The following is a 55,932-nucleotide window of genomic DNA, read 5'->3' on the forward strand; positions in this document are numbered from 1 at the left end:
CCGCCATCGGGCATGGCGTCGCGGGCATTGATGCAGAGGTTGAGGACGGCATTCTCGAGCTGGCTGCGGTCGACCATCACCGGCCAGAGCCCGGCGGCGCCGACCACCTCCACCGTGATGGCGGGGCCGACGGTGCGGCGGACCAGATCCTCCAGCCCCGCGATCAGGCGGTTGGCATCGGTCGGCTTCGGCTCCAGCGTCTGGCGGCGGGAGAAGGCGAGCAGGCGGTGGGTCAGCGCGGCGGCGCGGTCGGCGGCGCCGCGGGCGGCGGTCAGGTAGCGCGGGACGTCGTTCAGCCTTCCCTGGGCGATGCGGGTCTTCATCAATTCCAAACTCCCGGCGATGCCGGCGAGCAGGTTGTTGAAGTCGTGGGCGAGGCCGCCCGTGAGCTGGCCGACCGCCTCCATCTTCTGCGACTGGCGAAGCGCGGCTTCGGCCTCCATCAGCGCGGCGGTGCGGGCGGCGACCTCCGACTCGAGGGAGGCGGCGAGCGACTTCAGGTCCTGCTCGGCCTGGCGCCGGGCGATGGCCATCCGGGTCCGCTCCGCGACGGCACGGACGAAGGCCATCTCCTCCGGGCGCCAGTCGCGGGCGGTGGCGTGGTTGAGGTAGAGCAGCGCGACCAGGCCGTTGCGCTCGGTTACCGGCATGTTAATGACGGCCTGGGCGCTGATCGCCTTCAGCGCCGCGGCGGTGGCGGCGGTGCGCGGGTCGCGCTCGGCATCGGCGAAGACCACGGTCTCGCCGCGCTTCAGGTCCTCGATATAGGTGCCGTAGTCGCGGAAATGCAGCAGGCCGGCGAGGCTGCGGATGCCCGGAGCGTTCCAGTCCCGCTCGATGGCGATGGTCTCGGCGACCGGGTCGACCTGACCATAGCCGGCGCGGCTGACCTCGAGGGTGCGGCCGAGGGTCTCGGCGGCGGCATAGGCAAGCTCGGCGGGATCGTCGAGGCCGCGGAGGCGGTCGTCGAGCTCCAGCAGGGCGCGGTCCCGCGCCTGCTGCTGCTTGCGGGCGGTGATGTCGCGGGAGGTGCCGGCCATGCGGAGCGGGCGGCCCCCGGCGTCGCGGAGGAAGCGGGCGCGCAGCTCGATCCAGCCGGGGCGGCCGTCAGGCCGGCGGACGCGGCATTCGAGGCCGAATTCATGGCCGGTGCGGAGGCCTTCCGCGATGGCCGCCTCGAAGCGCGGGCGGTCGGCGGCATGCAGGGCGGCGCGGAGCACCTCGTAGGTGAAGGGAGCGTCGGAGCCGAGGCCGAAATCGGCCCGGCAGATGGGCGATGCGGTGAGATCGCCACTGTGGAAATCGAGCTCCCAGATGCCGAGGCGTCCGGCCTCGGTGGCGAAGCGGAGCCGGGCCTCGCTCTCCTCCAGTGAACGGAGACGCTCGTTGAGCTCGGCCAGCAGCGCGGCATTGTGGCTCCGCAGGCCGGCCATGCGCTCGCGCTCGGTCGTGACGTCGAGCTGGCTGGCGAAGAAGTAGGTCAGCTCGCCGGCGGCGTCGCGGACCGGTGCGATCAGCAGCCGGTTCCAGAAGGCAGAGCCGTCCTTGCGGCGGTTGCGGATGTCGATCTCGATCGGCTCGCGCGCCTCGACGGCGTCGTGGATGGCGCGGACGGTGGCCGGGTCGCTCTCCGGCCCCTGGAGGAAGCGGCAGTTCCGGCCGAGAATCTCCTCGCGCGCATAGCCGGTGAGGCGGGTGAAGGCGTCGTTGGCGAAGATGACGGGATTGTCGGGCAGGCGCGGATTGGTGACGATCATCGGCATGCGCGTGGCGCGCACGGCGGAGACGAAGGGGTCCGTGCTCCTGTCGAGCCCGAGCACTTCCGCGCCGATGCGGGCCTCCTCGGCCGCCAGCTCGGAGGGGGTGCTGCCTGGGGTATCGGACATGGCTCGGGCGTCGGCCTTTCGGTCGGCTTTCAGGAGGAAGGGGACGGGGCGGCAGGTGGCGCGGTCAGGGCGAAGCGCAACCCCTGGGCGGGGGCGATGGGCTGGGTTCTGGCCTGGTCATGGCGCCTTCCGTGTCGGATCGGGGTGCGTATGTTACGGCGGTGAACACCCATGGAAGGTCAGGGTTGCATCGCTGCCCGGGCATCGTCACATTCCGGCGCGAATGCCAGGCCGGGATGGCGCCCGGCGCCGAAAGTTCCCTTATTTCCGATGAGTAGCACCCGATCATGATGTTCTTCGCGCGCTGGAAGACCCTGTCCATCCTGGCGGTCTGCCTGCTCGGAGTGCTGCTCTGCACCCCGAACCTCTTCCCCAAGGCCTCGCTGCCCTCCTGGGCGCGGCAGTTCTCGCTCGGCCTCGACCTGCGCGGCGGCTCCTACCTGCTGCTCGAGGTCGATATGGACGCGGTGGTGAAGGAGCGGCTGGAAAGTCTGGCCGATGCGGTGCGCGGCCGGCTGCGGGCGGCCAATATCGGCTATGTCAACCTTGCCGCCGAGCCGGCGCAGCGGCGCGTCTCGCTGCGCGTGCGCGACACGGGCCAAGCGCAGGCGGCGATGGCGGTGCTGCGCGAGCAGGCGAACCAGATCCCGACCAGCCTCGGCAACACGGTCCCCGACATCGACGTGGCCGCGACACCGGACGGGCTGGTGACCGCGACGCTGAGCGAGGCGGGCCTGCGCGCCAAGGCGACGGCGGCGGTCGAGCAGTCGATCGAGATCGTCAGGCGCCGCATCGACGAGACGGGCGTCTCCGAGGCGCTGATCGCGCGGCAGGGCCAGGCACGCATCCTGGTGCAGCTGCCAGGCGTCGAGGATCCGAACCGGATCAAGCAGCTGCTCGGCCAGACGGCGCGGATGACCTTCCACCTGCTCGACGAGACGGCCAACCCGGCCTCGCCGACGCCGCCGCCGGGCGTGCAGTTCCTCGACGGCGAGGCGCGGCCGGGGCAGCCGGCGCAGCGCTACGCGGTGCGCCGGCGCGTCGAGGTGGACGGCGCCAACCTCACCGATGCCCGCGCGGGCCAGGACAACCGAACCGGCGAGTGGGTGGTCAACTTCGTCTTCGACTCCACCGGGACGCGACGCTTCGCGGATGTGACGCGGGCGAATGTCGGGCGGCCCTTCGCCATCGTGCTCGACAACAAGGTGATCACGGCGCCGAACATCCGCGAGGCGATCACCGGCGGCCGCGGGCAGATCAGCGGCAGTTTCAGCGCGGCGAGTGCCAACGAGCTCGCCGTGCTGCTGCGGGCGGGCGCGCTGCCGGCGCCGCTGACGGTGGTGGAGGAGCGGACGGTCGGGCCCGAGCTCGGGGCGGATGCGATCCGCGCCGGCATGCTTGCGCTGGCGGCCGGCGCGCTCTTCGTCTTCCTCTACATGGGCTTCGCCTACGGGCTGTTCGGCTGGTTCGCCAACCTGGGGCTGCTGGTGAACATCGTCTTCCTGCTCGCCGCGCTCTCGGTGATGGAGGCGACGCTGACCCTGCCGGGCATCGCCGGCATCGTGCTGACGCTCGGCACCGCGCTCGACGCCAACATCCTCATCAACGAGCGCATCCGCGAGGAGGTGAAGAACGGGCGGCCGCCCTTGAGCGCGCTGGAGGCCGGCTTCACCAAGGCCTCCGGCACGATCATGGACAGCAACCTGACGAACCTCATCGCCATGGCCTGCCTCTACGGCTTCGGCAGCGGGCCGGTGAAGGGCTTCGCGGTGACCGTCGCCATCGGCACCATCGTCCAGATGTGGACGGCGACGACGCTGGTGCGGCTGATGGTCAGCATCTGGTACCGCTGGACCCGGCCGAAATCCCTGCCGGTGCTGGAGGATGGGCGCGGCCTGCGGGAGCGGCTGGCGCGGCCGCTCTTCCGCATCATCCCCGACGTGACGCACATCCCCTTCATGAAGGGGGCGCGGGTCGGGCTGATGGTCTCGGCCATCCTCTCCACCGCGTCGCTCATCGGCGCCTTCTATCCGGGGCTGGAGAAGGGCATCGACTTCAAGGGCGGCATCGTCATGGAGGTGCGGACGCCGGGGCCGGCCGACCTCGCGGCATTGCGCACGAAGGTCTCCGGCCTCGATCTCGGCGATGTCGGGCTCCAGCAATTCGGCGATGCCGAGACGGTGCTGCTGCGCCTGCCCGTGCAGGCGGATGAGGGCGGCACGCAGGCGGCCGTCAACAAGGTGCGCGAGGGGGTGGAGCAGGTGGCGCCCGGGGCGCGCATCCTCCGCGTCGAGGCGGTGGGCAACCGCGTCTCAGACGAGCTGTTCCTCGGCGGGATGATCGCGCTCGGGATCAGCCTGCTGGCGATGCTGATCTACATCTGGTTCCGCTTCGAATGGCAGTTCGCCATCGCGGCCATCATCACGCTGGTCCTCGATACGACGAAGACCGTCGGCTTCATGGTGCTGTTCGGGGTGGAGTTCAACCTGACCACCGTGGCGGCGATCCTCACCGTCATCGGCTTCTCGGCGAACGACAAGGTCGTGGTGTTCGACCGGATGCGGGAGAACCTGCGGAAGTACAAGCAGATGCCGCTGCGGCAGCTGGTCGACCAGTCGATCAACGAGACGTTGAACCGCTCGCTCGGCACCTCGATGACGCTGCTGCTCTCGGCGCTGCCGCTGGCCTTCTTCGGCGGCGACACGCTGGCGGGCTTCGCCTGGGTGATGCTGTTCGGCATCGTGGTGAGCGCGTCCTCCTCGGTCTTCATCGCCGCGCCGATCGTGCTCTACACCGGCAAGGACCGGCTGCGCCGCGGCACGGATGCGCCCGCGGTGGGACCGAAGCAGGCGCCCGCGGGGGTCTGACCCGAGGGCTCAGGGCTTTCCCCTCCGGGACACGACCTCGAGGGGAGCCCGGCGGCGGGATGGGGTTCAGGCCGGACGAGTTTAAGGCGTCTTCATCGATCTTGGTGAGAGGCAGAGCCGACGCGGCGTCCCGGGAGCGCGGGCGCAGCTTTCCTCGGCGTTGGCCGTTACAGCCCTGCGGCCGGCGACCGCAGGGCGGTCCCTGCAGGGACAAAGACATGCAGGCTCATTCGCCGATTCGTAAAAAAATGGAAAATGCCCATGGCGCGGCCCGCTTGCTCCAATTATTGTGGCATCGCTACAGTCGGAAAGACATCCGGGCAATGACGATGGCTGCCGGGTCAGCGATGCCACGGCTGGCCGCCCGTCCCGAGTTCGTGCCGCTGCCGGGGTTCCAGGAGGATGCGGCGGATCTGGCAGACGGCCTCCACAACGGCGAGGTTTCCGTGCATTACCAGCCGGTCGTGCGCCTGGCCGACCGGCGCCCGGTCATGGTAGAGGCCCTGGCGCGCTGGCACCGGCCGCCGCGGCTGATCTCACCCGATCGCTTCGTCCCGCTCGCCGAAAGCTGCGGCCTGGTGCGGACCCTGTCCATGGTGGTGACGGCGCGGGCCGCGGCGGAGGTCGCCCCGCTCTGGCAGCGGCTGCGGCTGACCGTCTCGGTCAACCTGCCGCTCGGGCAGTTGCTGCTGCCGGACCTGCCGGCCTGGCTGCACCGGGCGCTGCGGGCGGGCGGGTTGCAGCCGGGCCAGGTGGCGCTGGAGCTGACCGAGACGACGCCGGTGCGCGACCGCTCCGCCCTGCGGCGGGCGCTGCTGCGGCTGCGCGGCGCGGGGCACCGGGTGCTGCTCGACGACATCATCCTGCATGACGACCGGAGCTGGCTGTTCGGCCTGCCCTTCGGCGCCTTCAAGCTCGACCGCTCGCTGGTGGAGCGCCTGCCGGCGGATGGGCATGCGCGCCGCGAGGTGCGGCGCCTGGTGCGGATGGCCGATGCCTCCGGCCAGCAGGTGATCGCCGAGGCGGTGTCCGACCAGCGGCTATGGCAGGTCGTGCGCGGCCTCGGCGTCCACCATGCGCAGGGCTATTTGGTCAGCCGGCCGCTCCCGGCCGATGCGCTGGCGCGGTGGCATGGTCGGTGGCGAGGCACGGGGCATTAGCCTGCCCCTCCCCTTCCGCGGTCAGGCATAGACCCGGCGATAGAGGTCGACGATCTCCGCCTCGCTCGGCACCCGCGGGTTGTTGGCCGGGCTGCCGGAGGCGAGGGCCTGCTTCGCCATCAGCGGCAGCAACCCTTCCCACCGGTTGCCGCCGATGCCGTAATCCTTCGGCGTCGGCACGCCAAGCTCCTGATTGAGGGCGCGCAGCTCCTCCAGCAGCCTGGAGGCTGCGGCCTCGTCGCTGTCCTCACGGGTGGCGACGCCCATGGCCCGCGCCGCCTCGGCATAGCGCGGCAGGGCGTCGTTCAGGCCGAATTCCGTCACCGCCGGCAGCAGCATCGCGTTGGAGAGGCCGTGCGGCACATGGAAATGGGCGCCGATTGGCCGGCTCATGCCATGCACCAGCGCGACCGAGGAGTTGGAGAAGGCGAGGCCGGCCTGCATGGCGCCGAGCATCATCGCCTCGCGCGCTGCGGCATTCTTCGGCTGGTGGTAGGCGGGGCGGAGATGCCGGCCGATGAGCTGCATGGCGGAGAGCGCCAGGCTGTCGGCATGCGGGTTGGCGCGCTTCGAGACATAGGCCTCCAGCGCATGGGTCAGGCTGTCGATGCCGGTATCGGCAGTGGTGCGGGGCGGGACGCTGAAGGTCAGCTCGTAATCGACGATGGCGGCGAGCGGCAGGGCGCCGAGGCCGGCGATCAGCATCTTCTCGTCGGTCTCGGTGTCGGTGATGACGGTGAAGCGCGTCGCCTCCGAGCCAGTGCCGGCCGTCGTCGGGATGCAGATGATGGGGACAAGGCCGCGATCCGCCTGGGCGGGCACCTTGAAGTCGCGCATCTTCGCCCCGGCGGGCGCGGCGGCGAGGATGGCCATGGCCTTCGCCGTGTCCATCGGGCTGCCGCCGCCGAAGCCGATCAGGCAGTCGAATTCTCCACCCCGCAGCAGGGCGGCGCCGGCCTCGATGACGGTGTCGGTCGGGTCGGGGACGGTTTCGCTGAACACCTCCAGGCGGAGGCCGGCGGCGCGCAGCGGGGCGAGGAGCGCGCGCTCGATGGTGCCGGAGGAGACCATCCATGGGTCGGTGACGACGAGCGGGCGGGAGAGGCCGAAGAGGCCGAGCACCTCGGCGGCCTGGGCGACGCTGCCGCCGCCGATGCGCATCAGGCGCGGCGAGACGATGGTGGCGGTCATGGCTGGGCTCCTCCCCCGGAATTGGCGCGGAGGATAGGCGGGGCCGCGAGGCGGGGCTAGTAGCCCACGCCGCTGCCGCCGAGGCCGAAGGTGGTGATGTTGACGCCGCTGGTCTCCGCCTGGCGGGTGCCGTTCCAGCCGCTTTCGGCGTCGAGCTGCGCGATCTGCTGGGCCAGCAGTGCGGTCGCGTTGGACGCCTGGGGCAGTGGGCCCAGATCGCCGAGGCGGGCGACCGAGCGCTCGCCGCCGGGGCGGAAGAGCGGCGCGGGCAGCGCGCGGGCGGCGGCCGCCCGGTCATTGGCGCGAAGGGCGCGGGCGGCGGCGAGCAGTCCGTCGATCACCGGCCGGGGCGGCGCCGACTCCTGCACGCCGAGGGCGTCGCGCAGCTCGGTGCGGGCCAGCTCCATCTGGCGGCGGATGGCCTCGGGGATGGGGGCGAAGCGCGGGTCGGTCGCCAAGGCGTCGGTCGCGTATTCGAGCCGGGCGGCCGCCATCGCCGCGGCAACCGGCTGGCCGGAGAGGCCACGGCCGCGATCGGCGAAGGCCTGGGCCGCGCCGCCGATCGCGGCCCGCGCCGGGTCCGAGGCGCTGGCGGCAAGGTCCATTGGCGGCGTCGGCGGGCGCTGCCGCATCTCCGCGCAACCGGCGGCGGCGAGCAGCAGCAGCAGGCCGGCCCGGCGCATCAGAGGCGCAGGCTCGAGCTGGAGTCGCGCTGGCGGATGGCATCCGTCGCGGTGACGGCGGCGGAGTTGGTCAGCGGCAGGCTGGGCAGCGCCGCGAGGCGGGTCAGCGTCGCCTGCCCGCCCTGCGGGAAGACCGGGCTGCTGAGGGCGGCGGCCGGGTCGCCCTGCTGCGAGCTGAGCGCCCGAGCGGCGGCGTAGAGGCTGTCGATGACGGGCTGGGCCTCCGCATCCGGGGCGATGCCGAGGGCGGCGCGCCATTCGGCGCGGGCGGCCGTCATCTGCCCGATGATGCTGGGCGAGACGCTGGTGAGACGCGGGTTGGTCGGCATCTCGACCGCCAGCCATTCCATCTGCGCCACGGCGCGGGCGGCCTGGGCAGGGCGGCCGGCGAGCAGCGCCGGGCTGGAGAAGGCGACGGAGGTATTGGCGACGGCGCTGCGCAGCGGATCGCCGGCGCCGATCACCGCATCGGCGGGCAGGCTGGCGGTCTCCGGCGGCGGCGGCAGGGTGCAGGCGCCGAGGGCAAGCAGGGCGGCGAGCGGCAGGGCGGTGCGGATCATCAAGCGTATCCCCCAAGCTGGGCGGTCGAGGCCCGGCGCCATCGCCGGCGCCCTACCTCGCGGTCGTGTCGCCGCCGGGACGGACTATGGACCGGCGGCGGCGGCGGCACAATCGCGGCGCGACGACGGCGCCGCACCCCAAGCTTCGGCTCAGTAGCAGCCGGCGAGGCGCGCCCGCGTCCGCAGCAGGGCGAGTACGGTGCGGCAGGTGGGCGCCGGGCGATCGACCAGTTCCGACAACTCGACGATGACGCCGAGCAGCGCGTCGATCTCCATCGGCCGGCCGCGCTCCAGGTCTTGCAGCATGGAGGTCTTGTGCGCGCCGACCCCGGCGCCGCCGGCGATGCGCTTGTCGACATCGATGGCGAAGCGGGTGCCGAGCGCCTCGGCGATGGCCTGCGCTTCCAGCATCATGGCGCGGCAGACGGCGCGCAGCTCGCCCTCGCCGGTGATGACGTCGAGCGTCGCGCCGGTCAGCGCGGAGAGCGGGTTGAAGGCGAGGTTGCCCCAGAGCTTCACCCAGATCTCGTCGCGGATCTTCGGCCGCACCGGCGCCTTGAAGCCGGCCGCGACCAGGGCAGCGGACAAGGCCCCTGCCCGCTCGGAGCGGCTGCCATCCGGCTCGCCGAGCGAGAAGCGGTCACCATAGGTGTGGTTGACGACGCCCGGCTCCGGCACGTCGGCCGCCGGGTAGATGATGCAGCCGAGGACGCGGGAGGGGTGCAGCGCCTCCCACAGCGCGCCGTCGGGATCGACGCTCTGGACGCGGCGGTCTTCATAGGGGCCGGGCAGCTTGTAGAAGTACCACCAGGGGATGCCGTTGACGGCGGAGACGATGGTGGTCTGCGGCCCAAGCAGCGGTTGCATCGACTGCGCGACGCCAGGCAGCGAATGCGCCTTCAGCGTGATCAGCACGTAGTCCTGCGGCCCCGCCTCCTCGGCGGTCGCGACGCAGCGCGGGCGGGTGACGCTCTCCTGCCCGTCGCTGATCAGCTTGAGGCCGTTCGCCTGCATGGCCGCGAGATGCGGCCCACGGGCGATGACCGTCACTTCGGTCTCGCCCTTGGCGGCGAGCTTCGCCGCCATCAGCCCGCCGATGGCGCCCGCGCCGTAGATGCAGATCTTCATGCCGTGATCCCAAGCTTTTCGGCGAGGCCGATGCGCATCAGCTTGCCCGTCGCGCCCTTCGGGATCTCGGGGAGGAAGACGACCTTGCGCGGCACCTTGAAGTCGGCGAGGTGCTTGGCCGCGAAGTCGCGCAGCTCGCGCTCGCTGCACTCCATGCCCTCGCGCAATACGACGGCGGCGCCGACCTCTTCGCCCAGCATCGGATGCGGGATGGAGAAGGTGAGCGCCTGGGCGACGGCCGGATGCTCGGAGAGGATGCCGTCCACCTCGAGCGGCGAGACCTGTTCGCCGCCGCGCTTGATGAGCTCCTTCAGCCGCCCCGTGAGCATCAGGTAGCCGTCCTCGTCGAGCATCCCCTGGTCGCCGGTGCGGAACCAGCCATTGGTGAAGGCCTTGGCGTTGGCTTCCGGGTTGGCCTCGTAGCCCTTGGTGACGTTGGGGCCGCGGATGACGACCTCGCCGATCTCGCCCTGCGGCAGGATGGTGCCGTCATCGGCCATGATGGCGACCTCGGGCCCCGCCGGCAGGCCGACGAGGCCGGGCTTCTGCGGCCGCGGCGGCAGCGGGTTGCTGCACATCTGGTGGCTGGCTTCGGTCATGCCATAGGCCTCGATGACCGGCGCGTTGAAGGCGGTGGCGAGGTCCCGCATCGCCTGCGCCGGGAGCGAGGCGGAGGAGGAGCGGAGGAAGCGCAGCGGCGCGCGGGCGATGATCTCCCTGTTGCGCTCGGCGCGCTGCAGGATCGCCTGGTGCATGGTCGGCACCGCCGTATACCAGGTCGGGCGCTCGGCATCGAGCCAGCCGAAGAAGCGCAGCGCGTTGAAGCCCGGTGTGCAGATCACCGAAGCACCGGCGGCAAGCGAGGAGAGCGTCGCAGCGATCAGCCCGTGGATGTGGAAGAGCGGCATGACGTTGAGGCAGGCATCCGCCGGCGTCAGCTCCAGCGTCGCCGCGATGCTGCCGGCTGAGGCGGTGACGTTGGTATGCGTCAGCGGCACGATCTTCGGCCGCGCGGTGGTGCCGGAGGTGTGCAGCACCAGCGCCACGTCATCGGCCGCGGCGGGGCCGGGCTGGGCGGCGGTCGCGGCGCTGCCGCCGGCCAGTGTGAACTCGCCCGCCGCCTCGCCGGGGACGAGTTCCAGCACCGGGACGGAGAGGCGGGCGGCCACCGCACGGGCAGGCGTCTCCATCCCCTGCTGCACGACCAGCGCCTTGGCCTTGAGGTCGGTCAGGTAGAACTCGAATTCCTCGTCCTTGTAGGCGGGGTTCAACGGCGCGGTCGTGGCGGCGCCGGCGATGGTGACGAAGGCGGCGGCCATCTCGGGCCCGTTCGGCAGCACGATCGCCACGCGGTCGCCGCGGCCGATGCCCATGGCGTTGAGGCTGGCGAGCGTCCGCTCCGAGAGGGCGCGGAGGCCGGCATAGCTCAGCGGCGGGCGCTCCGGGGCGCGGATGGCGGGCCGGTCGGCGGCCCCGGCCGCGAGCAGTTCGGCGAGGGTGCTGATGGCGGGCATGGGGGTGCTTCCTCCGGCGTCTTCGGCCTTTCTCTGCATCAGCGGCGGGCGGCGAGCAAGTGGGGCCGTGGCGGCGCTTTACACGCTTTTCGTTGATTTACCTCAATTTCCGCCGCAACCCGGGGGTCCAGACGCGGTTCCAGGACCGCAACGCATTGCCGGAGAAACGAGAATGCCACCTGCTGGATGCTCCCGCCGTTCGCTGCTGATCGGGGCCGGTGCGGCCGCCCTCGCCTCTCCCGCCATTGCCCAAAAGGGCTGGGAGCCGACGCGGCCGGTACAGTTCATCGTCCCGGCCGGCACCGGCGGCGGCGCCGACCAGATGGCGCGGGTCATCCAGGGCATCGTCTCCAAGCACAAGCTGATGCGCCAGCCGATGGTCGTGGTGAACAAGGCCGGCGGCGCTGGGGCGGAGGGCTTTCTCGAAGCGAAGGGCGCGCGGGGCAACCCGCACATGATCGTCATCACCCTCTCCAACCTCTTCACCACGCCGATGGCGACGGGCGTGCCCTTCTCCTGGCAGGACCTGACGCCGGTCGCCATGCTGGCGCTCGACGAGTTCGTGCTCTGGGTCAATGCCGAGTCGCCCTGGAAGACGGCCGCGGAGTTCGTCGAGGCGGCGAAGCGGGAGCGCCTGAAGCTCGGCGGGACAGGGTCGAAGCAGGAGGACCAGATCATCGCCGTCGCCATCGGCAAGGCGACGGGCGCGCAGCTCACCTACGTGCCCTATCGCGGCGGCGGCGAGGTCGCGGTGCAGCTTGTCGGCAAGCATGTCGAGGCCACCGTCAACAACCCGATCGAGGCTGTGACGCATTGGCGCTCCGGCGCGCTCCGTCCGCTCTGCGTCTTCGACAGCCAGCGGCTCTCGGGGACGGAGAAGATGACGGAGACCATGGCCTGGTCCGACATCCCGACCGCGAAGGAAGCCGGGCTCGATGTCGAGTACCTGATGCTCCGCGGCATCTTCATGCCGGCCGGCGTGCAGCCGGCGCAGGTCGCCTTCTACGAAAATCTTCTCGAGAAGGTGCGCGAGACGCCGGACTGGCGCGAGCTGATGCAGCAGGGCGCCTTCAACACGACGAGCATGACGGGCGATGCCTTCCGTGCCTGGCTGACCAAGGAGGAGGCGCGGCACCGGACGCTGATGCAGGAAGCGGGGTTCCTGGCGTGAGCGCCGAACGCGGCTTGCGCATGAGCATGGTGGAGGCCGGCACCGCACTGGCCTTCGCGCTGGCCGGGATGGCGGCGATCGGCGACAGCCTCCGGCTCGGCACGGGCTGGGGGGATGACGGGCCGAAATCCGGCACCTTCCCCTTCTGGATCGGCCTCATCCTCGTCGCGGCGAGCGCGGGGACGCTGGCGCAGGCGGTGCGCGCGCGGTCAGGGAGCGGGCTCTTCGCCAGCTGGGAGCAGCTGCGGCTCGTCGCCTCCGTGCTGGTGCCGACGGCGCTCTATGTCGCGGCGATTCCCTTCACCGGCATCTACCTCGCCTCCGCCGCGCTGGTCGCCTGGTTCATGCACCGGCTGGGCGGCTTCGGCTGGGCGCGGTCGGCGGCGGCGGGCCTCGCCGTCGCCGTCACCTGCTTCCTCGTCTTCGAGATCTGGTTCCTGGTGCAGCTCCCCAAGGGGCCGCTTGAAACCTCGCTGGGGTATTGAGAGATGGAAGAACTCGGCCTGCTGATGCAGGGCTTCGCCGTGGTAATGGAGCCGCAGAACCTGCTGCTGATGCTGGTGGGCATCGCGCTCGGCGTGCTGATTGGCGTGCTGCCGGGGCTCGGCGGTGCGAACGGCATAGCCATCCTGCTGCCGCTGACCTTCGCCATGCCGCCGGTCTCGGCGATCATCATGCTCTCCTGCATCTATTGGGGCGCGCTGTTCGGCGGGGCCATCACCTCGATCCTGTTCAACATCCCCGGCGAGCCATGGTCGGTCGCCACCACCTTCGACGGCTATCCAATGGCGCAGCAGGGCAAGGCCGCCGAGGCGCTGACGGCCGCCTTCACCAGCAGCTTCGTCGGCGCCTTCGTCGCCATCGTCATGATCACCTTCATCGCGCCGGTGATCGCGGGCTTCGCGCTACGCTTCGGGCCGCCTGAGTTCTTCGCGGTGATGTTCCTCTCCTTCGCCAGCTTCATCGGCATGAGCAAGGGGCCGGCGCTGAAGACCGTCTGCGCCATGATGCTCGGCTTCCTGCTCGCGGCCGTCGGCATGGACACCGTCACCGGCCAGCTGCGCATGACCTTCGGCAGCACGGAGATGATCCGCGGCTTCGACTTCCTCGTCGCCGTCATCGGCCTCTTCGGCATCAGCGAGATCCTCTGCTCCATCGAAGACGGGCTGCGCTTCAAGGGCGAGCGGGCGAAGATCGACGCCAAGGTCGTGCTGAAGGTCTGGGCCACCCTGCCGAGGCACTGGTGGCTGGCGCTGCGCTCCTCGCTGATCGGCTGCTGGATGGGCATCACCCCGGCCGGCGCGACTCCCGCGAGCTTCATGTCCTATGGCGTGGCGCGGCGGATGTCGAAGAACGGCGCGAGCTTCGGCAAGGGGCGGATCGAGGGCGTCATCGCCCCGGAGACGGCGGCGCATGCGGCCGGCACCTCGGCCTTGCTGCCGATGCTGACGCTCGGCGTGCCGGGCTCGCCGACGGCCGCCGTGCTGCTCGGCGGGCTGATCATGTGGGGGCTGCAGCCGGGGCCGATGCTTTTCGTCGAGCAGAAGGACTTCGTCTGGGGCCTGATCGCCTCGATGTATCTCGGCAATGTCGTCGGGCTGATCGTGGTGCTGGTGGCGGTGCCGTGGTTCGCTGCGATCCTTCGCGTGCCCTTCTCGATCATCGCGGCGATCATCCTCGTTGTCTGCGCGATCGGGGCCTTCACCGTCAGCAATGCCGAGTTCGACATCACGCTGATGCTGCTCTTCGGCATCATCGGCTACGTGCTGAAGAAGCTCGACTACCCGCTGGCGCCGCTGGTCCTCGCCCTGGTGCTGGGCGACCGGGCGGAGGAGGCCTTCCGCCAGTCGCTGCTGATCAGCCAGGGGAGCCTCGGCGTGTTCTTCTCCAACTGGCTGGTGAGCGGCATCATGGCGATGGGCTTCGCCCTGCTGCTCTGGCCGGCGATCACCTGGGTGCTGGGGCGCCTGCCGGGCCGCCGCATCCGCGGCCCGGCGACGGCCTAGCCGAGCGAGGCGCGGTGCCGGGCGGAGAGTTCCACATAGTGGGGCGCCGTCCGGTCGAAGCCGGCCCGCTGCTCGAGGGTGAGCAGGCGTACCGGCTTCGCCGGGTTGCCCATCCAGAGCTCGAGCGAGGCGATGCGCTTGCCAGGCGGCAGGACGGAGCCGGCGGCGAGCACGCCGCCCTCCTCGATCACCGCATCGTCCAGCACCGTCGCCCCCATGCCGACGAAGGCACGGTTCATCAGCGTGCAGGCATGGATGATGGCGGCATGGCCGACCGTCACGTCATCGCCGATATTGGTCGCCTGCTTGCCCGCATTGACGTGGATGATGGTGCCGTCCTGGATATTGGAGCCGGCGCCGATGCGGATGTAGTTGGTGTCGCCACGCAGGACGCAGTGATACCAGATGTTCGAGCGCGGCCCGATGGTGACGTCGCCGATGACGGCGGCGGTGGGTGCGACCCAGGCCTCCGGATCGACCTGCGGCAGCTTGCCCTCGAAGGGGTAGAGCGGTCCCATTCCTGTCCTCCCTATTCGGCCGCCGCCGGCAGCCGCGTCTCGACCGCGATGCCGAGCATCAGGCCGATATTCTGCACCGCCGCGCCGGATGCGCCCTTGCCGAGATTGTCGAAGCGCGCGGTGAGCACGGCTTGGCCCAGGGCCTCGTTGCCGTGGACGCGCAACTCCAGCAGATTGGTATTGTTGAGCGCCTGCGGCTCCAGCTTCGGCGTCGCCGGTACGACACGCACATACTCGCTGCCGGCATAGCGCGCGGCGAGCAGCGCCTCGATATCGGCCGGCTTCGGCCGGCCCGGCAGGGTGTCGAGGTGGAGCGGGATGCTGTCGATCATCCCCTGGCGGTAATCGGCGACGGAGGGGATGAAGATCGGGCGGCGCGTCAGGGCGCTGTAGTGCTGCAGCTCGGCGACATGCTTGTGGGTGAGGCCGAGGCCGTAGAGCTCGAAATCGGGCGCGCGGCGAGCCTCGTAATCGGCGATCATGGCATTGCCGCCGCCGGAATAGCCGGACACGGCGTTGATGCAGACAGGGTAATCGGGCGGCAGCAGCCCGGCATCGACCAGCGGGCGGAGCAGCAGGATGGCGCCCGTCGGGTAGCAACCGGGGTTGGCGACGCGCGGCGCGGCGGCGATCAGCGCAGGTTGGTCCGGCGTCAGCTCCGGCAGGCCATAGGCCCAGTCGGGGTTGACCCGGTGGGCGGTGCTGGCGTCGAGCAGCCGCGGGGCGTCGGCGCCGAGCGAGGCGGCGAGCGCCGTGCTCTCCTTCGCGGCGTCGTCGGGCAGGCAGAGCACGACGAGGTCGACCTCGGCCATCAGGGCGCGGCGGGCCTCCGGGTCCTTGCGGCGGGCGGGGTCGATGGAGCGGACCTCGATGCCGGGCAGGATCGCCAGCCGCTCGCGGATTTGCAGGCCGGTGGTGCCGGCCTCGCCATCGATGAACACCGTCGGGGTCTTCGCCATCGTCCTGGCCCTCTCAGCCTCGGGGACAGTGCCGCCCAATGCGGCCCAAAAAGCAAGAGGGGCGGACCCGCGCGGGCCCGCCCCTCCTCGTATGACAGCCATGTGGCTGGCGCCGACCGGCGCCCGCCCGGTCAGCGCTTGCTGAACTGGAAGGAACGTCGTGCCTTCGCCTTGCCGTACTTCTTCCGCTCGACGACGCGCGGGTCGCGGGTCAGGAAGCCGGCCTTCTTCAGGATCGGCCGCAGCTCCGGCTCGAAATTCGTCAGCGCGCGGCTGATGCCGTGGCGCACTGCGCCGGCCTGGCCGGAGAGGCCGCCGCCGACCACGGTCGCGATCACGTCGAACTGCTGGTAGCGGTCAGCCACCAGGAAGGGCTGAGAGAGCAGCATCCGCAGCACCGGCCGGGCGAAATAGGTCACCACGGGCTTACCGTTGACGGTCATCTCGCCCTTGCCGGGCTTCACCCAGACGCGGGCCACGGCGTCCTTGCGGCGGCCGGTGGCGTAGGCGCGGCCGAAGGCGTCGCGCTTCGGCTCGCGGGGGGCCGGGGCCTCGCCGGTGATGGCACCGGACTGCACCAGGCTCTTCAGATCGGCGAGCGTGCCGGTCGTCTGCTCGCTCATGCTCAGAGCACCTTGTTCTTGCGGTTCATGGCGGCAATGTCGAGCGCCACCGGCTGCTGGCCGGCATGCGGATGCTCAGGGCCGGCATAGACGTGGAGGTTTTCCATCTGGCGGCGGCCGAGCGGCCCGCGGGTGATCATCCGCTCCACGGCCTTCTCGATCACGCGCTCGGGGTACTTGCCCTCGAGGCGCTCACGGACCGTGCGCTCCTTGATGCCGCCCGGGAAGCCGGTGTGCCAGTAGAAGATCTTCTGCTCGGCCTTCTGGCCGGTGACGCGCACCTTCTCCGCGTTGACGACGACGACATGGTCGCCGCAATCGACATGCGGTGTGAATTGCGGCTTGTGCTTACCGCGGAGGCGATTGGCGACGATGGTGGCGAGGCGGCCGAGGACGAGGTCCTGCGCATCGACCACCACCCAAGCCTTCTTGACCTCGGCCGGCTTCAGCGAGCGCGTCTGGGTCTGGAGTTGCATGGGAATGGGCTTTGTCCGGTCTGAAAGAGGCGCGGGTTATGCCGTCCGACCGGCCGGAGGTCAAGGGTAAAGCTCGGGTTTTAGGGCGCGGTATCCGATTACCGCATCAAATCGGCAGGTTGCCAGCCACCCTGGCGGAGGGCAGGCTCGGCGCAACGATACGGGAGCGGCGGCCATGGCGAAGATCGGACGGCGAGGGTTGATCGCGGCGGGCGGGGCAATGGCGGCGCCGGCCCTGGCCCAGGCGCCATGGCCGGCCGCGCAGACCGTCGCGGTCGTCATCCCCTATGCGCCGGGCGGGGCCTCGGACGTGATCGGCCGGCTGGTGACGCAGACCCTGTCGGAGCGGCTGGGCGGCACCTTCGTCATGGACCACAAGCCCGGCGCCTCGACCAGCCTCGCCGCCCGGCTCGTGGCGCGGGCGAAGCCGGACGGGATGACCCTGCTGCTCGGCACCATCGCCACCTTCACCCTGACGCCGCTGGCGCTGCGCAACCCGGGCTATGACCCGCTGGCCGATTTCGTCCATGTCACCCAGGTCTGCGAGACGCTCTCCGTGCTCGTCGCCCATCCGCGCTGGGCGAGCTTTGAGGCGCTGATCGCGGCTGCCAGGGCGAAGCCGGACTCCCTCTCCTACGCCACCTGGGGCGTCGGGACGACGGCGCACCTGCCGATGCTCGACCTGCTTGGCCGGGTCGGGGCGGAGATGCTGCACGTCCCCTATAATGGCTCGCCGCCCGCGATGACGGACACCATCGCCGGGCGGACGGATTGCATGTTCGCCCTCTATGCCGCCTGCAAGGGCCATCTGGAGGAAGGCCGGCTGAAGGGCCTCGCCCAGCCCGTCGCCACGCGCCCGGCGGCGATCCCCGACGTGCCGACCTTCGCCGAGCTCGGCATCCCCGATTTCGTCTATACCGGCTGGTACGGCGTGCAGGCCCCGGCGGGCACGCCGCGCACCATCACAGAGCGGATCGAGCGGGCGCTGACCGAGGGCCTGGCCGAGCCGCGCATCCAGGCCTTCATGGCGACGCAGGGAATCGGGCCCTCCCCCATGGGCGGCGCCGCGGCCGTTGCGCGGATCGAGCGCGAATTGCCACAGAACCGCACACTGATGCAGCGTGCGGGCCTCAGCCCGGAGTAGTCCCGTGACCAAAGCGCCCCATGGCCTGTCCCGCAACGCCGCCAATTACGGCGACCGGGAATTCGCCTTCTACCTGCGCCGCAGCTTCGCCGCCTCCATGGGCTATTCCCGCACCATGCTGGAGAAGCCGGTGGTCGGCATCGCCGATACCGCCTCGGACTACAACAACTGCCACCGCAACGTCCCCGAGATGATCGAGGCGGTGAAGCGCGGCGTGCTGGCGGCGGGCTCCCTCCCCCTCGCCTTCCCGACGGTCAGCCTCTGCGAGCCCTCGCTGACGCCGACCTCCATGCACTACCGCAACCTCATGGCGCTCGACACAGAGGCGATGCTCTCCGCCCAGCCGATGGATGCGGCGGTGCTGATCGGCGGCTGCGACAAGACCGTGCCCGCCCAGCTCATGGCCGCTGCCAGCGCCGACATCCCCTGCGTGATGCTCGTCACCGGCCCGATGCTGGCGCAGCGCTTCGAGGGTGAGCGCCTCGCCGCCTGCACCGACTGCCGCCGCTACTGGGCGCGCTACCGGGCGGGCGATGTCTCCGCCGAGCGCATCGGCCAGATCGAGGGCAAGCTGGCGACGAGCGCCGGCACCTGCGGCGTGATGGGCACCGCCTCCACCATGGCCTGCATCGCCGCCGCGCTCGGCTTCATGCCGCTGATGGCCGCCTCGGCGCCCGCCGTGCATGCCGACCGCCTGCGCTTCGCCGAGGAGGCCGGGGAACTCGCCGTCCGCCTCATCACCCATCCGGTGAAGCCCTCGCAGCTCATCACCGAGAAGAGCGTCGAGAATGCGCTCCGCGTCCTGCTGGCGCTCGGCGGCTCGACCAACGCGCTGATCCACCTGACGGCGATCGCCGGCCGGGCGGGCGTGAAGATCGACCTCAAGCGGCTCGATGCCCTCTCCGAGGAGACGCCGGTGCTGGTCGACCTGAAGCCGACCGGCGAGGGCTATATGGAGGACTTCCATGCCGCCGGCGGCATGGTCGCCCTGCTGCGCGAACTCAAGGATCTGCTCCACCTCGACTGCATCGACATCACCGGCCAGACGCTCGGCGAGGCGATCGATGCCGGCACGCCCTATGTGGATCGCGCCATCATCCGCGCCCGCGGCGAGCCGGTGAGCCCGGTCGGCGGCCTCGTCTCGCTCTTCGGCAGCCTGGCGCCGGAAGGGGCGATCCTCAAGCGGAGCGCCGCCACCCCGGCCCTCTTCGAGACCGAGGCGCGCTGCATCGTCTTCGACGGCCTCGCCGACCTCGCCGACCGGATCGACGACGACGCCCTCGACGTGACGCCGCAGGACATCCTCATCCTGAAGAATGCCGGGCCGCTGACCCCGGCCGGGATGCCGGAGGCCGGCTACCTGCCGATCCCGAAGAAGCTGGCGCGGGCCGGCGTCAAGGACATGGTACGGATGAGCGACTGCCGCATGTCGGGGACGGCCTTCGGCACCATCGTGCTGCACATCACGCCCGAGGCGGCAGCGGGCGGGCCGCTGGCGCTGGTCGAGACGGGGGACCGGGTGCGGCTCTCGGTCGCGGAACGGCGGCTCGATCTGCTGGTCGAGGAGAGCGAGCTTGCGCAGCGGCGCGCGAAGTGGACGCCGCCGGAGCGGCCGAAGCGGGGGTGGGACAAGCTCGTCCACGAGCAAGTGTTGCAGGCGACGGAGGGGGTGGATCTGGCCTTTCTCCGGCCCGAAGGGGTGTAGAGCGGGGGCTCTGCCCCCGCGCCCCCGCCGGGGGGAAAGCTTCCCCCCGGGCCCCGCCGTCAGTATAGCTGCGCGATAATATTCGACCGGGGCGCAGAGACATGCCGATCCTCAACCGCATCGCCGACTTCCATGCCGAGATGACGGCCTGGCGGCGGGACTTCCACGCCCATCCCGAGATCGCCTTCGAGGAGGTGCGCACCAGCGGCATCGTCGCAGAGAAACTGCGTGAATTCGGCTGCGACGAGGTCATCACCGGCATCGCCAAGACCGGCGTCGTCGGCGTCATCCACGGCCAGGGCGGGCCGGGCCGCGCCATCGGCCTCCGCGCCGACATGGACGCGCTGCCGATCCAGGAGCAGACCGGCCTGCCGCACGCCTCCACCTCCCCTGGCAAGATGCACGCCTGCGGCCATGACGGCCACACCACCATGCTGCTCGGCGCCGCCAAGTACCTCGCCGAGACGCGCAATTTCCCCGGCACCGTCTACGTCATCTTCCAGCCCGCCGAGGAGGCCGGGGGCGGCGGCAACGTCATGGTGCAGGAGGGGCTGTTCGAGCGCTTCCCCATGGAGCGCGTCTTCGGCATGCACAACTGGCCGGGCGCGCCGGAGGGCAGCTTCTGGTGGCGCGAGGGGCCGATCATGGCGGCGACCGCGCAGATCGAGATCGTCGTCACCGGCAAGGGCGCGCATGGCGCCATGCCGCACCAGGGCAACGACCCGGTGGTGGTCGCGGCGCAGATCGTCACCGCGCTGCAGTCCATCGTCGCCCGCAATGTCGAGCCGGCGGAATCGGGCGTCATCACCATCGGCCGCATCCAGGGCGGCGACACCTGGAACGTCATCCCCGAGCAGGTGACCCTCTTCGGCACCGCCCGCTGGTTCAAGCCCGAGGTGGGGGACCTGCTGGAGCGGCGCTTCCTCGAGATCGCGACCGGCATCGCGACAGCCTTCGGCGCCACGGCGAAGGCCGTCTTCGACCGCGGCTACCCCGCGACGATCAACGAGCCCGTCAGCACGGCGCTGACCGTCGAGGCGGCGCGCGCCATCGCCGGCGAGGCGAAGGTGCAGGAGATGCCGAAGCCCACCATGGGCGGCGAGGACTTCTCCTTCATGCTGAACGCCAAGGACGGCAGCTACATCATGCTCGGCGCCGGGCGGGGGCCTGCCGATCCGCAGGTCCACCACCCGAAATACGACTTCAACGACGCCGTCCTGCCGATCGGCGCCAGCTACTGGGCGCGACTGGCCGAGGACGTGCTGGCGAAGGCTTAAGCCTTCGCCGAAGGCCGCGCGGCCATCATCGCGTGATGCGCGGTGATGGCCCCGAGCTTCGGGTCGATCGGCTGGCCGACCCCGGCGCCGAAGTCGAGGAAGGCGAAGAGCATGATGTCGGCGAGGCTGAACCGGTCGCCGCACACATAGCGCCGCCCGGCGATCAGCCCGTCGAGCCAGGCCAGCCGCTCCCGCGCGGTCGCCTTCAGGTCGTCGGCGGCCTGGGGGATGCAGCGGATCCGGTTCTCGAACAGCTTCAGCCCCTCGGCGAAGCGGAAGCCGTTGAGCATCGGCTCGACGATGTTGAGGTCGATGCGGCGCGTCCACATCCGCGTCTCGGCCCGCTCCAGCGGCGTCGTGCCGATCAGCGAGGCGCCGGGGGTGACCTCGTCGAGGTATTCGCAGATGGCGGTGATTTCGGCGAGCACCGTGCCGTCGTCGAGTTCGAGGCAGGGCATCTGCCCGGCCGGATTCTTCGCCAGGTAAGGCGGCTGGCGGTTCTCGCCGCCGCGCAGGTCGACGGTGGTCTTCGGCAGCTCGATGCCGCGCTCGGCCATGAAGATGCGGACAACGCGCGGATTCGGCCCGATCGAATCGTGAAGCAGCATGTGTTTCTATCCTCCCTTGGTGAATCAGATCAGACGACCGGATAAGGTCATCTGGTCGACGGAACCTGCTCATTGAAACGCCGACCTGAACTGCACTCCGTGCGCCGGTGCGAACGGGGCGCGCTTTCGTAACCGGGTAACTCGCCGGTGACGAGTTCGTCCTATAGTTGAGAAACGTCATGATGTTCCTCAGACCGAACACCAGCCCGGCCGGCGCCATCTTAACCCCACCCCTGCACGGGGCGGAAAGCGGGGGGAATGCCGCGTCCTGGCAGGAGGATGAGGCGGCCGCGCTGGCCGCGCCGCTCTTCGACCGGCTGGCCTCGCTCTGCGTCGGCCATGTCGCGCCGCTGTCGCTATGCCTCTTCGTCACCACGCGGACGGAGAGCACCTGGCCCTACGCCTGCCTGGTGCTCGACCTGCTGCTGCTGCTGCTGCGCGTCGCCGTGGTGGTCGGCTACCGGCGGCAACCGTCGCCGAGCCCGGCCGAAACGCTGCGGGCGGCGCGGCGCTACTTCGCCGTGGGCATCGCCTGGGCTTTGGCGACGGGGGCTTTCTGCAGCCTTTCCTATCTCCTCGTCGACGACGAAGCGACGCGCATCCTCTCCGCCACGCTCTCGATGGGCACGGTCGGCGGCATCGCCTCGCGCAACGCGACGACGCCGCGCTTCGCCATCGCCCAGATCACCTCCCTGCTGCTGCCGCAAATGGCCGTCGATATGTCGCTGGGTGGCTGGTACTGGACCAAGGTGACGATGGAGGCGATCTATTTCATTGCCCTCTGCTCCATCGTCCGCCGGCACCATGCGGATATCCGCCGGACCTTGCAGGCGCAGCGCGAGCGGGCGGAGCTGGCGCGGCGCAGCGAGCACCTCGCGCGGCATGACGCGCTGACCGGCCTGCCCAACCGGGCCATGTTCCAGGACGCCATGGCGCGGGCTGTGGGCGGGCTGCCGGAGGCCGGCTTCGCCATCTTCTATCTCGATCTCGACCGGTTCAAGGAGGTGAACGACAGCCTCGGCCATGCCGTCGGCGACCGGCTCCTGCGCGAGGTGGGCGCGCGGATCCGAACATGCCTGCGCCCAGGCGACCTGGTGGTGCGGCTGGGCGGCGACGAATTCGCCGCACTCCTGCCCGGTGCCCCGGCGGAGGCGATCACGGCCCTGGCGAGGCGGCTCATCGAGGCGGTCGGCGAGGACTACGCCATTGACGGCAACCGCGTCGCCGTCGGGGCCAGCATCGGCATCGCCCTGGCGCCGCGGGATGGGCAGAATGCGGACCTGCTGCTCCGCCATGCCGACATGGCGCTCTATGCGGCGAAGGAGGCGGGGCGGGCCACCTGGCGCTTCTTCGACCCGGGCATGGCGGAGCGGCTGAAAGCCCGGCGCAGCCTCGCCGCCGATCTGCGGCAGGCGCTGCCACGGGGGGAGCTGGAGCTGTATTTCCAGCCGGTGCTGCGCATCGATGGCGGGCTGCTCGGCTTCGAGGCGCTGCTGCGCTGGCGGCATCCGCAGCGGGGCATGGTGCCGCCCGGGGAGTTCATCCCTCTGGCCGAGGAATGGGGCCTCATCGCCGGGATCGACGCCTGGGTGCTGCGCCGGGCCTGCGCCGAGGCGGCGCATTGGCCGGCGCCCTACCAAGTCGCCGTCAACCTCTCGCCGGCGCAGCTCGATGGCCGAGATCTCATCGGCATTGTCGCCGCGGCGCTGGCGGGTTCGGGGCTGGCACCGTCGCGCCTGGAGCTCGAGATCACCGAGGCGGTGGTTCTGGGCGAAAGCCAGCGTACGATCGACCTGCTGCGGCGGCTGCGCGAGATGGGCGTGCGGGTGGCGCTCGACGATTTCGGCACCGGCTACTCCTCGCTCGGCTATCTGCGCAGCTTGCCGCTCGACACGCTGAAGATCGACCGCAGCTTCGTCCGCGATCTCGGCCAGTCCGGGACGGCGGCGCCGATCCTACGGGCCATCGCCAGCATGGCGGAGACGCTGGGGCTGGCGACCACCGCCGAGGGGGTGGAAACCGAGGCACAGCTCGCGCAGCTGCGGGAGCTCGGGGTGGCGCAGGTGCAGGGCTACCTCTTCGGCCGGCCCTGTCCGACCTCGGATGTGCCCGGGGTGATCGCGGCCCTGACCAGGCCGGTGGCGCTTCGCGTCGAGGCCGGGGCGGGTTAGGCTGCTCGCTCCCAAGGGAGGACCAAGGCGATGATCCATGAGCTGCGCATCTATCACTGCGTGCCCGGCCGGCTGCCGGCGCTGCTGAAGCGCTTCGAGACCATCACGCTGAAGCTCTGGGAGAAGCACGACATCAGGCAGGCCGGCTTCTGGACGGTGCTGGTCGGCTCCTCCAACCAGGACCTCTACTACCTGCTGCAATGGGACAGCCTCGCCGAGCGCGAGCAGAAGTGGAACACCTTCGCCACCGACCCGGAATGGCTGACGGCGCGGGCGAAGACCGAGGAGGACGGCCAGATCGTCGCCTCGGTCGAGAACCTGCTGCTGGCGCCGACCGCATTCTCGGCGGTGAAGTAGCATGGCGGGCCCGCCGACCTTCGCCACCCCGCCGGGCTTTCTCGGCATCGAGCGGCGGGAGGCGGGCGCGACCTATGTGGTGGCGGGGGTGCCGATGGATATCGGCACCACCAACCGCGCCGGCACGCGCGACGGGCCGGCGGCGATCCGACGCGCGAGCCGCATGCTGGTGGACGGCGTGCATCCTGCGCATTGGGTCGATCCCCGCGACCTCGACATCGCCGATATCGGCGAGTTCGCCATCGCGCTCGGCGACATCCCCGGCAGCCTCGCGTTGATCGAGCGGCAGGCGGCTTCCTGCCGGCACCTTGTCGCGCTCGGTGGCGAGCATGGCATCACCCTGCCCCTGCTGCGGGCGCTGTCGAAGCGGCTCGGCGGGCCGGTCGGGCTGCTGCATTGCGATGCCCATGTCGATACCTGGGCGGATAATTTCGGCCAGGCCTATGCCCATGGCTCGCCCTTCTATCATGCGATCCGCGAGGGGTTGGTCGATCCGAGCCGGATGATACAGGTGGGAATCCGCTCGCCGGTGGACCGGGCGACCTGGGACTGGACCATCGGCCATGGCGTCACCATCGTCACCGGGCAGGAGGCGCAGGAGCTGGGGCCGGCGGCGCTCGCCGAGCAGGTGCGCGCGGTGCTCGGCGCCGGGCCTTCCTACCTCTCCTTCGACATCGACTGCCTTGACCCGGCCTTTGCCCCGGGGACGGGCACGCCCGAGATCGGCGGCCTCGCCTCCTGGCAGGCGCAGGGGCTGATCCGGCGGCTGCGCGGCATCGATTTCCGCGGGATGGATGTAGTCGAGGTCTCGCCCGCCTATGACGACGGCGAGATCACGGCGCTGGCGGCGGCGACGCTGGCCTGGGAATATCTCGCCTTGCAGGCTCTCGACCGGCAAGATTCCTGAAAGCTTTCGCCCTTCCCGGCGGCCATGCCGGCAGAACGGGCGAGCCCCGGAAAAAAGACATGGCAATCCGGGGCGGAAGCCACTATTTATCCGGTCGCGGTCGCTGAAGGGCGGCCGCTGGCGCTATCGCACGTGCCGCGAGCCCCAGCCGCCTGATGGCCGGGGCACAGCAACGACGGGACGCGTCCTTTTCGTCCATGCCGGCCGCAGGGGTTGTTCCCTTTGGCCGGGGCCGTGAGGGATCTGCCTATGTTGCTCGAACGGGTCGCCGCGATGCGAAGTCCGCTGCGCATCGCCTGAAGCCGGGCCCAGCCCCCGTCTCCTCTCGCTCTCCAGGATCGCGCCACATGTCCCTGCTCCGCACCCGTGCGGCGGTCGCCCCGCTGCGCCGCCGCCTCGACGACGCCCTGACCGCCCTGCCCTCCGTCGATGCCCTGGTCGCCGTCGAGCGGCCGGAGGAGCCGATGCACTGCCTGCGCCCGGCCGCCATCGCCGAGGCCTCCGCCGCCTTCGTCGCCGGCTTCCCGGGCGAGGTGCTCTATGCGGTGAAGTGCAACCCGGAGCCCGCCGTGCTGCGCGCAGTCTGGGAGGGCGGCGTGCGCCACTTCGACTGCGCCTCGGCCAATGAGGTGGCGCTGGTGCGGGCGATGTTCCCCGAGGCCGGCATCCATTTCATGCACCCGATCAAGGCGCGCGGGGCCATCCGCGCCGCCTGGGGCGAGCATGGCGTGCGCGACTTCGTGCTCGACAGCGCAGCGGAGCTCGACAAGATCCTCGCCGAAACCGGCGTGGGCGCGGCGGAGGGCCTCGGCCTCTTCATCCGCCTCGGCCTGCCGAAGGGCACGGCGATGCTCGACCTCTCCGGCAAGTTCGGCGCCGAGCCGGAGGAGGCGGTGGCCCTGCTGCGCGCCGCGCGTCCCCATGCCGCGCGCCTCGGCCTCTGCTTCCATGTCGGCTCGCAGATGATGGACCCGCTCGCCTGGCGGCAGGCCATGGCGCTGGCCGGCGAGGTCATCCGCGAGGCCGGCGTACCGGTGGAGGTGATCGATGTCGGCGGCGGCTTCCCGGTCGCCTATCCAGGCATCGAGCCGCCCCCGCTCGGCGCCTTCTTCGCCGAGATCGAGGCGAGCTTCGAGGCGCTGGACCTGCCGGGCGCCGTGCTCTGGTCCGAGCCGGGCCGCGCCCTGGTCGCCGGCGGCGGCTCGGTCGTGGTGCAGGTGCAGGGCCGCCGCGGGCGTGACCTCTACCTGAACGACGGCGTCTACGGCGCGCTCTCCGATGCCGGCGTGCCGGGCTTCACCTTCCCGGTGCGGCTGATCCGCCTGGAAGGCCCGGCTCCCGCCCCGGCGGCCGAGGATTTCGTCTTCTTCGGCCCGACCTGCGACAGCGCGGACCGGATGAAGGGCCCCTTCCCGCTCCCCGCCGATATCCGCGAGGGCGACTGGATCGAGATCGGCCAGCTCGGCGCCTATGGCGCCTGCCTGCGCACCGCCTTCAACGGCTTCGACCGGGCCCGCCTGGTCGAGGTCCGCGACCGGCCGATGATCGAGGCCGACGCGGAAGTTTCACTGGCCGCCTGAGCCAGGCTGCGCGTTCTCCCCCTGACGACCCGGCCCCCCTCCCTTGCGGAGGGGACCGGCCCTTTTGTTGCGTGCCTCGAAGGAGTCCTCCCCCGATGATCCATGCCCGCTTCCCCGGCCGCCTCGTCATGCTCGGCTTCGGCAGCATCGGCCAGGGCGTCCTGCCGCTGATCCTCCGCCACATCGACATCAAGCGGGAGGACATCACCATCGTCACCGCCGAGGAGCGCGGGCGCGAGGTCGCGGCGGAATACGGCATCCGCTTCGTGGTGGAGGCGGCGACGCGCGAGAACTACCGCGACCTGCTGACCCCGCTGCTGCGTCGCGGCGACTTCCTGCTCAACCTCTCGGTCGACGTCTCCTCCGTCGCGCTGATGCAGCTCTGCCAGGAGCTCGACGTCCTCTATCTCGACACCGTCATCGAGCCCTGGACCGGCGGCTACACCGACACCTCGCTCACCCCTTCGCAGCGCTCCAACTACGCGATGCGCGAGTCAGCGATCGCGTTGCGCGAGGCGGCGCAGGGCGGGCCGACCTCGGTGACGGCGCATGGCGCGAATCCCGGCCTGGTCAGCCATTTCGTCAAGCAGGCGCTGCTCGACATCGCCCGCGACACCGGCGCGCCCATCGCCGCGCCGCCGCCGGCCGCCGACCGCGCCGCCTGGGCGCGCATCGCGCACGACCTTGGCATCAAGGTGATTCACATCGCCGAGCGAGACACCCAGGTCGCCGACCGGCCCAAGAAGCCGGGCGAGTTCGTCAACACCTGGTCGGTGGACGGCTTCGTCGGCGAGGGCTGCCAGCCGGCCGAGCTCGGCTGGGGCACGCATGAGAAGGCGCTGCCAGCGGACGGCCACCGCCACGGCTTCGGCTGCGACGCCGCGATCTACCTGATGCGCCCCGGCGCCAGCACGCGCGTCCGCACCTGGACGCCGCTGGAGGGGCCCTTCCACGGCTTCCTCATCACCCATAACGAGAGCATCTCGCTCGCCGACTACTACACGCTGCGCGACGAGGCCGGACAGGTCGTCTACCGCCCGACCGCCCACTACGCCTACCACCCCTGCGACGACGCCGTGCTCTCCGTCCACGAGCTGGCCGGCAAGAACTGGGAGATGCAGCCCGAGAAGCGGCTGATGACGGACGAGATCGTCCGTGGCATGGACGAGCTGGGCGTGCTGCTGATGGGCCACAGGAAGGGCGCCTACTGGTACGGCTCCCGCCTCACCATCGAGGAGGCACGCAAGCTCGTCCCGCACAACAACGCCACCTCGCTCCAGGTGACGGTCGCCGTGTTGGCCGGCGTCATCTGGGCGATGGAGAACCCGCGCCGCGGCGTCGTCGAGGCGGACGAGATCGACCACCAGCGCGTGCTGGAGATCGCCCGGCCCTATCTCGGCGAGGTGGTCGGTGCCTATTCCGACTGGACGCCCTTGCAGGACCGCGCCCGCCTCTTCCCCGAGACGCTGGATACGGAGGACCCCTGGCAGTTCTCCAACATCCGCGTGGCCTGAGCGGGGTCAGCGCGCCGGCAAGGTCAGCCGGGCGCGCAACCCGCCCGACGGCGCGGCCTCCAGCGCGAGGCCGCCGCCATGCAGCTCGACGAGGTCGCGGACGATGGCAAGTCCGAGTCCACTCCCCGGCGCTGCCTCGTCCAGCCTGACGCCGCGCGCCAGCACCCGCTCGCGCTCATCCTCCGGCAGGCCCGGCCCGTCATCCTCGACGGCAACGGCCACCGACCCGCCCTCACGCGCGACATGCAGCGCCACCGCCCGCCGGGCCCACTGGCAGGCATTCTCCATCAGGTTGCCGAGCATCTCGGCGAGGTCCTGCGGATCGACGCCGACGCGGGCGCGGGCATCGCCCCCGGCCTCGATCGCCAGCCCCTCGTTGCCCGGCAGCCGGCGAAGGGCCCGCGCGATGTCCTCGCCGATGGCGAGCGGCAGCGCGCCCGGCCCATGCGCGCCGGACAGCGCCGCGGCCCGCGCCCGGCGCAGATGGTGCTGCACCAGCCGCTCCATCGCCAGCGCCTCGCCGCGCAGCACGGCGAGGTCCGGCGGCGCGGCATCGAGCGCGGCCCGCTGCACCGCGAGCGGCGTTTTCAGCGCATGCGCGAGGTTGCCGAGATGCGCCCGCGCGCGTTCCACCGTCGCCCGGTTCTGGCGGAGCAGCGCATCGATCTCCTCCAGCAGCGGCGCGATCTCGCTCGGCGCGGCGAGCGCGGCAAGATCCTCCCGCTCGCCCGCACGCAGTTCGGCGACCGCCTGCCGCGCCTGCCGCAGCGGCCTCAACCCCAACACCACCTGCAGCACCGTCCCTGCCACCAGCCCGAGCCCGAGCAGCCCGAAGCCGAGGCCGATCAGCCAGCGCAGCCGCCGCACCTCGCCATCGACGCGCCCCCGCGCCATGGCGGCCTGGACCAGCAGCGGCGGCCCGCCATCCGGCGTCACAACCGCCCGCTCGGCGAGGCGCAGCGGCTCGCCGCGCGGCCCCGTCACGTCGCGGAGGCGCGGCCCGGCCTCCGCCGCCGCCTCGAACTCCGGCAGATGCGCATCCCAGAGCGAGCGCGAGGCCGCACGGCCGCCACCGGGCGTGGCGATCTGCCAATAGGCGCCGGCGAAGGGCTGCTCCAGATCGGGGTCGGAAACCGGCCGCTCCAGCCGCGGCCGCCCATCCGGCCCACGCGCGGCCGCCCCCGCCACGCGGTCGAGCAGCCCGAGCACCCGCGCATCGAAGCCGCGCAGCACCTGGTCGCTGGCGATGCCGAGGATCAGCCATCCCGCCACCACCAGCCCGAGCGCCACCCAGAGCGCCGACAGCGCCGCGAGGCGCAGGGTGAGCGAGCGGAACACCGCGCTCAGCCGGCCGCCAGCCGGTAGCCCTGGCCGCGCAGCGTCTCGATCAGCGCCGGGTCCAGCTTCCGCCGCAGCCTTCCGACCACGACTTCCAGCGTGTTGGAGTCTCGGTCGAAGTCCTGGGCGTAAAGATGCTCGGTCAGCTCCGTCTTGGAGACGACGCGCCCGGGCCTATGCGCCAGATAGGCCAGCAGGCGGAATTCCAGCGCCGTCAGCCGCACCGGCATGCCCTGCCAGGCGACGCTGCCCGCCGCGGTGTCGAGGCTGAGGCCGCCGACCGCGATCATCGGCTGGGCGAGGCCGTTGGCGCGGCGGACGAGCGCACGCAGCCGGGCCAGCAGCTCCGCCATGGCGAAGGGCTTGGCGAGGTAGTCGTCCGCTCCGGCATCGAGGCCGGCGACCTTCTCCGTCCAGCTGTCGCGGGCAGTGAGGATCAGCACCGGCATCGCCCGCCCGCCCGCCCGCCAGCGGCGCAGTACGGAGAGTCCGTCGAGCCGCGGCAGGCCGAGATCGGGCACCACCGCGTCATAGGCCTCGGTGTCGCCGAGGAAGTGTGCCTCCTCCCCATCCGGCGCGACATCGACGGCGAAATGCGCGGCGACCAGTGCCTCGCGGAGCTGCGCGGCCAAGGCTGCGCTGTCCTCGGCGACGAGCACGCGCATCAGCGGCGCTCCTGCACGGGGCCGCGGGTCTCGGTCACCGCGCCGGTCGCGGCATCCATCTTCACCCGGTACATGCGGCCGGAGGGCGGCAGCAGCTTGAACTCGTAGACCCAGCGCCCATCGTCGCGGTCGAGGACGGTATCGACCACCTGGCCGACGAAGCGCCGCTCCAGCTCGGCGAGGATGCGCGAGAGCGGGCGGATCTCGCCACGCTCGACGGCGGCGCGGGCGCGGTCCTGGTCGTCGTCATCCGCGCGCGCGGCCAGCGGCAGGAGCAGCAGGGCGAGGAGGCTTCGGCGCAGCATCGCGCGAGGCTGCGGCGCCGAAGCTGAACCGCGGCTGAACGGCCGGCTCAGCCCCGGTTCAGCCAGCGGATGCGAGAAGCACGTCATCGAATGCCCCACCGGGAGATATCCACCATGACCATGATCGATCCGGCGATGCTCGGCCTCGGCCTTTTCCTCCTCGCCTGCGGCGCGGTGCCGGCGCTGCTGGCGCTGCGGGCGGAGCGGGCGGGGCTCACGCCGCGAGCGCCCGCAGCCGCGCCGCCAGCGCATCCTGCGCCTCGGCCAGCTCGGCCGCATAGCGCAGCGCGAGCCGGCGCGAGGCTAGTCGCAATTCCCGGCGGAAGGCCTCGCTCGCACGGTATTCCCGCATCAGCGTGACCAGCGCCGCGGCATCGGCGCAGCGATGGCCGGGATGCTCGGCATTGAGGCCGGCGAAGGCATCCGCCGTGCCGAGCACCGGGTTGCCGAAGGCCAGCGCCTCCACCGTCTTCACCTTGAGGCCGGTGCCACCGGCCATCGGGTTCAGCACGCAATCGACGGCCGCATAGAAGGCGGCCACCTCCGCCACATGGGGCATCAGCCGCGGCCGGGAGGCGAGGCGGATATCCTGGCGGCGAAGGACGCGGCCGGCCAGCAGCCAGGGCAGCTCCGGCGCCCCGGCCAGCGCCGTGTCGAGGGCGCGGAGCGCGGCAAGGTTCCACGGATTGGCGCTGCCGAGATAGCCGAAGGGGACCAGCGGCTCCGGCTGCGGCCCGGCGAGGAAGCGGAGCGGCGGCATATGGCCGAGCACCGCGACCTCCGCCCCGCCGCGCCGGCGCAGCTCCTCCGCCTCCTCCCCCTGGATGGCGAGCACGAGGTCGGCCCGGTCGAGCCCGCGGCGTTCCTCGGCGATGGTGGTGAAGAACCAGGAGGGATCGAGCCCCTGCGCCCGCGCCACCGCATCGCGCCCGCCGAACAGGTCATGCGTGTCGAGGATGCGGAAGGCGCCGCCCGCCCCCTCCAGCGCGGCGGAGAGCCAGACATAGTTCACCAGCACCGCATCGTAGCGGCGGACGCGCTGCAGGGCGGCGAGCCGCTCCGCCAAGTCCGGCGGGCACCAGTCGTCGATGCCCCAGCCGCCGGGCAGGCTCGGCTCGCCGATGACGGCGGGCGGCAGCTCGTGGAAACCGTGCCAGAAGCCGGCCATGGCGGCGCGCTGGCCCGGCGTGCTGCCCTCCGTGGCGAAGTGGAGGAATTCGCAGCGGATGCCCCGCGCCATCAGCGCCGTGCCGAGCGCCTGGATACGCGCCGCATTGCCCTGGTCCGCAGGGTGGGAGGCGATGGGCGAGAGGATGAGCAGGCGCGGCGCCCTCATGGCCACCCCTCCAACGTGACGAGACGGAGGCCGGGCGGCGCGCCATCGCGCCAGGCGAGGCCGAGCACGGGCGCGCGGCCCGCCGGCGTCTCGATGCTGGCGACGAGGCCGCCGGGGACGGCGCGGGCCGGCACCCGCAACCCATCGAGGAAAAGCCCTGCCGGCCCCGGTTCCGCCCCGGTGAAGTTCAGTCGCAAGCGCCAGCGCCGCGGCAGCAGCGCGCCGGGCAGCAGCCGCAGCTGCCGGACGCCGCCGAGCGGCAGCCCCTCCGGCCCACCGAGTTCCGCGAGGTCATGCGGCATGGCGGCGGCGGGCAGCAGGAGGTCGGGGATATGGCCCGGCGGGGGTGCGAGCAGCAGCAGGCTCGCATGGCGGGCGGAGAGTCTGCGCCCACCCAGCTGCCATCCCGGCCCGGCAAGGCTGGCAGCGGCAGCGCCCAGACGGTCGAAGACCTCGGCCAGGCGCAGCTCGGACAGCAGCAGGTCGAGGCGTTCCGGCGCATCCTCGCGCCCGACGACGAACAGGATGCGGCCGAGCCCCTCCGGTAGGGGCGCCTCGCCGGCGCCGCCGACCACCAGGGTGAGGCTGGCACCCGGCACCGGGGCGGCAACGGGCGTCCAGGCGACGCGGTCGCGGGCGGCCTCCCAGGCGGGGTCGGGCTCGGCATCGGCGACGGGGTCGAGGCCGAGCAGTGGGCGCCCCTGCTGGCGGAAGCGGCCGAGCAGGGCGCGTTCCGCCGGGTCGAGCGCCGCCGCATCCGCGATGCCGGCCCTGGTGCCGGGCAGCCATGGCAGCAGCGCCCCGAGCGGCAGGCCAAGGTCGCGGGCGACGAGGCCCGGCAGGGCGCGGGCCAGCAGGGCGGCAAGCAGCGGCGCAGCGCTCATGCCGGCAGCTGGAGGTCGAGCAGCAGCCCCCTCCCTTCCAGTCTGACGCCACGAAGCTCCGCGCCGGGCGGCAGCAGGGCCTCGGCAAGGCCGCCGGGGGCGAGGCTGAGCGCCGCCAGCGCCGCGGGATCATCGAGCTCGAGGCGCAGCCGGCACGGGCCCGAACGGCCGTCGAGGGCGGCGGCGATCAGCACCCGGTCGGCGGCGAGACGAAGCAAGGTCGGAGGCTCGGCGGCCGGCGGCGGGCGGCCCTCCGCGGCGCCGATCGCGGCCCGGTAGCGGGCGGCGACGGCAGGGAGCGCCATCTCCGCCTCGGCATGGGCACGGCCGGCGGCGCCGATGGCGCGGGCCCGCTCCGGCGCGGCGGCCAGCGCCGCCAGGGCCTCGGCCAAGGCCCGGGCACCGCCGGCCAACGGCAGATGAAGCACCGCCTCGCCCGGCAGCTCGGCGAAGGCGCCGGTGCGGGAAACGATGCAGCAGGTGCCGGCCGCCAGCGCCCGGGCGAGCGAGCCAGAACTCTCGCCGGTCGAGGGGAAGCGCAGGTTCACCAGCACATCGGCGGCGGCGATATGCGCATCGAACTCATCGCCCGGCAGGTGGCCGGTGACGTGGGAACGGCTGCCGATGCGTCCGGTGAGCGCGGCCGGCACCTCGCCGGCATGGATCCAGCGCAGAGCGGGCAGCCCCTCCAGCGCCGCCAGCACCCAGTCGAGGCGCTTGGCCAGCGAGGCGAAGCCCGCGGTGACGACCAGGAACTCCCCCGCGCCGATGCCGAGCCGGGCGCGCGCCTCGGCACGCGCCGGCGGCCTGCCGGGCGGCAGCAGGTGGGGGATGACCTCGACATGCGCCGTCGCCGCCTCGCCATGGGTCAGGCGCAGGCGCCTGCGAGCGAAGCGGGAGTGGACGATGACCGCACGCGACCGCGCCAGCACCTCCCCGGCCAGGTCGAAGAGCAGGTGGTTGGCACGGGTGGAAAGGCCATGCTCCCGCAGCTGCCGCGCATAGGTCGCGGCGAGGCCGGGCACCGCATGGCGCATTCCGGCGAGGATGGTCGCGCGATCCTCCCCCGTCGACTCATAAAGATGCAGCAGGCCCGGATCGTGCAGGACGGTAACGCCGGGCCGCGCCCGCAGCGCCTGCAACACGAAGCCATGGCCGGGATTGTTGCCGATCTGGTAGAGGCGCCGCCGCCCCTCCCCCGGCAGGCGATGGGCCAGCGCCATATCGACCACCGGGATGCCGGCAGGGGCTTCGGCCAGCCAGTCCTCGCCCGCGGCGGCGCAGTCGTAATGCGCGGCGAGGCCGGGGAGCAGCGCGGCGGCGTAGTCGGCGATGCCGTTCCGCGCCGGCGGCAGCGGGCTGACCATCAGGAGGGGCGGGCGATCCATCACCGGCCATTTGCCTGCGAAGGCGGCACTTCGCCAAGGCTCGCGCGCAGGCCGGCGGCGAGCGCCCGGATCGCCGCGGCCAGGGCGGGCGACCCGCTGCGGGCAAGCATGACGATCTCCGAAGGCGGCAGCGCCGGCAGGCCGAGCGCCGGGCCGCGATCCGGTGCCCCGCCGGCGGCGATGCGGCCCATCGGCGCGATGCCGAGCCCGGCCTCGGCCCCGGCCACCAGCGCCGCGCAGCTGCCGCCCACGAAGCTTTCGCGCCAGGGCAGGCCGGCGCGGTCAAGCGCGCGGATGGCGGCGCTGCGCACCCCGCAGGCCGGGCCAAGGGTGGCCAGCGGCACCGGCTCTCCGGGGGCAAGGCGCAACCCCTCGGCACCGCGCCAGCCGAGCGGGTCCTGCCCAAGCACTTCCCCATCCGCGCCGGCGGCTTCCCGGCGGACCAGCGCGGCATCGCAGTCGCCGGCCTCGAAGCGGGCGTGGACCTCCTGCGAGAGGCCGGTGCGGAGGGAGAGGACTGCGCCATGCGGCAGCGCGGCGCGCAGGCGGCGGAACAGCCCCTCCAGCCCGAGGCCGATCGCATGGTCGCTGGCCCAGAGCGTGAAGCGGAGGGGCGGCGCCTCGTCGAGATTGAGGGCCGCGTCATGCGCGGCGAGCAAGGCGCGGGCAGGTCCGAGGAAGGCGCTGCCGGCGGCGGTCGGGCGGACGAAGCGTGGGCTCCGTTCCAGCAGGCGGCGGCCGAGCCGGCCTTCGAGCGCCTTCAGCCGCTGGCTCACCACGGGCTGCACCGTGCCTGCGGCTTCAGCGGCGCGGGTGAGGCTGCCGAATTCGACGGCGAGGAGGAAGAGACGGACGGACTCAAGGTCGAGCATCATAGAGTTTTACTATGATAGAAAGTACGCTACATAGCGTTTCGATAGGGGAGACGCCGGCGCAGATTGGCCTTCGGGATCACCAACTGAAGGAGACCATCCCATGCCCATGATCGGCATCCGCTACGTCACCCCCTCCCCCCGCTCCGGCCTGCAAGCCGAGGTGGCGGCGCTGGCTGCCCGCCTCGCTGCCGAGCATCTCGGCAAGGATCCCAGCGTCACCGCCGTCCTCGCCGAGCCGGCGCGGCCGGAGGACTGGTTCATCGCCGGGCAGCGGCCGGCCGAAGCGGGGCTCGGCGCCTTCTGGCTCGACATCAAGGTGACCGCGGGGACCAACACCAAGGCGGAGACGACCCGCTTCGTCGCCGCCGCCTTCGCCGGCATGGCGGCGCTGCTCGGGCCGTTGCACAAGGAGAGCTATGTCCTCGTCCATGCCGCGGATGGCGACGCCTATGGCTATGGCGGCCGCACCCAGAACGGCCGCTGGGCGGCTGCGAACCCGGGGTGATCGCTGGACGCGCCGCGCGGCTGAATGGTAGCGACGCCGTGTGACGGATGATGCAACGCCTCCCCTGCTGGTGGTCGGCGCCGGCCGGGACGGGCTGCGGCTGCGGGCGCTGAGCCCCTTCCGGCCAGAGGCGCCGGTCCGCGCCTGGTGCCGCGGGATCGAGGTGGGCAGCCTCGCTCTCGCCGCGCCGGTCGAGCCGGGCACGGTGCTCACCCTGCCCATCGCCCGCCTCCCATGCGTGCCGCTGCCCGCGATGCTGCGCATCGCCGCCGCCGTCGAGGGGCCGGAGCTGGCCGACCCCTGGCCCGTGGCCACACCGGCCGAGGCCGCGGCGCTGCTCGGCCCCTCGCGCCCGCGAATCGAGGATCTACGCCTCGACTACGGCATGCTGCGCGGGACCGGCATCGAGCGGGTCAACGGCCTGCTGCAGCCGGCGCTGCATGCCGTCATCAATGGCGGCACGGTGCGGACGGTGCAGGCGGAAGCGCCGGTGCCGCTGGCCGAGGGCGGCTGCGCCTTCCGCTTCGCCCTCGCCCTGGAGCCGGCCGACCTCACCAGCAGCGGCATCGAGGTGACGCTGCATGCCACGGGCGGCCAAGCCGTGCTGGCGCGCTTCGCCCTCGGGCCGAGCCTGCCGGGGGCAGAGCGGCTGGCCGAGATCGAGGCGCGGTTGCTGCGGCTGGAACAGGCCGGGGAAGCGGTCCTGTTGGCCGGGCAGGCGATGCTGGAGCGGCAGTTGCGGATGCAGCAGGACCGCATCGACGCCTTCATCGATGCCGCGGCGACGCTGCTGCTCGACCGCCTGGCCGGCGACGAGACGCCCGCCGCCGCGCTCCGCCGGCTGATTGCCGCCGCCACGCCCGAGCCGGTCGAGGATGCCCCGGCCACCGCCATCGGGGGAACGGAGGCGGTGCTGGCGCCCCGCGACCCGGCCTTCGACCTCGGCTGGCATGGGGCGGAGGAGGATGCGGAGGGCCCGTTCCGTTGGATGACCTTGCAGGGGCTGCTGCGCAACCCGGCGCCGCTGCGCCCGGTCGCCTTCGCGGTGCTGGAGGTCGGGCACCTCTACGGCGCCCCGGCGCCGGTGCTGGAGGCGAGTTTCGACGGCACGCCCTGCCTGGTCGAGGCCAAGCGGCGCGGTCCGCACCACTTCTCGCTCCGCATCGCGCCGCCTGGGGGGCCGATGCCCTGCCGCGTGCTGCGGCTGCAATCCCGCGCCGGCGGCTCGCCGCTGGAGGATGGCGTCAGCGGGGATGAGCGGGTGCTCTCCATCGCCGTCACGGGCGCCGCCTTCCACTATGCCGAGGCCCCGGCCACGCCGCGTTGACCGGCCGCCGCTTTGGGCCGACCCTGCCGATCCTGGACGGAGGAGACGGAGCGATGCCGCCGGAGGGCGAGACGCGGGAGAGCCTGGCCGAGGCGACGCCGACGGTCGCGGCACGGCATGCCGAGCCGGGCCTGCCGCGCGGGCTCAGGCATATCCTCTCCCTCGACGATTTCGAGCATGCTGCGCGGCGGCACCTGCCGCGCATGCTCTACGGCTTCGTCTCCGGCGCGGCCGAGACCGACTCCTCCCTGCGCGACAACCGGGCGGCCTTCGGCGAGCTCGGCTTCGTCACCCGCGTGCTGACGGATGTGACCGCGCGGCAGACCGGCCGGGAGGTGCTCGGCCGGCGCTATGCGGCGCCCTTCGGCATCGCGCCGATGGGGGCCTCGGCGCTCTCGGCCTATCGCGGCGACCTGGTCTTCGCCCGCGCCGCGGCGGCGGCCAATATCCCGATGATCCTGAGCGCCTCCTCGCTCATCCCGCTCGAGGCGGTGCGTGACGAAGGGCCGACCGCCTGGTATCAGGCCTACCTGCCGGGCGAGCCGGCGCGGATCGAGGCGCTGGTCGACCGGGTGCTGGCCGCCGGCTACGACACCTTCGTCCTCACCGCCGACGTGCCGGTCTCGGCCAACCGCGAGAACAATGTCCGCAACGGCTATTCCCTGCCGCTGCGGCCCAACCTGCGGCTCGCCTGGGAGGGCATCAGCCACCCCCGCTGGCTCCTCGGCACGGCGCTCCGGACGCTGAAGAACCACGGCATGCCGCATTTCGAGAACATGGATGCAACGCGCGGCCCGCCGGTGCTCTCCTCCAACCTGATCCGGGCGATCGGCCGGCGGGACGGCCTCACCTGGGAGCACCTGTCGCTGATCCGGGCGCGCTGGCCGGGGCAGCTGCTGGTGAAGGGCATCCTCTCGGCCGAGGATGCGCGCATCGCCCGCGAATGCGGCGCCGATGGCGTCATCGTCTCCAACCATGGCGGCCGGCAGCTCGACGGCGCCCTCTCGCCGCTGCGGTTGCTGCCGGAGATCGCGCAAGCCGCGGCGGGCATGGCGGTCCTCTACGACGGCGGCATCCGGCGTGGGACGGATGTGCTGAAGGCGCTGGCCCTTGGCGCCGACTTCACCTTCCTCGGCCGGCCCTTCCTCTATGCGGCGGCGGTCGGCGGCGAGGCCGGGCTGCGGCACGCCATCACCCTCCTCTGGGAGGAGATCCACCGCGACATGGCGATGCTCGGCATCACCGATCTCGGGCAGCTCTCGCCCGACTACCTGCGGCGGCTAGGTTAGGCCTTGCGCCTGTCCGGGCTGGGGGCGGCGCTCGCGGCAACGACGGGCGCACAGTCGCTGGCGACGCTCGCCGTCTTCACCCTGCCGGTGCTGGCGACCATGGCGGCGCGGGACCTCGGCGCCGAGCCGCACTGGCTCGGCTGGCAGGTGGCCTGCACCTATGCCGCGGCCAGCGCGACCTCGATGTTCTCCGGCGGCCTGCTGCGCCGACTGGGGCCGGCGCGCTGCACCCAGCTGGCGCTGGCGGCGGGGGCGGCGGCCTGCCTGCTGATCGTCGGCGCCGGGCTGCCGGGGGCGGTGCTCGGCTCCTTCCTCACCGGCATCGGCTACGGGCTGACCAATCCCGCCGCCTCCCAGGTGCTGGCCCGGCTGACGCCGCCCGCGCGCCGCAACCGCGTCTTCGCCATCAAGCAGACCGGCGTGCCGATCGGCGGCGCGCTGGCCGGGGCCCTGCTGCCCGGCCTCGCCGGCGCGATCGGCTGGCGCGGCGCGATCCTCTCCGTGGCCGCGGTGATGGCCACGGCGGCGCTCTGCTGCGGCGCCTTCCGCCGGCACTGGGATGGCGAGCGGGAGCCGGGCGCACCGCTCGGCGCGGGCGCGCTCGGCGGCATCGTGGCCCTCCGCACGCGGCCGGGGCTCGGCGCGCTGGCGGTGATCTCGGCCTGCTTCTCGGGATTCCAGCTCGCCCTCGGCTCCTACATCGTCACCATGCTGGTCGAGGAAGGCGGATGGGCGCCGGTGGCCGCCGGCTTCGTCGCCGCGGCAAGCCAGGCAGTCGGCATCGGGGCGCGCATCGCCTGGGGCGTGGTGGCGGATTGGTGGCGCTCGGGGATGAAGACGCTGGCGGCGATCGGCGTCTGCACCTGCCTCGGCGGGGCGGTGCTGCCGCTGGCGCTGGAGGGGCCGGGCGCCGGGCTCGTCCTGCTGCTCTGCCTGCTCGGCACCTGCGCGGCGGGCTGGAACGGGCTGCTGCTGGCCGAGGCGGCGCGGATGGCCGCATCCGGCAAGGCAGGCGATGCGGCGGGCGGCGTGCTCTCGGTCGCCTTCGCCGGGGTGGTGGTGGGGCCGTCGCTTTTCGGCGCGGCGGTGGCGCTGACGCAGTCCTATTCGATGGCCTTCGGGATGCTCGCCGTCTTCCCAGGGCTCGGCGCGCTGATCGCCTGGCGGGCCGCGCTGCGGTCGCGCTAGGCCCGGATTGCGATCAGGTCTTGGTGCGGCGCGCTGAGGTGACTCACGTTCCGGATCACCGAGCATGATCCGCGATCATCGGATCGCGCATCATGCCCCAGCCTGTCGCCTTGCCGCCTGATCGAAGCCCGAGGCCGTTCCAGCCCTCGGCGATCATGCGCTGATCGCCACCCGGCCCGCCGCCCGCGCCGTCAGGCGATGGCGTGGTACAGGTCCAGCACCGGCGCCGCCAGCGCGCGCCCGATCACCGCCGCATCGGCGCTCGACATGTGCGAACTGTTGGAGCCCGCCTCGGGCCCGCCCGCCATGGTGATGTTCGATCCATAGGCCACCCAGGACAGCTTCGCTTCGAAGGTGGGATCGGCGGACAGCTCCTCCATGCCCTGGCGAATGGCAGGGAAACTGCCGCCATAGGGATAGCGGACCGGCACGAAGAGGTAGGGCGTGCTGTCGGCGGACTGATGGTCAAGGATGTCGCGCACGGCGGCGGCATCCGCCTGCACCTCCTGCTTCCACAGCGACGTCGTCAGCCCGCCGATCTGCTGGTCGTACTCGTTGTGCATCCAGAGGGTGACTGTCCCGTTGTCCTTGATGTCCGCCGGCAGCGCGGTGAGATAGTCGTGCATCTTCTTCTGCTGGCCGCCGCTGTCCCAGGTGGTGAAGGCGGTAGCGGAGAACTCCGTCTTGTTGTCGCCGCCGAGGATGTTGATCCTGACGCCCGGCAGCGCCTTCTGCAGTTCGGCCTTCAGCGCGTCGTCGCCGCCATACTGGTCGAACAGCAAGGCATTGGACTGGCCGCGGATCAGCACGTTCAGATCCGTAAGCCCGTCATGGTTCACCGTGGTGACGGGCGCCGTCGTCACCGGCGTCGTCGTCACCGGCGGCAGCGTTACCGGCGGCGGCGCCGTGGCGGCGGCTTCGGTGAAGGTGAAATTCGCCTCCGAATTCGTCGCTCCCCCGGTGATGGGCTTGGCGACGCCCATGATCTCCACGCCGTTGTACTTGGCGCCGTCCAGATAGAGGTTGCGGTCCGCGCCTGACCAGCCGCCATAGGCGTCGTTGAGGAAGCTGATCTTGACCTGATGCGTCCCCGGCCCCCAGTCGCCGGCGATGTCGATGGTGTCGCTCGCCTTGTTGGCGTGGCTGGCGGTGGTCGTGTAGGTGCCGCCGACCTGCTTGCCGTCCACCGTGACGGTGAACTGCGCGTGGATGTTGTTGTAGGCCTGCTCCGACATCCGCAGCGTCAGATGGTCCGGGCTCTCGGTGCCGGTCGTCGGCGGCGTCGTGGTCGGCGGCGGCTCGGTCCCGGTCGTCGGCGGCGTCGTGGGCGGCGGCGGCTCGGTCCCGGTCGTCGGCGGCGTCGTGGTCGGCGGCGGCTCGGTCCCGGTCGTCGGCGACGGCTCGGTCCCGGTCGTCGGCGGCGTCGTGGGCGGCGGGGTCGTCGTCGTCAGCGGCGTCGTGTCAGTGACCTTGAAGACATGCGGGTCATAAGCCGACCACATGTTCAGCTTGGCATTGGGGACGACCACGCCGTTATAGGTTGCGCCGTCTAGGTACAGGTTGCGGTCGCCGCCGGGACCCTTGGCGTCATTGAGGAAGCGGATGTCGACCGAATGGTCGCCGCTCGCCCAGTTGCCCTTCAGCGTTACCGTATCGGATTTCCAGCCATGGATGGCGGTCGTCTGATAGGTCCCGCCGACCTGCACGCCATCGACGAAGACCGAGAATCGCGCCGGATCGCCGTAGAGGCTCTGGCTCACCTTCAGCACCAGCGTATCTGTCGTGCCGGTGGAGGGCGTCGTGGTCGTCGGAGGCGGGACCGTCGTAGTCGGGGGCGGGGTCGTGGTCGGCGGTGGGGTCGTCGTCGTCGGGGGCGGGACCGTCGTGGTCGGCGGTGGGGTCGTCGTCGGAGGCGGGGTCGTTGTCGTCGGGGGCGGCTGCGTCGTCGTGGGCAGCGGCGTCGTATCGGTCAGCTTGAAGGTATTCCGATCATAGGCCGACCACATGTTGAGGACGGCGCCGGGGACGGCCACGCCGTTATAGGCCGCGCTGTCGAGGTAGAGATTGCGGTCACCGCCCGCATCCTTGAAATCGTTCAGGTATTTGAGCTGAACCGTGTGCTCGCCCTTGTCCCAGTCCCCGGTCAGGGTGACCGTATCCGTCCTCCAGCCATGGATGGCACTGGCCTGGTAGGTCCCGCCGACCTGCTTGCCATCCACGAAGACCGTGAATTGCGCCGGCACGCCATAGACGCTCTGGCTGACTTTCAGCTGAAGGGTATCGGTTGGCATGCCTGTTGAGATCCTGTCCAAATATTGACGAGCACGGTATGTCTATTTTTTTGTATTGTTGCAAAACTTTTCCATCGTATAAGATTGAAGCCAATATATTTGTGAGGTGGAAACCGCTTCGAAGAACGATTCATATCGAACGGCAGGGATTGTCGGATGGCCGATCAACCGGAAGGTTGAAGTCCAAGGCCGTAGGCCGGCCACGTCTTGGTCGGCAGCCAGGGTCAAGGCGGCCGCCACCTCATCCGGCGGTGCCTATTTCCCCGGGTCTAACACCATAATCAGGCAGTTAAGGCGCAGCGGCTCAGGCTGAAGCCTCGGCCAGCACGCCGGCGGCGACGAGGGCCGTGATCTCGGCCGCGGTGAAGCCGGCCTCGGCCAGCACCTCGCCATTATGCTCGCCGAGGCACGGCGGCTGGCGGCTGAGGCCCGCGCGCTCCCGCTCCTCGCCGAATTCGAGCGGCAGGGCGGGCAGGCCGAACATCGCCCCGCCGCCGAGGGCGGAGATCGCCGTCTGCAGCAACCCGCCCCCCGCCAGCAGGTGCGGGTCCTCGAACAGGTCGGCCGGCCTGCCGACCGGCGCCCAGGAGATGCCCGCCGCCTCGCAGCGCCGCGCCACCTCGGCCTGTTCGTGCCGGCGGAACACCTCGGCGAGGGCGGGTATCAGCCAGGACCGCTCCTTCGCCCGCTGCGCATTGGTGGCAAGGCGAGGGTCGGCGGCCAGCTCCGCCAGGCCGAAGGCCTCAGTGAAGCGCGCCCATTGCTGGTCGCTGGTGACGCCGACGAAGAGTTGCCCCCCTCCCCCCGTTTCGAAGGCATCGTAGATGCCCCAGGCGCCGCGCCGCGCCGGCATCGGCGGCGGCGGCTCGCCGGTGGCGGCAAGCCCCGCCATATGGCTGCCCATCAGGAACACCGCGCTCTCGAACAGCGCGCTGCTGACGCGCTGCCCCTCGCCGGTCCGGTCCCGCTCGCGCAGCGCCGCCAGCGCCGCGGTGACGCCGAAGACGGCGCCGAGGATGTCGATGATCGAGGCTCCGGCCCGCAACGGCCGCCCCGGCGGCCCGGTCATGTAGGCGAGGCCGGACTGGAACTGCACCACCTCGTCGAGCGCCGGCCGATGCTCATAGGGCCCGGCGAGGAACCCCTTCAGCGCCAGATAGACTAGTCGTGGATTGACCGCGCGCAGATCCTCCCAGCCGCAACCCAGCCGCTCCATCGTCCCCGGCCCGTAATTCTCCAGCACCAGATCGGCTCGGACCGCCAGCCGGTGCGCCGCCTGCCGGCCCTCGGGCCGCTTCAGGTCGAGGGCGATGCTGCGCTTGTTGCGGTTGAAGGTGGCGAAGAAGCCGGCGGCGAAGCCGGGCAGCCGCCTCGTATGGTCGCCGGCCGGCGCCGGCTCCACCTTCACCACATCCGCGCCGAGATCGGCCAGCACCAGCCCGGCGCAGGGCCCCATGATGGTATGGCTGAACTCCAGGACGCGCAGCCCCGCCAGCGGCGCCGTGCTCATGCCGCGGCCGCCCGGCGGAAGGCGGCGAGGCTCCCGGCGCGGATCAGCTCGCTCGGCAGCTGATGCCCGACGATGCGCTCCGCCAGCCGCCCCACCTCGATCAGCGCGTCGAGGTCGATCCCCGTGGCGATGCCCATCTCCTCGCAGAGCAGCGCCAGCTCCTCGGTGCAGATATTGCCCGCCGCCCCCTTCTGCCCGGCGAAGGGGCAGCCGCCGAGCCCGCCCACCGTGCTGTCGAACCTCGTGACGCCCAGCCGCAGCCCCGCATGTGCATTGGCCACGGCCAGCCCCCGCGTATCGTGCAGGTGCAACCCGATGCGCAAGCCCGGCCACCGCTCCCGCACCGCCCCGACGCCGCGCTCGATGCGGATCGGTGTCGCCCAACCCATGGTGTCGGCCAGCGAGACATCGCTGATCGCAACCCCCGCCTCCCCGGCGATGGCGAGGCCGTCGGCGACGGTTTGCACCACCTGCTCCGGCGTGATGTCACCTTGGTAATTGCAGCCGAAGGCCGCCATGACGCCGATGCGCGGCACCGGCACCCCGGCCTCCAGATGCACCGCCGTCTGCTTGCGCATCGCCTCCAGATTCTCGGCATGGCCCCGGTTGAGGTTCTTGCGTGAGAAGGCATCCGAGGCGGAGAGCGAGATGGAGCCGGTGATCGTCAGCCGGTCGCGGAAGGCCAGCGCCCGCCGCAGACCGCTCTCGTTGAACCAGAGGCCGGTGTAATGGACGCCCGGCTTCGGCCGGAAGCCGCCGGCGACGGCCTCCGCATCCGCCCAGCCCGGCACCAGCCGCGGATTGACGAAGGAGCAGACCTGGATGTGGCGGAGGCCCGTCTCGGCCAGCGCCTCGACCAGCGCGATCTTGTCGGCCGAGGGGATCGGGCCCGGCTCGATCTGGAAGCCCTCGCGCGGGCCCTCCTCATGGATGTCCACATGCTGCGGCAGGTCGGCCATGCTCGCGTTCCCTATCGATCGGGGCGGAGACTACTCCTCCGCCACCGCGGCGCCAGCACCCTTGCCGCGGCGGTCGCGGCCCGGCACAAAACCCCCGACACCGGAGGACCATGATGAGCGCCAGGGATGAGGGCCGCCTGCCGAGCCTCAGCATCGAGGGCAGCCGCGCCACGCTGCGGCTCAACCGGCCGGAGGTGATGAACAGGGTGCAGCCCGAGGACATCACGGAAGTCCTCCGCATCCTTGAGCAGGTGGAGGCCGACCCGGCCGTGCGCGTCTTGGTGATCGCCTCCGAGGGCCGCGCCTTCTCCGCCGGCGCCCATCTCGGCGCCATGGCCGAGCAGGCCGAGGGCCGCGCCAGCGGCGACCAGGCCCAAGGCTTCGAGAGCTTCGTCGACCGGGTGGAGATGCTGCGCATCCCGACCATCGCCCGCCTCCACGCGGGGGTCTATGGCGGCAGCACCGACCTGGCGCTGGCCTGCGACTTCCGCGTCGGCACGCCGGCCGTGCGCATGTTCATGCCGGCCGCGCGGATCGGCCTGCATTATTACGAGAGCGGCCTCAGGCGCTACGTCTCCCGCCTTGGCTTCAACAACGCCAAGCGCCTCTTCATGTTGGCCGAGGAGCAGGAGGCCGAAGAGCTTCTCCGCATCGGCTACCTCACCGACCTCGTCGCGCCGGACGAGCTGGACGCCCGGATCGAGGCCATCGCCGGGCGGCTCGGCGAGCTGGCGCCGCTCGCGGTGCAGGGGGTGAAGCGCTCCATCAACGAGATCGGCCACCAGGCCCTGGACGTCGCGGCGCTCGAGGCGCGCATGGCCGGTGCCAAGGCCAGCGAGGACCTCCGCGAGGGCCTCCGGGCCTTCCAGGAGAAGCGGAAGCCGGTCTTCCAGGGACGTTGAGCGGTGCTCCGGCAAAGGCGATTGGCGCGGGCGCGGCAAGCGCCACATCTTGCGCGGGACTGATCTAGGACGGAATCGGGATGGACGAATTCGACTGCGTCGTCGCCGGCGCCGGCGTGGTGGGGCTCGCGGTCGCGCGCGCCCTGGCGCTGGCGGGGCGCGAGGTTCTGGTGCTGGATGCGGCGGAGGGGATCGGCACCGAGACCTCCTCGCGCAATTCCGAGGTGATCCATGCCGGCATCTACTACCCGGCCGGCAGCCTGATGGCGCGCTGCTGCGTCGAGGGCAAGCAGATGCTCTACGCTTATTGCGCCGAGCGCGGCATCCCGCACGCCAATTGCGGGAAGCTGATCGTGGCGACGGACGAGGCGGAGGCGGAGAAGCTGGCCTCCATCCAGGCCCGCGCCGCCGCCAACGGCGTGCCCGACCTCCGGCGCCTCGAACGCGCCGAGGCGCTGGCGCTGGAGCCGGCGCTCTCCTGCACGGCGGCGCTGCTCTCGCCCTCGACCGGCATCATCGACAGCCATGCCTACATGCTGTCGCTCCAGGGCGATGCCGAGAATGCCGGGGCGATCTTCGTCTTCCACGCTCCCGTCACCGGCGGGCGCCTGACCGAGGAGGGCGTCGAGCTCGAGGTCGGCGGGGCGGAGCCGATGGCGCTGCGCTGCCGCAGCTTCATCAACGCCGCCGGCCTGCATGCGCCGAAGCTGGCCCGCTCGCTGGCTGGCATGCCAAGCCAGCTGGTGCCCACGGCCTACTACGCCAAGGGCAACTACTTCACCCTGACGGGGAAGAACCCCTTCTCCCGGCTGATCTACCCGGTGCCCGTCCCCGGCGGGCTCGGGACGCACCTCACCATTGACCTCGGCGGCCAGGCGCGGTTCGGGCCGGATGTCGAATGGGTGGAGGAGATCGACTACGAGGTCGATCCGCGCCGGGGCGAGAGCTTCTACGCCGCCATCCGTCGGTACTGGCCCGAGCTGAAGGACGGCGCGCTGGCGCCGGGCTATTCCGGTATTCGCCCGAAGATCGTCCCGCCGGGCGCGCCGGGGCAGGATTTCACCCTGCAAGGGCCGCGGACGCATGGGGCGCCGGGGCTCCTGAACCTATTCGGTATCGAAAGCCCAGGGCTCACCGCATCCCTTGCTCTCGGGCAACTAGCGGTGGAGATTCTCACGGAGGCATGAGCGCCTCGGTTCACTTTTATGTAAACTTCCTTTTGTAGGGCCCTGTTCTCTCTACTGTCATCCCACCGCGATGGATCGTTCGCCATCCTTCCCGCATTGGGCCGCGGCAATGAGGAAGGACCCTATCGTGCACGCCGAGTCTGCCGCCGACCCCGGGATGCTCACCTATCTGACCGACGCGGCGGATCTCGCCCCCGGCCAGGCCGCCCCGCGCGTCGGGGACGCGGTCGAGCTGCGGCCGCGCCGCGGCGGTGCCGAGATCGAGGCTTGGTCGGCGGCCGGCATACGGCTCGGCCGGCTGCCTCCGGCGGAGCGGGCGGCGCTCGACGGCCTGCTTGCCGAGGATGGCCGGCCGCTGCGCGGGCGGATCACCGCCCTGGTGCCGCGGCCGCACCAGCTCGGGGCGGGCCGAATCCATATCAGCGTGACCACCGCCGGCGGCTGAGCCCGGCCATTTGCGGCGCCCGTATTCGGCCGTCCCGGGGAGACCCGGGGCGGCCGACCCGCATTTGACGCCGCCCGATTGCTGGCCTCGGGCGCTTTATCGCGCTCCGGGATCGTTGCTCTCGCATTCTTGTGCGGTGCCACAATCCGGCCGCAAGCGCGTCGCAATCCCGCACGACCTGGCCCCCATAGTCCGAACGTCCGGAACGGTCTGACCCGTCAACCGAACCGGGCAAGGATTACCGGCGCCATCCCCCTACCCGGCGCCGGGACCCAGGAGAGCCAGATGTCGTCCATGCTTGGCGTTGAGTCCTATCGCGGTCTGACGCATTCGCAGTCCACCATCGGCCCCCTTGCGGTGCGCCTGCCCCGGCAGGCCACCTCCGGGCCGCAGGCGGTGGCGAAGCGGGCGCTCGATATCGCCGGCGCCGGTGCGCTGCTTCTGCTCGGCGCCCCCGTCTTCCTGCTGCTCGCCCTGCTGGTCCGCGCTGATGGCGGGCCGGCCTTCTACGCCCATGAGCGCATCGGCCGCGGCGGGCGCCGCTTCGGCTGCCTCAAGTTCCGCTCCATGGTGGTGGACAGCGCCGCCCGGCTGGAGGCGCTGCTCGCCGCCGACCCCGCCGCCCGCGCGGAATGGGAGGCGACGCGCAAGCTCCGCCACGACCCGCGCATCACCTGGATCGGCCGCTTCCTGCGCGCCACCAGCCTCGACGAGCTGCCCCAGCTCATCAACGTCCTCCGCGGCGATATGAGCTTGGTCGGCCCCCGCCCGGTGGTCGCGGCGGAGCTCGCCGCCCATTACGGCGCGGCGGCCGAGCACTACCTCTCGGTGCGGCCCGGCATCACCGGCCTCTGGCAGGTAAGCGGGCGGTCGGACACCAGCTACGCCCAGCGCGTTGCCCTCGACGTGCGCTACGCGACCAATCCCTCGCTGCTTGAGGATGTCCGCATCCTCATCCGCACCCCGGCCGCGGTGCTGCTGCGGCGCGGCGCTTACTAAGCGCGACTTGACCTGAAGCCGCCGCGCTGGCACGGCGCGGCACAAGGCATCGGAATCATTGCCATCATGGCCGATCCGGCAGAGTCCCGCACCCGCGGCCGAACCATGGTCGCGGGTGTGGTCTGGAACGGGCTGGGGCGCGGCATCCCGCTCCTCCTCGCCCTGGTCCTCACCCCCATTCTCATTCACCAGCTCGGCCTCGACCGCTGGGCGCTCTTTACCCTGGCGCTGGCGATGGTCGGCGTCTTCGGCGTCTTCGATTTCGGCGTCGGTCAGGCGCTGACGCGGGCCATCTCGGAGCGCATCGGCACTGGCCGCGGCAACGAGGCGGCGGCGCTGGTCGAGGCGGCGCTCGGGACGCTGCTCGGCATCAGCCTCGTCGTGGCGCTCGGCCTCTGGCTCTTCGTGCCCGTGCTGGTCGACCGCGTGCTGCAGGTGCCGCCCGGCCTCCGCGAGCAGGCGATCGGCGCGATGCGGGTGCTGGCCGGCGCCGCCCCGCTCGTCGTGTTGAACGCGGCGCTCTGGGGCGTGCTGGCCGCCTATCAGCGGTTCCGCGCCGCCAATCTCGTCACCATGCCGGTGAACCTCCTCTACTACCTCGGCCCGGTGCTGGTGCTGCTGGTCTGGGACAGCCTGGTCGGGGTGATGCTGGCCCTCGTCGCTTGCCGGCTGGCGAGCACCCTCTCCTACCTCTGGCTCATTCGGCCGCTGGTGCCGGGGCTCGGGCTGCGCTGGCCGCGCTTCGCCCTGGTGGTGCCGCTGCTGAGGCTCGGTGGCTGGATGACCGTCAACGGGCTGATGACCCAGGCGCTGCTCTATACCGACCGCTTCCTCATCGGCGCGTTGCTGAGCCTCTCCGCCGTCGCCTTCTACGCGACGCCGCTCGACCTCGTGCTGCGCGCCTGGATCCTGCCGGTGGCCGTCGCGCAGACGCTGCTGCCCGCCTTCGCCTCCTCCTTCCTCACCGCCCCGGCCTCGACCGCGACGCTGCTGCGGCGGGGCGGGCTGCTGGTGATGCTGCTGGTGCTGCCCGCCTGCCTGGTGATCGTCGGCGGCGCGCGCGAAATCCTCTGGCTCTGGCTCGGCCAGGGTTTCGCCGAGGGCAGCGCGCGGGTGCTGCAATGGCTCGGCTGCGGCATCTTCTTCTCCTGCGTCGCCTTCGCGCCGCATGCGATGCTGGACGCGATCGGCCGGCCCGACGCCTCGGCGAAATTCGCCGCCTTGCAAGCCATCATCTTCATCCCGCTGGCGGCCCTGCTGATCCACCTCATCGGCATCGAGGGCGCGGCGATCGCCTGGACGGCACGGGCGGCGACGGATTGCCTGGGCAAGCTCGCCCTGGTGGCGCGCCTCTTCCCGCCGGCGGCGGATGCGGCCCGGCGCCTTGCCCTGCCCCTCGTGGCGGGCGGCGCCGGCCTGCTGCTGCTGCTGCCGATGCCGGGTCTCGCGCCGCTGCTGATGGCGGCGGCGCTCGCGGTCGCGGTCTTCGCCCTGGCCGGGCTCCGCGCGCTGGACGACGAGGAGCGGTCGAATATCGGCGCGCTGATCCGCCAGCCGCGCCTGCTGCTGAAGCCGGGAGCGCCCTGATGATCGCCGTCAATGGCCGCTTCCTGACCCAGCGCGTCACCGGCGTGCAGCGCTTCGCCGCCGAGATCACCCGCGCGCTGGACGCGATGGCCGCCGAAAGCCTGCTGCCCGGCGCCCGCCTGCTGCGCCCGGCGGGCGGCGCACCCTCCCCCTTCCCCCATCTCCGCGACGAGCCCTTCGGCCGGCTGCGCGGCCAAGCCTGGGAGCAGATGGAGCTGCCGGCACGGGCGCGCGGCGCCGTCCTGGTCAACCTCGGCAATGCCGCGCCGCTGCTGGCGGGCGGCCGGCAGGCGGTCGTCATTCACGACGCCGGCGCCTTCGACACGCCGGAGAGCTACTCGCTCGCCTTCCGCTCCTGGTATCGCGGCATGCACTGGGCGCTGCCGCGGGCGGGCGCCCGGCTGCTGACCGTCTCCGAATTCTCGCGCGGCCGCATCGCCCATCATCTCCGCATCGACGCGGCGCAGATCGGCGTCGTCCACGAAGGCGGCGAGCACATCCTCCGCGGGCCGGCCGATGCGGCGGTCCTCGCCCGCAACGGCCTGCAACCCGGCCGCTTCGCCCTCGTCGTCGGCACCCGCGCCGCGCACAAAGGGCTGGCCGGACTCGGCGAGGCCCAGGCCCTGCTCGCCTCCCGCGGCCTCACGCTGGCCGTCGCCGGCGCCGCCGATGCCAATGTCTTCCGCAATGCCGGCGACCCGCAAGGCCAGGCCGTGACCCCGCTCGGCCGCGTCACCGATGCCGAGCTGCGCGCCCTCTACGAATCCGCCCTCTGCCTCATCTTCCCCTCCCGCTACGAAGGCTTCGGCCTGCCCCCCTTGGAGGCGATGACCTGCGGCTGTCCGGTGATCGCCGCCCATGCCGCCGCCGTGCCCGAAGTCTGCGGCGAGGCGGCACTCTGGTTCGACAATGACGGCCCGCGCCGCCTGCCCGACGCCCTAGCCCGCCTGCTCGACGAGCCCGGCCTCCCCGCGCGCCTCCGCACCGAGGGCCTGTCGCGCGCCGCCCGCTTCTCCTGGCGCGCCGCGGCCGAGCGTCTGGTCTCGCTGCTGCCGAAGGAGGATGCGTGAAGGTCGCCCTCGTCCATGAATGGCTCGACAGCTATGCCGGCTCCGAGCGCGTGCTCGAGCAGTTCATCCAGCTCTGGCCGGAGGCGGATGTCTTCGCCGTCTGCGACTTCCTGCCCGAGTCCGAGCGCGGCTTCCTCCGCGGCAGGCCCGTCACGACGAGCTTCATCCAGCGCCTGCCCCTCGCCCGCCGCATGTTCCGCAACTACCTCGGGCTGATGCCGCTCGCCATCGAGCAGCTCGACCTCTCCGGCTACGACCTCATCCTCTCCTCCTCCCACGCCGTGGCGAAGGGTGTCCTGACCGGCCCCGGCCAGCTGCATGTCAGCTACATCCACAGCCCGATGCGCTACGCCTGGGACCTCCAGCACCAATATCTCCGCCAGGCCCGGCTGGAGCGCGGGCTGAAGGGCGCCTACACCCGCTGGCTGCTGCACCGCCTCCGCCTCTGGGACCGCAGCTCGGCCGCCGGCGTCGACAGCCTCGTCGGCAACAGCAGCTACATCGCAGAGCGCATCCGCAAGGTCTGGCGGCGCGAGGCGACGGTGATCCACCCGCCGGTGGACGTGACGCGCTTCGGCCTCGGCACCGCCCCGCGCGGCGACCACTACCTGCTCGCCTCCCGCATGGTCCCCTACAAGCGCGTCGAGCTGCTGGTCGAAGCCTTCCGCCGCATGCCCGGCCGCCGCCTGGTGGTGACCGGCGACGGCCCCTCCGAGCCTCTGGTCCGCGCCGCCGCACAGGGCGCCCCCAATGTCGAGCTGCGCGGCCGCGTCCCCCAGGCTGAGCTGATCGCCCTCACCCAGACTGCCCGCGCCTTCGTCTTCGCCGCCGAGGAGGATTTCGGCATCGCCATGGTCGAGGCCCAGGCCTGCGGCACGCCGCTGATCGCCTTCGGACGCGGCGGCGCCCGCGACATCGTGCGCGAGGGTGAAACCGGCCTGCTCTTCCCTGAGCAAAGCGCCGAGGCGGTCATGGCCGCCGTCGAGCGCTTCGAGACGCTCCCCACCCCCATCGCTCCCGAGGTCTGCCGCGCCAACGCCCTGCGCTTTTCGGAGGAGGCCTTCCGCACCGCCATCCGCGCGCATGTGGAGGCGCTGCTGCCGTGACTTTCTCGCTCGTCGTGGCCACACGCGGACGGGATGCCGAGCTGGCCGCCCTCTTCGACAGCCTGCTGGCTCAGGGCCGCGCGGATACCGAGGTCATCGTCGTCGACCAGAATGCCGATGACCGCCTCGCCCCAGTCATCGCCGCCTATGAAGCCCGGCTCCCCCTGCTCTGGCGCCGCTCCGCCGTCGCCAATGCCTGCCACGCCCGCAACCTCGGCCTCGCCTTGGCGCGCGGCGACATCGTCGGCTTCCCCGACGACGACTGCACCTATCCGCTTGGCCTGCTGGACCGCGTGGCCGCCGCCTTCGCTGGCGATCCAAGGCTCACCGTGCTGACCGGCCCGGCCGCCTCGCCCGAGGGTGGCCTCGGCTCCGGCCGCTGGCGAATGGAGGCAGGCCCGATCACCCCCGCCAATGCCTGGACCAGCGTAATCGAGTTCAACCTCTTCCTCCGCCGCGAGGTGGCCCTGGCCCTGGGCGGCTTCGACGAACGGCTCGGCCCCGGCACCCCCTACGGCTCGGCCGAGGGCAACGACCTGGTGCTGCGGGCGATCCGCGCCGGCCATGCCGCGCGCTACGAGCCGGGGCAACTGGTCGTCCATCCCGACAAGCGCCTCACCCCAGTCGCCGTCGAGCGGGCGGCACTCTACGGCCGCGGCTTCGGCTTCGTGCTGCGGCGCCATGCGGTGCCGGCCGGGGTCTGGCTGCCCTTCCTCATCCGCCCGCTGGGCGGCGCACTCCTCAGCCTCGCGCGCGGACGGCTGCTGGCCGCGCGTTACTACTGGGCGACGCTGCGCGGCCGGGTCTCGGGCTTCGCCGCGCCTGGCCCGGCGCAGGGCCTGCCGCTCGCCCCCATGGCGGAAGCGGCGCGATGAGGCTCGCCATCGGCATCGCCACTCGCGGCCGCCCGGCGATCCTGGCCGAGGTGCTGCACGACCTTTCCCGCCAGACCCGCCCCGCCGACCGCATCCTCGTGTGCCACGCGACGCCGGACGACATCGGCGCACCGCTCCCCGGCATCGAATACTTCACCGCCCCGGCCGGCCTGCCACGCCAGCGCAACGCCATCATGGACCGCGCGGCGGATTGCGACGTCCTGCTCTTCCTCGACGACGACTTCCTCGCCGCCCCCGACTACGCCGCGGTGACCGAAGCTGTCTTCGCCGCCCGGCCGGAGGTGGTGGTGACGACGGGCACCGTCATCGCCGACGGCGCCAACGGTCCCGGCTTCCCGGTCGCCGAAGGCCGCCGCCTGCTCGCCGCCGACACCCCGCCCGCCGACAGCATGGCGGCGCACCCGCATTTCAACGGCTATGGGTGCAACATGGCCTTCCGCATGGCGGTGGTGCGCGCGCATGGCATCCGCGTCGACGAGGCGCTGCCGGCCTATGCCTGGTACGAGGATCTCGACGTGACCCGCCTGCTCGGGCGCCACGGGTCGATCCTGCGGCTCGAAGGCGCCCGCGGCGTGCATCTCGGCGCCAAGGTCGGGCGAAGCCCCGGCCTCCGCCTCGGCTACTCGCAGATCGCCAACCCCATCTACCTCGCCCGCAAGGGCACCTATCCCTGGAACCGGGCGCTCCGCAGCATGGCGCGGCACTGGGCGATGAACCTCGCCCGCAGCCCCTTCCCCGAGCCCTGGGCCGATCGCTGGGGCCGCTTCCGCGGCAACATGCTGGCGCTCGCCGACCTGGCCCGCGGCCGGCTGCGCCCCGGCCGGATCGAGGAGCTGTAGGCCGTGGAAGACGTGACCTACATCCTGTCGAAAGTGCTGTGGTTCCCGGCCCGGCCTGGCAATGCGGCGGTGCTGCTCATCGCCATCGGGCTCGCCGCATTATGGCGTGGCCGGCGCTGGGGCCGCTGGCCTGCGCTCGCCGGCCTCGGCTTCTTCGTCGCGCTGATGGCGCTGCCGCTGCACCAATGGGTCCAGGCCCCGCTCGAGGACCGCTTCGCCCGCCCGGCGCAGGAGCCGGCGCATATCGACGGCATCCTCGTGCTCGGCGGCGCCGTCGAGCAGAACCTGACCGAGGCGCGCGGCATCCCGGCCCTCAACGGCGCCGCGGAGCGGATGACGGAGCCCGTCGCCCTGCTGCGCCGCCACCCCGAGGCGCGGCTGGTCTTCACCGGCGGCCAGGGCTCCCTGGTGCATGGCGGCACGACGGAGGCGGATGTCGCGGCGCGGCTCTGGCACGACCTCGGCGTGCCGGCCGACCGGCTGGTGCTGGAGCGCGAGGCGCGCAACACCTGGGAAAACGCCACCCTCACCCTGAAGCTCCTGCAGCCGAAGCCCGGCGAGACCTGGCTGCTGATCACCTCGGCGAGCCACATGCCGCGATCGATGGGCGTCTTCCGCCGCGCCGGCTGGACCGGCATCATCCCCTGGCCGGTCAACTACCGCACCGGGCCGACGCTCGCCGCCCAGACCGACGCCTCCTTCCCCGACCGCCTGCGTGAGTTCGAATGGAGCGTCCGCGAATGGGTGGGGCTCGTCGCCTACCACCTCATGGGGCGGACGGTTGCCGTCTTCCCCGCGCCCTGAGCCTTGCCGCTTGCCACGCTGGCGGGATCACGGTATAGGAATATTCGCTCAAACCCCGCCGCGGCAGGGCGTTCCTCCAAGGTACCTAAATAGTTGAAATCCTCAAATCGAGCAGCGGTTCCGAAGGATTTCAACACCTTGGATACCAGCTACTTTAATTCCTGAGCGCAACTGCCCGGTCTCCATCCGTGGCCTTGTGGGGAGGTCCTAGCGGCGCCAGGCATGGACCAGCAAAGGCATCTGCGCCGGCTCGGCCTGCACCTCGGAGCGGCCGATATCCTCGCGGAGTTGCGCATCCCGCGGCTCGGCCGCGGACTCCAGCCAGCGCTGCCGCATCATCCCCCAAAGCCCGGCAGTCGCCTCCGTCGCCGTCATTCCTCGCTCCCCTTGGTCCCGTGCGATCGGCCCTTCATGCCGATGCAGGGTCCCGCGGCGATCCCGCTTCGTCGCGTCTGTCGCGGCGCCTGTCGCAACAGGCACGTTGCGTTGCTTGCCCGGACGGATTCCGATGCGCTAACCCCCGTCCATGAGGACTGAGCCTGAGCCGGTCGAGGGAGCACCGTGGGATGGCGGCTCGCGGGCCGTATCACCCGCCGAGACCCGATGCCCATGCTCCTCGCACTCCCTTTCCCCTGGGCCCTCCCGCGCCTCGCGCCCGGCGCCAGGCCGGCGCCGCGCCCGATGACCGACCCGGCATCGAGCGATGCGGCGCTGATGGCGCTCGCCGGCAACGGGGACCGCGCGGCGTTCAACCTGCTGGTCGGCCGGCATGGCGAGCGGGCGCTCCGCGTCGCGTTGCGCATCCTGGGCGATGCGGCGGAGGCCGAGGAGGTGGCGCAGGAGGCCTTCCTCCGCGCCTGGCAGGCGGCGGCCTCCTTCGACCCTGCCCGGGCGCGTTTCACCACTTGGCTGCATCGGATCGTCGTCAACCTGGCGATCGACCGCACTCGCCGCCGGGCCGGAGCGCCTTCAACCGGGTTGGAAGCAGCCGCGGAACTGGCCGATGCCGCCCCCGGACCGGAGGCGGATGCCGCCGCCGCCGAGGCGCGGGCGGCGCTCGCCGTGGCGCTCGGGGCGCTGCCGCCGCGCCAGCGCGCCGCCATCGCGCTGGCCTATGAGGAGGAGTTGAGCGGGGCCGAGGCGGCGGCCGCGCTGGAGGTTTCGGAACGCGCGCTGGAAGGCCTGCTGCGCCGGGCCCGGCAATTCCTGCGCAGCCGATTGGAGGGCTCATGAATACCGCCCACTTCGCGGAATTGCTCGATCGCCGCGGCCCGGCCCTCGCCCGTTGGCCCGAGGCAGATCGCGCCGCAGCCGCCGGCCTGCTCGCCGCCTCCGCCGAGGCACGGGCGCGGCTGGAGGCGGCGCTCGCCCTCGATACCCGGCTGCGACGCGACCTGGCGCAACCCGACCCGGCCGCGGTCGCGCGGCTGCAGGCCGGCATCGCCCGGCAAATCGCCCGCGCGCCGCTGCCGGACCGGCCGGGGCCCCTGCCCCGGCTGCTGGCCCTGCTGCGCCCCGCGGCTCCGGCCGGCTGGGGTGCGCTGGCCGCGATGGCCTGCTGCGCCCTCTGGCTGGGCCTCGCGCCGCCGCGCGCCGCACCGGAGGATCCCTTCGGTCCCTTGCAAACCTTGCCCCTCGCGGGAGATGCCTTTTGATGCGCCGACCCTCCGGCCGGACTCTCATCACCGCGCTCTGCGGTGCCTCGCTGGTGCTGAACCTCGTCTTCGCCGGGCTGCTCTGGTGGCGGCCCACGCCGCCGCCGCGCGGAGGGCGCGGCTTCGACCGCATGGTGGCGCGGATCGAGGCCAACCTGCCGGAGCCGGACCGGCCGCTCTTCCAGGCCGTCCTGGCGGCCGAGCGCCCCCGCTATGCCGGAAGCCTCGCCGCCATGCGCGCCGCCAGCGCCGAGGTCGATGCCGTGATGCGCCGCGACCCCTACGACCCCGTCGCACTGCGCGATGCGCTCGCCGTCTGGGCCGAGCGGATGGTCGCCTTCAACCGCGACTTCGGCGAGACGCTGGCCGAGGCGCTGGCCGCCGTCTCGCCCGAGGGCCGCGCCCAGATCGCCGCTGCGCGCCGGCCGGGCGGCTGAGCATGGCGCTTCCCTTCCTCCGCCGCGCGGCACCCGCCGCCGCGGCGCTGCTGCTCGGCGGCTGCTCCTCGCTCGGCGACTGGCTGACGGCACCCGGCACCTCCTCCGGCATCCCCCTGCCCGGGCGGATGACGGCAGCC

The 55,932-nt window shown here is 71.8% G+C and carries 53 protein-coding genes (2 of these 53 running past the window's edge); 31 read left to right on the top strand and 22 right to left on the bottom strand.

The features are described from left to right. Positions 1–1,886 carry the 5' portion of a PAS domain-containing protein gene (locus tag EP26_RS01320; RefSeq protein ID WP_043334871.1) on the bottom strand. Its footprint begins 724 nt before the window's first position, so 1,886 of the gene's 2,610 nt are visible here — the first part of the coding sequence; it begins with the start codon at positions 1,884–1,886; the stop codon falls past the left edge of the window. A gap of 290 nt (positions 1,887–2,176) precedes the next feature. Here EP26_RS01320 and secD point away from each other — a divergent pair, with 290 nt between their 5' ends. Continuing rightward, positions 2,177–4,753: a protein translocase subunit SecD gene (gene secD / locus EP26_RS01325; RefSeq protein ID WP_456303862.1), complete on the top strand. Its 2,577-nt coding sequence runs from the start codon at positions 2,177–2,179 to the stop codon at positions 4,751–4,753. Between the two features lie 329 nt (positions 4,754–5,082). Then, on the top strand, positions 5,083–5,913 hold the full coding sequence (locus EP26_RS01330) for an EAL domain-containing protein (RefSeq protein WP_169747349.1): 831 nt from the start codon (positions 5,083–5,085) through the stop codon (positions 5,911–5,913). A 21-nt stretch (positions 5,914–5,934) separates the two neighbouring features. Here EP26_RS01330 and EP26_RS01335 read toward each other — a convergent pair whose 3' ends face one another. From EP26_RS01335 to EP26_RS01355, 5 genes are all read right to left on the bottom strand, one after another. After that, positions 5,935–7,104: an iron-containing alcohol dehydrogenase gene (locus EP26_RS01335; RefSeq protein WP_043334877.1), complete on the bottom strand. Its 1,170-nt coding sequence runs from the start codon at positions 7,102–7,104 to the stop codon at positions 5,935–5,937. Positions 7,105–7,160: 56 nt separating this feature from the next. After that, positions 7,161–7,787 carry a hypothetical protein gene (locus EP26_RS01340; protein WP_043334879.1) on the bottom strand — a complete coding sequence of 209 codons (627 nt, stop codon included), beginning with the start codon at positions 7,785–7,787 and terminating at the stop codon, positions 7,161–7,163. Next, positions 7,787–8,347, bottom strand: coding sequence for a hypothetical protein (locus tag EP26_RS01345; protein ID WP_043334881.1), 561 nt, complete (start codon positions 8,345–8,347; stop codon positions 7,787–7,789). The genes EP26_RS01340 and EP26_RS01345 overlap by 1 nt, the downstream gene beginning before the upstream one ends. A 150-nt stretch (positions 8,348–8,497) precedes the next feature. Further along, a complete protein-coding gene (locus tag EP26_RS01350; protein WP_043334883.1) occupies positions 8,498–9,475 on the bottom strand; it encodes a 2-dehydropantoate 2-reductase in 978 nt (325 codons plus the stop codon). Next, positions 9,472–10,989, bottom strand: a complete 1,518-nt coding sequence (locus tag EP26_RS01355; RefSeq protein WP_043334885.1) for an acyl--CoA ligase — start codon at positions 10,987–10,989, stop codon at positions 9,472–9,474. The genes EP26_RS01350 and EP26_RS01355 overlap by 4 nt, the downstream gene beginning before the upstream one ends. 172 nt (positions 10,990–11,161) lie before the next feature. On the opposite strand from EP26_RS01355, the gene EP26_RS01360 reads away from it, so the two are divergent. From EP26_RS01360 to EP26_RS01370, 3 genes are read left to right on the top strand one after another with little or no spacing between them, the layout of a single operon-like run. Continuing rightward, positions 11,162–12,160 carry a Bug family tripartite tricarboxylate transporter substrate binding protein gene (locus EP26_RS01360; RefSeq protein ID WP_043334887.1) on the top strand — a complete coding sequence of 333 codons (999 nt, stop codon included), beginning with the start codon at positions 11,162–11,164 and terminating at the stop codon, positions 12,158–12,160. Continuing rightward, a complete protein-coding gene (locus EP26_RS01365; RefSeq protein WP_211259345.1) occupies positions 12,157–12,645 on the top strand; it encodes a tripartite tricarboxylate transporter TctB family protein in 489 nt (162 codons plus the stop codon). Before EP26_RS01360 ends, EP26_RS01365 begins: the two co-directional genes overlap by 4 nt. A 3-nt stretch (positions 12,646–12,648) precedes the next feature. Further along, positions 12,649–14,166 (top strand): tripartite tricarboxylate transporter permease, encoded by a 1,518-nt coding sequence (locus EP26_RS01370; protein WP_043334890.1) that lies wholly within the window; start codon positions 12,649–12,651, stop codon positions 14,164–14,166. Here EP26_RS01370 and EP26_RS01375 read toward each other — a convergent pair. The 4 genes from EP26_RS01375 to rplM form a co-directional block, all read right to left on the bottom strand. Next, positions 14,163–14,684 carry a gamma carbonic anhydrase family protein gene (locus tag EP26_RS01375; RefSeq protein WP_043334892.1) on the bottom strand — a complete coding sequence of 174 codons (522 nt, stop codon included), beginning with the start codon at positions 14,682–14,684 and terminating at the stop codon, positions 14,163–14,165. The two genes, EP26_RS01370 and EP26_RS01375, sit on opposite strands and share 4 nt — an antisense overlap. Positions 14,685–14,695: 11 nt before the next feature. After that, on the bottom strand, positions 14,696–15,643 hold the full coding sequence (argC, locus tag EP26_RS01380; protein ID WP_043334894.1) for an N-acetyl-gamma-glutamyl-phosphate reductase: 948 nt from the start codon (positions 15,641–15,643) through the stop codon (positions 14,696–14,698). Between the two features lie 131 nt (positions 15,644–15,774). Further along, complete coding sequence (gene rpsI, locus EP26_RS01385) at positions 15,775–16,266, bottom strand: 30S ribosomal protein S9 (protein WP_043334896.1); 492 nt, start codon at positions 16,264–16,266, stop codon at positions 15,775–15,777. Between the two features lie 2 nt (positions 16,267–16,268). After that, positions 16,269–16,742 carry a 50S ribosomal protein L13 gene (gene rplM, locus EP26_RS01390; protein ID WP_043334899.1) on the bottom strand — a complete coding sequence of 158 codons (474 nt, stop codon included), beginning with the start codon at positions 16,740–16,742 and terminating at the stop codon, positions 16,269–16,271. 175 nt (positions 16,743–16,917) lie between these two features. On the opposite strand from rplM, the gene EP26_RS01395 reads away from it, so the two are divergent. The 3 genes from EP26_RS01395 (at position 16,918) to EP26_RS01405 (ending at position 20,868) form a co-directional block, all read left to right on the top strand. After that, complete coding sequence (locus EP26_RS01395; protein WP_052388662.1) at positions 16,918–17,886, top strand: Bug family tripartite tricarboxylate transporter substrate binding protein; 969 nt, start codon at positions 16,918–16,920, stop codon at positions 17,884–17,886. A gap of 4 nt (positions 17,887–17,890) precedes the next feature. Then, positions 17,891–19,591, top strand: a complete 1,701-nt coding sequence (locus EP26_RS01400; RefSeq protein ID WP_043334901.1) for a dihydroxy-acid dehydratase — start codon at positions 17,891–17,893, stop codon at positions 19,589–19,591. 101 nt (positions 19,592–19,692) lie between these two features. Next, positions 19,693–20,868: a M20 aminoacylase family protein gene (locus EP26_RS01405; RefSeq protein WP_043334903.1), complete on the top strand. Its 1,176-nt coding sequence runs from the start codon at positions 19,693–19,695 to the stop codon at positions 20,866–20,868. Here EP26_RS01405 and EP26_RS01410 read toward each other — a convergent pair. Continuing rightward, positions 20,865–21,476, bottom strand: a complete 612-nt coding sequence (locus EP26_RS01410) for a glutathione S-transferase family protein (protein WP_043334905.1) — start codon at positions 21,474–21,476, stop codon at positions 20,865–20,867. The genes EP26_RS01405 and EP26_RS01410 overlap by 4 nt on opposite strands. Before the next feature lie 179 nt (positions 21,477–21,655). Here EP26_RS01410 and EP26_RS01415 point away from each other — a divergent pair, with 179 nt between their 5' ends. The 5 genes from EP26_RS01415 to EP26_RS01435 all read left to right on the top strand — a co-directional run bounded on the left by EP26_RS01415 (position 21,656) and on the right by EP26_RS01435 (position 28,005). Continuing rightward, complete coding sequence (locus tag EP26_RS01415) at positions 21,656–23,647, top strand: putative bifunctional diguanylate cyclase/phosphodiesterase (protein WP_052388663.1); 1,992 nt, start codon at positions 21,656–21,658, stop codon at positions 23,645–23,647. A 30-nt stretch (positions 23,648–23,677) separates the two neighbouring features. Beyond that, on the top strand, positions 23,678–24,004 hold the full coding sequence (locus EP26_RS01420; protein WP_043334907.1) for an NIPSNAP family protein: 327 nt from the start codon (positions 23,678–23,680) through the stop codon (positions 24,002–24,004). Between the two features lies 1 nt (position 24,005). After that, the gene (gene speB, locus EP26_RS01425) at positions 24,006–24,911 is read left to right on the top strand and encodes an agmatinase (protein ID WP_043334911.1); all 906 of its coding nucleotides are present in this window, start codon (positions 24,006–24,008) and stop codon (positions 24,909–24,911) included. Positions 24,912–25,258: 347 nt separating this feature from the next. Continuing rightward, positions 25,259–26,491, top strand: coding sequence for a type III PLP-dependent enzyme (locus EP26_RS01430; protein WP_043334914.1), 1,233 nt, complete (start codon positions 25,259–25,261; stop codon positions 26,489–26,491). Between the two features lie 95 nt (positions 26,492–26,586). Beyond that, complete coding sequence (locus EP26_RS01435; protein ID WP_043334916.1) at positions 26,587–28,005, top strand: homospermidine synthase; 1,419 nt, start codon at positions 26,587–26,589, stop codon at positions 28,003–28,005. 6 nt (positions 28,006–28,011) lie between these two features. On the opposite strand, the gene EP26_RS01440 is transcribed toward EP26_RS01435, so the two are convergent. The 7 genes from EP26_RS01440 to EP26_RS01470 form a co-directional block, all read right to left on the bottom strand. Further along, positions 28,012–29,343, bottom strand: coding sequence for a sensor histidine kinase (locus EP26_RS01440; protein WP_043334919.1), 1,332 nt, complete (start codon positions 29,341–29,343; stop codon positions 28,012–28,014). A 5-nt stretch (positions 29,344–29,348) separates the two neighbouring features. Beyond that, the gene (locus EP26_RS01445; protein ID WP_211259346.1) at positions 29,349–30,008 is read right to left on the bottom strand and encodes a response regulator transcription factor; all 660 of its coding nucleotides are present in this window, start codon (positions 30,006–30,008) and stop codon (positions 29,349–29,351) included. Then, entirely contained in the window at positions 30,008–30,313 is a 306-nt protein-coding gene (locus EP26_RS01450) for a PepSY domain-containing protein (RefSeq protein WP_043335135.1), read from the bottom strand. Before EP26_RS01450 ends, EP26_RS01445 begins: the two co-directional genes overlap by 1 nt. Positions 30,314–30,527: 214 nt before the next feature. Continuing rightward, positions 30,528–31,649: a glycosyltransferase gene (locus tag EP26_RS01455; protein WP_043334922.1), complete on the bottom strand. Its 1,122-nt coding sequence runs from the start codon at positions 31,647–31,649 to the stop codon at positions 30,528–30,530. Further along, complete coding sequence (locus EP26_RS01460; RefSeq protein WP_043334923.1) at positions 31,646–32,533, bottom strand: hypothetical protein; 888 nt, start codon at positions 32,531–32,533, stop codon at positions 31,646–31,648. The genes EP26_RS01455 and EP26_RS01460 overlap by 4 nt, the downstream gene beginning before the upstream one ends. After that, positions 32,530–33,921, bottom strand: a complete 1,392-nt coding sequence (locus EP26_RS01465; RefSeq protein ID WP_043334924.1) for a glycosyltransferase — start codon at positions 33,919–33,921, stop codon at positions 32,530–32,532. The genes EP26_RS01460 and EP26_RS01465 overlap by 4 nt, the downstream gene beginning before the upstream one ends. Beyond that, positions 33,921–34,796 carry a LysR family transcriptional regulator gene (locus EP26_RS01470; protein ID WP_211259347.1) on the bottom strand — a complete coding sequence of 292 codons (876 nt, stop codon included), beginning with the start codon at positions 34,794–34,796 and terminating at the stop codon, positions 33,921–33,923. The genes EP26_RS01465 and EP26_RS01470 overlap by 1 nt, the downstream gene beginning before the upstream one ends. A gap of 100 nt (positions 34,797–34,896) precedes the next feature. On the opposite strand from EP26_RS01470, the gene EP26_RS01475 reads away from it, so the two are divergent. The 4 genes from EP26_RS01475 to EP26_RS01490 are packed head-to-tail and all read left to right on the top strand — an operon-like array spanning position 34,897 to position 39,105. Then, positions 34,897–35,301 (top strand): 4-oxalocrotonate tautomerase, encoded by a 405-nt coding sequence (locus EP26_RS01475; RefSeq protein WP_043334925.1) that lies wholly within the window; start codon positions 34,897–34,899, stop codon positions 35,299–35,301. A gap of 40 nt (positions 35,302–35,341) precedes the next feature. Next, a complete protein-coding gene (locus tag EP26_RS01480) occupies positions 35,342–36,628 on the top strand; it encodes a hypothetical protein (protein WP_157033371.1) in 1,287 nt (428 codons plus the stop codon). A 53-nt stretch (positions 36,629–36,681) separates the two neighbouring features. Further along, entirely contained in the window at positions 36,682–37,917 is a 1,236-nt protein-coding gene (locus EP26_RS01485; protein ID WP_084112254.1) for an alpha-hydroxy acid oxidase, read from the top strand. Positions 37,918–37,920: 3 nt separating this feature from the next. Beyond that, positions 37,921–39,105, top strand: a complete 1,185-nt coding sequence (locus EP26_RS01490) for an MFS transporter (RefSeq protein WP_052388664.1) — start codon at positions 37,921–37,923, stop codon at positions 39,103–39,105. Between the two features lie 191 nt (positions 39,106–39,296). Here EP26_RS01490 and EP26_RS01495 read toward each other — a convergent pair whose 3' ends face one another. The 3 genes from EP26_RS01495 to EP26_RS01505 form a co-directional block, all read right to left on the bottom strand. Continuing rightward, complete coding sequence (locus EP26_RS01495; protein ID WP_043334928.1) at positions 39,297–41,396, bottom strand: carbohydrate-binding domain-containing protein; 2,100 nt, start codon at positions 41,394–41,396, stop codon at positions 39,297–39,299. Between the two features lie 304 nt (positions 41,397–41,700). Next, entirely contained in the window at positions 41,701–42,906 is a 1,206-nt protein-coding gene (locus tag EP26_RS01500; protein ID WP_043334931.1) for a CaiB/BaiF CoA transferase family protein, read from the bottom strand. After that, a complete protein-coding gene (locus EP26_RS01505; protein WP_043334933.1) occupies positions 42,903–43,865 on the bottom strand; it encodes a hydroxymethylglutaryl-CoA lyase in 963 nt (320 codons plus the stop codon). Before EP26_RS01505 ends, EP26_RS01500 begins: the two co-directional genes overlap by 4 nt. A gap of 113 nt (positions 43,866–43,978) precedes the next feature. On the opposite strand from EP26_RS01505, the gene EP26_RS01510 reads away from it, so the two are divergent. From EP26_RS01510 to EP26_RS01555, 10 genes are all read left to right on the top strand, one after another. Next, a complete protein-coding gene (locus EP26_RS01510; protein WP_043334936.1) occupies positions 43,979–44,767 on the top strand; it encodes an enoyl-CoA hydratase/isomerase family protein in 789 nt (262 codons plus the stop codon). Positions 44,768–44,847: 80 nt separating this feature from the next. Further along, positions 44,848–45,954, top strand: a complete 1,107-nt coding sequence (locus EP26_RS01515; protein ID WP_043334939.1) for an NAD(P)/FAD-dependent oxidoreductase — start codon at positions 44,848–44,850, stop codon at positions 45,952–45,954. Between the two features lie 127 nt (positions 45,955–46,081). Beyond that, entirely contained in the window at positions 46,082–46,399 is a 318-nt protein-coding gene (locus EP26_RS01520; RefSeq protein ID WP_043334941.1) for a hypothetical protein, read from the top strand. Positions 46,400–46,684: 285 nt separating this feature from the next. After that, positions 46,685–47,398: a sugar transferase gene (locus EP26_RS01525; RefSeq protein WP_052388665.1), complete on the top strand. Its 714-nt coding sequence runs from the start codon at positions 46,685–46,687 to the stop codon at positions 47,396–47,398. A gap of 66 nt (positions 47,399–47,464) precedes the next feature. Further along, positions 47,465–48,985 carry a flippase gene (locus EP26_RS01530; protein ID WP_043334943.1) on the top strand — a complete coding sequence of 507 codons (1,521 nt, stop codon included), beginning with the start codon at positions 47,465–47,467 and terminating at the stop codon, positions 48,983–48,985. Next, positions 48,985–50,055: a glycosyltransferase family 4 protein gene (locus EP26_RS01535; protein ID WP_043334955.1), complete on the top strand. Its 1,071-nt coding sequence runs from the start codon at positions 48,985–48,987 to the stop codon at positions 50,053–50,055. The genes EP26_RS01530 and EP26_RS01535 overlap by 1 nt, the downstream gene beginning before the upstream one ends. Then, complete coding sequence (locus tag EP26_RS01540) at positions 50,052–51,161, top strand: glycosyltransferase (protein ID WP_043334957.1); 1,110 nt, start codon at positions 50,052–50,054, stop codon at positions 51,159–51,161. Before EP26_RS01535 ends, EP26_RS01540 begins: the two co-directional genes overlap by 4 nt. Then, entirely contained in the window at positions 51,158–52,036 is an 879-nt protein-coding gene (locus EP26_RS01545; RefSeq protein ID WP_052388666.1) for a glycosyltransferase family 2 protein, read from the top strand. Before EP26_RS01540 ends, EP26_RS01545 begins: the two co-directional genes overlap by 4 nt. Beyond that, positions 52,033–52,896: a glycosyltransferase family 2 protein gene (locus EP26_RS01550; protein WP_043334960.1), complete on the top strand. Its 864-nt coding sequence runs from the start codon at positions 52,033–52,035 to the stop codon at positions 52,894–52,896. Before EP26_RS01545 ends, EP26_RS01550 begins: the two co-directional genes overlap by 4 nt. A 3-nt stretch (positions 52,897–52,899) precedes the next feature. Beyond that, on the top strand, positions 52,900–53,700 hold the full coding sequence (locus EP26_RS01555; RefSeq protein ID WP_052388667.1) for a YdcF family protein: 801 nt from the start codon (positions 52,900–52,902) through the stop codon (positions 53,698–53,700). A gap of 207 nt (positions 53,701–53,907) precedes the next feature. On the opposite strand, the gene EP26_RS34580 is transcribed toward EP26_RS01555, so the two are convergent. Continuing rightward, positions 53,908–54,075 carry a hypothetical protein gene (locus EP26_RS34580; protein WP_157033372.1) on the bottom strand — a complete coding sequence of 56 codons (168 nt, stop codon included), beginning with the start codon at positions 54,073–54,075 and terminating at the stop codon, positions 53,908–53,910. 234 nt (positions 54,076–54,309) lie between these two features. Between EP26_RS34580 and EP26_RS01560 the strand changes: the two genes are divergently transcribed. The 4 genes in view from EP26_RS01560 to EP26_RS01570 are tightly spaced (at most 2 nt apart) and all read left to right on the top strand, a layout consistent with a single transcriptional unit that may run on beyond the window. After that, entirely contained in the window at positions 54,310–54,933 is a 624-nt protein-coding gene (locus EP26_RS01560; RefSeq protein WP_084112263.1) for a sigma-70 family RNA polymerase sigma factor, read from the top strand. Further along, positions 54,930–55,355, top strand: a complete 426-nt coding sequence (locus EP26_RS01565) for a hypothetical protein (RefSeq protein ID WP_043334962.1) — start codon at positions 54,930–54,932, stop codon at positions 55,353–55,355. Before EP26_RS01560 ends, EP26_RS01565 begins: the two co-directional genes overlap by 4 nt. Next, positions 55,355–55,792 (top strand): periplasmic heavy metal sensor, encoded by a 438-nt coding sequence (locus tag EP26_RS31590; RefSeq protein ID WP_052388668.1) that lies wholly within the window; start codon positions 55,355–55,357, stop codon positions 55,790–55,792. The genes EP26_RS01565 and EP26_RS31590 overlap by 1 nt, the downstream gene beginning before the upstream one ends. 2 nt (positions 55,793–55,794) lie before the next feature. Beyond that, positions 55,795–55,932, top strand: the start of a protein-coding gene (locus EP26_RS01570; protein WP_052388669.1) for an efflux transporter outer membrane subunit. It continues 1,302 nt past the right edge of the window; only the first 138 of its 1,440 coding nucleotides appear in the window; the start codon lies at positions 55,795–55,797; its stop codon lies beyond the right edge, outside the window.

The sequence above is a fragment of the Belnapia moabensis DSM 16746 genome, assembly GCF_000745835.1.
Classification (GTDB): Bacteria; Pseudomonadota; Alphaproteobacteria; order Acetobacterales; family Acetobacteraceae; genus Belnapia; species Belnapia moabensis.

Coding starts and splice junctions, on each gene's coding strand:
- secD (WP_456303862.1), top strand. CDS start 2,177: ATGTTCTTCGCGCGCTGGAAGACCCTGTCCATCCTGGCGGTCTGCCTG.
- EP26_RS01330 (WP_169747349.1), top strand. CDS start 5,083: ATGGCTGCCGGGTCAGCGATGCCACGGCTGGCCGCCCGTCCCGAGTTC.
- EP26_RS01335 (WP_043334877.1), bottom strand. CDS start 7,104: ATGACCGCCACCATCGTCTCGCCGCGCCTGATGCGCATCGGCGGCGGC.
- EP26_RS01340 (WP_043334879.1), bottom strand. CDS start 7,787: ATGCGCCGGGCCGGCCTGCTGCTGCTGCTCGCCGCCGCCGGTTGCGCG.
- EP26_RS01345 (WP_043334881.1), bottom strand. CDS start 8,347: ATGATCCGCACCGCCCTGCCGCTCGCCGCCCTGCTTGCCCTCGGCGCC.
- EP26_RS01350 (WP_043334883.1), bottom strand. CDS start 9,475: ATGAAGATCTGCATCTACGGCGCGGGCGCCATCGGCGGGCTGATGGCG.
- EP26_RS01355 (WP_043334885.1), bottom strand. CDS start 10,989: ATGCCCGCCATCAGCACCCTCGCCGAACTGCTCGCGGCCGGGGCCGCC.
- EP26_RS01360 (WP_043334887.1), top strand. CDS start 11,162: ATGCCACCTGCTGGATGCTCCCGCCGTTCGCTGCTGATCGGGGCCGGT.
- EP26_RS01370 (WP_043334890.1), top strand. CDS start 12,649: ATGGAAGAACTCGGCCTGCTGATGCAGGGCTTCGCCGTGGTAATGGAG.
- EP26_RS01375 (WP_043334892.1), bottom strand. CDS start 14,684: ATGGGACCGCTCTACCCCTTCGAGGGCAAGCTGCCGCAGGTCGATCCG.
- argC (WP_043334894.1), bottom strand. CDS start 15,643: ATGGCGAAGACCCCGACGGTGTTCATCGATGGCGAGGCCGGCACCACC.
- rpsI (WP_043334896.1), bottom strand. CDS start 16,266: ATGAGCGAGCAGACGACCGGCACGCTCGCCGATCTGAAGAGCCTGGTG.
- rplM (WP_043334899.1), bottom strand. CDS start 16,742: ATGCAACTCCAGACCCAGACGCGCTCGCTGAAGCCGGCCGAGGTCAAG.
- EP26_RS01395 (WP_052388662.1), top strand. CDS start 16,918: ATGGCGAAGATCGGACGGCGAGGGTTGATCGCGGCGGGCGGGGCAATG.
- EP26_RS01405 (WP_043334903.1), top strand. CDS start 19,693: ATGCCGATCCTCAACCGCATCGCCGACTTCCATGCCGAGATGACGGCC.
- EP26_RS01410 (WP_043334905.1), bottom strand. CDS start 21,476: ATGCTGCTTCACGATTCGATCGGGCCGAATCCGCGCGTTGTCCGCATC.
- EP26_RS01415 (WP_052388663.1), top strand. CDS start 21,656: ATGATGTTCCTCAGACCGAACACCAGCCCGGCCGGCGCCATCTTAACC.
- EP26_RS01420 (WP_043334907.1), top strand. CDS start 23,678: ATGATCCATGAGCTGCGCATCTATCACTGCGTGCCCGGCCGGCTGCCG.
- speB (WP_043334911.1), top strand. CDS start 24,006: ATGGCGGGCCCGCCGACCTTCGCCACCCCGCCGGGCTTTCTCGGCATC.
- EP26_RS01430 (WP_043334914.1), top strand. CDS start 25,259: ATGTCCCTGCTCCGCACCCGTGCGGCGGTCGCCCCGCTGCGCCGCCGC.
- EP26_RS01435 (WP_043334916.1), top strand. CDS start 26,587: ATGATCCATGCCCGCTTCCCCGGCCGCCTCGTCATGCTCGGCTTCGGC.
- EP26_RS01445 (WP_211259346.1), bottom strand. CDS start 30,008: ATGCGCGTGCTCGTCGCCGAGGACAGCGCAGCCTTGGCCGCGCAGCTC.
- EP26_RS01450 (WP_043335135.1), bottom strand. CDS start 30,313: ATGCTGCGCCGAAGCCTCCTCGCCCTGCTGCTCCTGCCGCTGGCCGCG.
- EP26_RS01455 (WP_043334922.1), bottom strand. CDS start 31,649: ATGAGGGCGCCGCGCCTGCTCATCCTCTCGCCCATCGCCTCCCACCCT.
- EP26_RS01460 (WP_043334923.1), bottom strand. CDS start 32,533: ATGAGCGCTGCGCCGCTGCTTGCCGCCCTGCTGGCCCGCGCCCTGCCG.
- EP26_RS01465 (WP_043334924.1), bottom strand. CDS start 33,921: ATGGATCGCCCGCCCCTCCTGATGGTCAGCCCGCTGCCGCCGGCGCGG.
- EP26_RS01470 (WP_211259347.1), bottom strand. CDS start 34,796: ATGATGCTCGACCTTGAGTCCGTCCGTCTCTTCCTCCTCGCCGTCGAA.
- EP26_RS01475 (WP_043334925.1), top strand. CDS start 34,897: ATGCCCATGATCGGCATCCGCTACGTCACCCCCTCCCCCCGCTCCGGC.
- EP26_RS01485 (WP_084112254.1), top strand. CDS start 36,682: ATGCCGCCGGAGGGCGAGACGCGGGAGAGCCTGGCCGAGGCGACGCCG.
- EP26_RS01495 (WP_043334928.1), bottom strand. CDS start 41,396: ATGCCAACCGATACCCTTCAGCTGAAAGTCAGCCAGAGCGTCTATGGC.
- EP26_RS01500 (WP_043334931.1), bottom strand. CDS start 42,906: ATGAGCACGGCGCCGCTGGCGGGGCTGCGCGTCCTGGAGTTCAGCCAT.
- EP26_RS01505 (WP_043334933.1), bottom strand. CDS start 43,865: ATGGCCGACCTGCCGCAGCATGTGGACATCCATGAGGAGGGCCCGCGC.
- EP26_RS01510 (WP_043334936.1), top strand. CDS start 43,979: ATGAGCGCCAGGGATGAGGGCCGCCTGCCGAGCCTCAGCATCGAGGGC.
- EP26_RS01515 (WP_043334939.1), top strand. CDS start 44,848: ATGGACGAATTCGACTGCGTCGTCGCCGGCGCCGGCGTGGTGGGGCTC.
- EP26_RS01525 (WP_052388665.1), top strand. CDS start 46,685: ATGTCGTCCATGCTTGGCGTTGAGTCCTATCGCGGTCTGACGCATTCG.
- EP26_RS01530 (WP_043334943.1), top strand. CDS start 47,465: ATGGCCGATCCGGCAGAGTCCCGCACCCGCGGCCGAACCATGGTCGCG.
- EP26_RS01535 (WP_043334955.1), top strand. CDS start 48,985: ATGATCGCCGTCAATGGCCGCTTCCTGACCCAGCGCGTCACCGGCGTG.
- EP26_RS01550 (WP_043334960.1), top strand. CDS start 52,033: ATGAGGCTCGCCATCGGCATCGCCACTCGCGGCCGCCCGGCGATCCTG.
- EP26_RS34580 (WP_157033372.1), bottom strand. CDS start 54,075: ATGACGGCGACGGAGGCGACTGCCGGGCTTTGGGGGATGATGCGGCAG.
- EP26_RS01560 (WP_084112263.1), top strand. CDS start 54,310: ATGCTCCTCGCACTCCCTTTCCCCTGGGCCCTCCCGCGCCTCGCGCCC.
- EP26_RS01565 (WP_043334962.1), top strand. CDS start 54,930: ATGAATACCGCCCACTTCGCGGAATTGCTCGATCGCCGCGGCCCGGCC.
- EP26_RS31590 (WP_052388668.1), top strand. CDS start 55,355: ATGCGCCGACCCTCCGGCCGGACTCTCATCACCGCGCTCTGCGGTGCC.